Origin of the sequence: Streptomyces sp. NPDC046557, from assembly GCF_040645975.1 — a bacterium.
Taxonomy (GTDB): domain Bacteria; phylum Actinomycetota; class Actinomycetes; order Streptomycetales; family Streptomycetaceae; genus Streptomyces.
In genome coordinates this window covers 1-57,671 of the sequence record NZ_JBEYZH010000026.1, presented here as the reverse complement: position 1 = coordinate 57,671, position 57,671 = coordinate 1, and the positions used below count along the sequence as shown (strand labels likewise).

Below are 57,671 nucleotides of genomic sequence, written 5' to 3'. Positions count from 1 at the left end.
CGGCCGGCCCCGGCCCCGGCCCCGGCCCCGGCCCCGGCACCGGCCCGGGCTCCTGGATCAGCTTCGGCCGGAGCGCGACCGTCCGGCTCCCCGCCCGCACCCGCGCGGTGGTGCCCTTCACCGTCACCCTCCCGCCCGCCTCCGCGCCCGGCGACCACCCGGCCGCCGTGGTCGCCACCGAAGCGGGCCACGAGGTGGGCGTACGGGTCCACCTGCGGGTCAGCGGCCCGACCGTGGCGGCCCTCACCGTCGAGGACATAGCCGTACGGGGCGCGGGCGGGGCGGCGGTCATCGCGTACACCTTGGTCAACCGGGGCAACGTCGCCCTCGCCCCCACCCTCGCGGTCCGCGCCGACGGCGGCTTCGGCGCGGCCCCCGGGCGCGCCCCGCACGCCCTCCCGGTGGAACTGCCGCCCGGGCAGCGGGTCGAGCTGACCGAACCCTGGCCCGGGGCCCCCGCGTTCGACCGCGTGCGCCTCACGCTCACCGTCACCGCCCCCGGCGCCCCCCGGGCCACCGGCACCACGGCCGCGTGGTGCGTGCCCCGCTCCCTCGGCGGCCGGCTCGGCCCCGGCCTCCTCGCCCTCGGCGGGGCCGCCGCGGCCGCGCTGCTCCTCGTACGCACCCGGCACACCAGGCGCACCCGGCGCAGCGGCCGGGCACCGGACCCGTACGAAGAGCACGCGCCGGAGCACCGACGGCACCCCCACCGCCGCCAGTTGACGGGAGCATCCAGGTGAGCGTGAGCACCCCCGCCGGCGGGCCGGCCCGCGCCCGGATCACGGCCCTGCTCACGGCGGGGCTCGCGGTGGTCGCGCTGGTGTTGCTCCCCGCCGCCCCGGCCGCCGTCGCCGACGCGGGCGAACCCACCGCCGCGCTCTCCCTCCAGCAGGTCGCCAAGGGCGCCGGAATCACCGTCACCGGCACCGGCTGGCGGGCCAAGACCCTGGTGATGCTGCTGGTCTGCGGACAGAACATGATCGGCGGCACCAACAGCTGCGCCAACGCCGACGGGGTCGCGGTCGCGGTCGGCGACGACGGGCACTTCACCGCTCAGCTCCCCGTCGTGGGGCCGCCCAAGCCGTGCCCGTGCGTGGTGAACGTGACCTCCGTCAACGGGGACCAGTCCACCGTCGCCCTACCGATCAAGATCACCGACCATCCGGTGGCCGAACTGCCCGCGGACTCCGGCACCGGCCGCCTCGCGCTGCTCACCGGGGTCCGGCTGGAGGGCGACGACGGGGTGCTGACCTGGTTCGGGGCCCCGCCCACGCGGAAGTTCACCGTGACCGTGGGCAACCTCGGATCGGCCCCGGTCAAGGACCCGGTCTTCCAGCTCGGCACCTCGCACGGGGTGTACGCACCCGTGTGGGAGGAAGCCCGCTGGAAGGGCACCGTCGCGCCCGGCGGCAAGGCGGAGGTCCGGCTGGACGTGACGCTGGCGGCGGGTGCCCACGGGGACTACACCGTCTCGCTCAAGTACGGGGACAAGGTGGTGGCCACGCAGCCCTGGGGCGTGGGGCGCCCGTACGGAGTGCTGCTGTTCTGGGCCCTGCTGCTGGTGGTGATCCCGACCGCCGTCTTCCGCGTCGGCATGGCCGTCGTCGACCGCGTCCGACCGCGCCCCGCCTCCGCCGACCCCGCGGCGGACCCCGAAGCCCCCACGGCGGTCCTGCCGTGGTTCACCCCGGACACCGCGCCGGAACCAGACGCACCACCGGCACCACCGGCACCACACACACCGCAGACATCCGCACCGTCTGAGAACCGTCCGACGACGAAGGGACATTCGTGAAGACCCAACGGAGGGTGAGCGCGGCCGCTGTCGCGCTGCTGTTCGGCGGCGCGGGCATCCTGCTGGCGGCCGCCCCCGCCCAGGCGGCCGACGTCTCCTACAAGGTGGAGTGCATCCCGCCCGCAGGAGGTGGCGGCCCGGTCCAGGGCACCACCACCGTCTCCATCACCGCGCCCGCCACCGCGAAGGTCGGCGACGAGGTCGAGGTGGTCTGGAAGACCGTCAAACCGGCCTCGAACAACACCGACCTCATGGACCTGGGCAAGGACACCGTCAAGCCCACCGGCTACGTGACGCTCGGCGGCGCGCTCGGCTCCGAGGTCAAGCTGGAAGGGGAGCGGAAGAACCCGCCCATCCCGAAGAAGGCCCCCATGGTCATGTCCGACATGAAGGGCAAGATCAAGCTGACCAAGGCGGGCGACGTCACGATCACGCCGGGCAAGTACGACGTGGACTTCAGCGGCTTCATCACGAAGTGCTCCCCGAAGGAGACGGTGGGAGTCGCCGCCACCATCAAGGTCACCGAGGGCGGCGGTACGACGGGTGGCACCACGGGCGGCTCGACCACCGGCGGTACCACCGGCGGTACCACCGGCGGTTCGACTTCGGGTGGCACCACGAGCGGTTCGACCACCGGCGGTTCGACCACCGGCGGAACCGCCACCGGCGGCAGCGGCGGCCAGACCGACTTCCCCGGCAAGCCGATCGAGGTCGCCTACGACTGCGGCGCCGTCGTCCCCGGCGGCATCAAGACCCCGGTCACCATCAACGCGAAGAAGAACGGCAGCGGCTACGACCTCACCGTCAAGACCGCCAAGGGCGCGATGGCCAGCCCCATGGCCCTCCCGGCGGGGGCCCTCAAGCCCTCGATGGACATCAAGCTCGGCGGCGCCGACAGCGGCACCGTCAAGGTCACCGGCCCGGCCAACGCGGAGCCGATCCCCGACAAGGCGCCGGTCAGCCTCAGCGACATGACCGGCACCTACAAGCCGGGCAAGACCGGCAAGGTGACGCTCAGCCCGGACCAGCTGACGATCGACGTCACGATGGCCCCGGGCGCCACACCGATCAACGTGCCCTGCAAGGCCACCAGTAGCGGCGTCTCCCTGGAGCTGGACACCACCGCCCAGCCCGGCGGCTCGGGCTCGCCGTCCACCACCGGCGGCACCACCGGCGGCCCCGCCGCGTCCGGTGGCCTCGCCGAGACCGGCGCGGAGGACGGCGGCGGCCTCAAGGCCCTCGGCCTGGTCGCCGGCACGGTCATCCTGCTCGGCGCGGCGGTCTTCACCTTCACCCCCTGGCGCCGCCTGCGCGGCCACCGCTGACCCTCGGGACGTACGTCCTTCGTGTCACGGCGGGCCGAACACCTTGGAGGTGATCGTTTCTGCTTGCTAGCTTCCGGTTCGACGGAAAGGTGGTCTTTTGTCCGCCGGACCTGCGAAGAACGGGGCAGCTCATGAAGTTCACGTCCGTGCTCGTGGCGGTGGCCGCCGTCGTGGCCCTCGCCGTCGTCGGTGGAACGCAGGCCTCCGCCGCGCCCGCCGGCGGAGGCAACGGCCGCTGCAAGGCGACCGCCGACATGGACAGGTTCGGCCGTCCCAACGTCACGTCGGCCTGCTCCGGACCGCTGCCCTCGGGCGCCCGGCACCGTGCCGTGATCACCTGCGACACGGTCCAAGGCGTCCGCGAGCACGTCGTCCGCCACACGCACCACAGCCGCTGGACCCCGACGGGAAGCAAGGCCACCGTGCGCTGCGGTTTCAAGACGTTCCTCGTCGGCTTCAAGTCCGAGGTACAGGGCGCTTGACGCTTGACGCTTGACGCCGACCGGGTCGTGAGGAAAGCCGAAGGGCCCGGCACACCTTCCGGTGTGCCGGGCCCCTCGGTCCGGGCGGGGGGTGCGTCAGCGCACGTCGCCCATGAGGTCCTTGACCTTCTTGCGGTACATGAAGACCGCGACGCCGGCCAGCGTGGCCAGGATGGCCTCGATCGCCACCGCGCCGGTGCCGTTGAGGTCCACGCCGAACACGGCCGGGTCGGACAGCAGGCTGGTGATGGAGTCGCCCGCCGTCACCGCCAGGAACCAGACGCCCATCATCTGCGAGGCGTACTTCTGCGGCGCCATCTTCGTGGTGACCGACAGGCCGACGGGGGAGATGCACAGCTCGCCGACCGTCTGGATCAGGTAGATGCCCACCAGCCACATCGGGCTGACCAGGTGGCCGTTCGAGGACATGGCGACCGGCAGCAGGAAGAAGAAGAACGAGACGCCGATGAAGAACAGACCGGCGGCGAACTTGCCGACCGTGGTCGGCTCCTTGCCCTTGCGGTTCAGCCACAGCCAGATCCAGGCGAAGACCGGGGCCAGCGCCATGATGAAGACCGGGTTAAGCGACTGGTACCAGGACGAGGGGAACTCGAAGCCGAGCAGCGAGCCGGACGCCTTGGTCTCACCGAACGCCTGGACCGTCGAAGCGCCCTGGTCGTAGATCATCCAGAAGGCGGCGGCGGCCACGAAGAACCAGATGTAGCCGGTCATCTTCGACTGCTCGCCCCGGTCGAGCTCCTTGTCCCGCTTGATGTGCACGAGCACGGCGGCCGGGACGATCAGGCCGACCAGGGTGAGCGGGATGGTCGCCCAAGCCTGTGTGAACATGCCGGCGACGCCGAGGACGGTGTAGAAGACGGCCACGACGGCCACCGAGATGGCGACCTTGCGCAGCCAGGAGGTGCGCTCCTCGGCCGACAGCGGCTTCGGGACGACCGAGCTGACCGGGTTCAGGTTCTTCGTGCCCAGCAGGAAGACGACGAGGCCGATGCCCATGCCGACCGCCGCCATGGCGAAGCCCAGGTGCCAGTTGATCTTCTGGCCCACCGTGCCGATGGCCAGCGGGGCGAAGAAGGCACCCGCGTTGATGCCCATGTAGAAGATCGTGAACCCGCCGTCGCGGCGCGGGTCGTCCGCGTCCTTGTACAGCTGGCCGACCATGGTGGAGATGTTGGCCTTCAGCAGGCCCGAGCCGATCGCGACGAGCGCGAGGCCGACGTAGAAGGTCGCCGATCCGGGCAGGGCCAGGATCACGTGACCCGACATGATCGTCACGGCGGCGACGGTCACGGTCTTGCGGGGGCCCCAGACACGGTCGCCCAGCCATCCGCCCGGCATCGTGAGCAGGTAGACCATGGACACGTAGATGGAGAAGACGGCGATCGCCGTTCCCTCGTCCATCCCGATGCCGCCGCCCAGGCTGCCCTTCTTGGCATCCGGGCCACCCGAGATCAGGTAGACGAGGAGCAGGGCCTTCATGCCGTAGAAGCTGAAGCGCTCCCACATCTCGGTCATGAACAGAGTGGCCAGGCCACGGGGGTGGCCGAAGAAGGTCTTCTCGGAGGCAGGAGCCGCCGGTTCCTTCGTCAGGCTGGAAGCCATGGTCGATCCTTGCTTGATCGGGACGCTTCGCTTCGTGAGCGGGACAGCGCCCTGTGGGGGGGTGGCCGGCACCGGCGACGGGCCGCCCACCCCACGCCTCGGGGTCTCGCCCCACGGGTGGGGGCGAAGGAAGGTCCGTAACCGGGATCCACACCCTCCGCGCAGCTTCGCGCGCAGGGCCCGGCCCCTAGGTCATTCACTTCTTCCGGGGCGGACGGGACGGTCCTTGACACGTGTACGCATCAAGGCGCCGATCCGCTCGGGACAGAAGGAGAGACCCTTGGCTCGTTTTCGGCACAAAGGTCCCCTGGGTAGTGCATCAGGCGTCTCGCCACCATACGACACGACACTGCGGCATATGGAAGGACTTGAGATATGGATCACAAGGCGCCGCGGGAACCGTTCGACCATATTCGAAGGTAGGTAGTAGTCAATAAGCCCAGATCGGCAGGGGTATGCGGGCTGGTCCACGATTCGGTCGCCGCGGACTACCATCACCCACATGACGCGTGTACTGCTCGCCGAGGACGACGCATCCATCTCGGAGCCCCTGGCCCGCGCCCTGCGCCGGGAGGGGTACGAGGTCGAGGTCCGGGAGGACGGCCCCACCGCTCTGGCCGCGGGCCTGCAAGGCGGCGTCGACCTCGTCGTCCTGGACCTGGGCCTGCCCGGCATGGACGGCCTGGAGGTGGCCCGACGACTGCGCGCGGAGGGGCACGGTTTCCCGATCCTGGTCCTGACCGCCCGGGCGGACGAGGTCGACACGGTCGTCGGCCTTGACGCGGGCGCGGACGACTACGTGACGAAGCCGTTCCGGCTCGCGGAACTGCTGGCCCGCGTCCGGGCCCTGCTGCGCCGGGGCGCGAACGAGGCGGCGCAGACACCCGCCACCCACGGGGTGCGGATCGACGTCGAGTCGCACCGCGCCTGGATGGGGGAGGAGGAGCTCCAGCTCACCGCCAAGGAGTTCGACCTCCTGCGGGTCCTCGTCCGGGACGCGGGCCGGGTCGTGACGCGCGACCAGCTCATGCGCGAGGTCTGGGACACCACGTGGTGGTCCTCGACCAAGACCCTCGACATGCACATCTCCTGGCTCCGCAAGAAGCTGGGCGACGACGCGGCGAACCCGCGCTACATCGCGACCGTACGGGGCGTCGGCTTCCGTTTCGAGAAGAGCTGAGCGAAGAACCGGGTGGACGACCGGGTGAGCGATCGGGTGAACGATCGGGTGGACGACCGGGTGAAGAACCGGGTGGGCGAGCGCGTGACGAGCCGAGTGCGGACCGGGCCGTGCGTCGCCGACTGATCAACTCCACGCTCGCCGTGGTGCTCGTCGTGATCGCCGTGTTCGGGGTCTCCCTCGTGATCGTGGAGACCCGGACGATCACCAGCAGCGCCCAGGAGCGGATCGGCTCCGAGGCGCTGCGGCTGGTGGGCGTCGTCGAGGCGGACGTGTTGGAGGGCAAACCGATCGACCCCCTCGCGCTGGGCGAGCAACTGGACGAGGGGCGGTACGCCCGCATCACCGTCCCCGGCCGCCCGCCCGTCGAGGTGGGCGAGCGCATCCCGGACAGCGTCATCCGAGGCACCGCCCGCGGCGAGCAGGGCGAGGTGGTGGTGGTCGAGGAGTCCCGCTCCACGGTCACCAAGGAGGTCGGACGGACCCTGGTCGTGGTCGGCGCGGTGGCGTTGCTGGCCGTCGTGGCGGCCGTCCTGCTCGCCGTGCGCCAGGCGAACCGGCTGGCCTCACCGCTCACCGACCTCGCCGAGACGGCGGAACGGCTCGGTTCGGGCGACCCGCGCCCCCGCCACAAGCGCTACGGGGTCCCCGAGCTGGACCGGGTGGCGGACGTACTGGACTCCAGCGCGGAGCGGATCGGCCGGATGCTCACGGCCGAGCGGCGCCTCGCCGCCGACGCCTCCCACCAGCTGCGGACCCCGCTGACGGCCCTGTCCATGCGGCTGGAGGAGATCACCGTCACCGACGACCTGGAGACGGTGCGGGAAGAGGCGAGCATCGCTCTGACCCAGGTGGAGCGGCTCACGGACGTGGTGCAGCGGCTCCTGACGAACTCGCGCGACCCGCGGACCGGCTCGGCGGTCCCCTTCGACCTGGACGAGGTCGTCAAACAGCAGGTGGAGGAGTGGCGGCCGGCCTACCGCAGCGCCGGCCGGGCCATCGTGCGCTCGGGCAAGACGGGCATGCGGGCCGTGGGAACGCCGGGAGCGGTGTCGCAGGTGCTCGCCACCCTCGTGGAGAACGCGCTGATGCACGGCGGCGGCACGGTCGCGCTGCGGACCCGGGTCACCGGCAACCAGGCGGTGCTGGAGGTCACGGACGAGGGCCCCGGCGTTCCGCCCGACCTCGGCAACCGGATCTTCGAGCGGGCCATCAGCGGCCGCAACTCGACGGGCATCGGCCTCGCCGTCGCCCGCGACCTGGCGGAGGCGGACGGCGGCCGTCTGGAGCTGCTCCAGACGCAGCCGCCGGTGTTCGCCCTGTTCCTCAGCCGGACGGCGCCCGTGCCGCCGGAACCCGAGCGGCCGGTCCGCTAGCGGACCGAACGATCCGCCCGCGGCTAGCGGACCGGCGTCGCGGCCGGCTCGGCTGCGAGGGACGCGGTCGTGGGGGACGCGGTCGCCGGGGTCTGGCCGTCGCGCTGCTCGACGACCAGCGAGGCCGCGGCGGCCGTGGGCAGCGCCTTGAAGACCCACGTCCGGTAGGACCAGAAGCGGAAGATCGTGGCGATGCCGATGCCGGTGAACTTGAAGAAGTTCGTAGCGAGGGAGCCGTCCCAGCCGAGCCCGTAGGTGGCGGTGTAGAGCACGCCGTTCTCGATGACCAGGCCGATCACGCTGAACGCGGCGAACAGCACCAGCTCACGGGTCCGGGTGTGGCTGCTGTTGTTGGCGCGGTCCCGGTAGGCGAAGTAGCGGAACCCGATGTAGTTCGACGCGATGGCCACCACGGTCGCTATGACGCTCGCGCGCACCACCTGGAGGTCGGTCGTGCTGCGGATCAGGTTGAACACACCCATGTTCACCAGCACGCCGAGCCCGCCGACCGCCCCGAACTTGGCGACCTCCCGGGCCAGACCGCGTATGCGTTCGAGGACGGATACGTTCGCGGATGCGTTCGTCGGTGTGCTCATGTGATGGTTCAGTCCCTGTCCGTCGTCGCCGCCCCCGGTTCGGGAAGCGTCACTCGTCGTCGGCGACCCACGTCTCGGCGCACACGTCTTCCGCGTCACACGTATCCGTCAACCGAATCTCGTCGCCCGTCCATGGTAAGTGTCGCCCCACGGCTCCGTCTGCGCCCGGTGCCCCGTGCGACGCACGGCACACGGCCGCCCGGCGAGTCCTCGCCAGGGCTGCGTCCGGATGGCGGAATACCGACGGATACCCTGGAGGCGTGACGTTCCCGGTAGTCGGCATGGTCGGCGGCGGACAGCTCGCCCGCATGACCCACGAGGCGGGTATCCCCCTCGGCATCAGATTCAAGCTCCTCAGTGACACCCCACAGGACTCGGCGGCCCAGGTCGTGAACGACGTCGTCATCGGCGACTATCGCGACCTGGAAACGCTGCGTGCCTTCGCGCGCGGCTGTGACGTGATCACCTTCGACCACGAGCATGTACCCATCGAACACCTACGGGCCCTGGAAGCGGACGGCATCGCCGTCCGCCCGGGGCCCGACGCGTTGATGCATGCCGCCGACAAGGGGGTGATGCGCGCCAGGCTCGACGAGATCGGCGCGCCCAGCCCCCGCCACCGGATCGTCAGCGATCCGGCGGACGCGGCGGCCTTCGCGCAGGAGGTCGGCGGGTTCCCCGTCATCCTCAAGACGGTGCGCGGCGGCTACGACGGCAAGGGCGTGTGGTTCGTCCGCACGCTCAAGGACGCGGAGGCCCCCTTCAAGGCGGGCGTCCCGGTCCTGGCCGAGGAGAAGGTGGACTACGTCCGCGAACTCGCGGCCAACATCGTCCGCTCCCCGCACGGCCAGGCGGTGGCCTACCCCGTCGTCGAGTCCATCCAGGTCGACGGCGTCTGCGACACCGTCATCGCGCCCGCCCCGAACCTGTCCGACGAGCTGGCGGGCGAGGCCCAGGCCCTGGCCCTGCGCATCGCGCAGGAGCTCGGCGTGACCGGCCACCTGGCCGTCGAGCTCTTCGAGACCACCGACGGCCGCATCCTGGTCAACGAGCTGGCCATGCGCCCGCACAACAGCGGCCACTGGACCCAGGACGGCGCGATCACCTCGCAGTTCGCCAACCACGTCCGGGCGGTCCTGGACCTGCCGCTGGGCGACCCGCGCCCGCGCGCCCGCTGGACCGTCATGGCCAACGTGCTGGGCGGCGACTACCCCGACATGTACGCGGCCTACCTGCACTGCATGGCCCACGACCCCCAGCTCAAGATCCACATGTACGGCAAGGACGTGAAACACGGCCGCAAGGTCGGCCACGTCAACACCTACGGCGACGACCTGGACGATGTGCTGGAGCGCGCACGTCACGCAGCCGGCTACCTCAGAGGGACGATCACCGAATGAGCACCAGCTCTACCGCCCGCCCCGCAGGCCCCGTCATCGGCATCGTCATGGGCTCCGACTCCGACTGGCCCGTCATGGAGGCCGCCGCCCAAGCGCTGGACGAGTTCGAGATCCCTTACGAGGTCGACGTCGTCTCCGCGCACCGGATGCCGCGCGAGATGATCGCGTACGGGGAGCAGGCCGACGCCCGCGGCCTCAAGGCGATCATCGCGGGCGCCGGCGGGGCCGCCCACCTGCCCGGCATGCTCGCGTCGGTCACGCCGCTGCCCGTCATCGGCGTCCCGGTCCCGCTCAGGTACCTCGACGGCATGGACTCCCTGTTGTCGATCGTCCAGATGCCCGCCGGCGTTCCCGTCGCCACCGTCTCCGTCGCCGGGGCGCGCAACGCGGGCCTGCTGGCCGTACGGATGCTGGCCGCGCACGACACCGAGCTGCTCGCCCGGATGCGGGACTTCCAACAGGAGCTGAACGACCAGGCCACCGAGAAGGGCAGGCGGTTGCGTACGAAGGTCGCCGGCACGGAATCGTTCGGATTCGGCAAGTGAGCGCCGAGCAGCGCCTCGCCGAGGCGCGCGAGCTGCTCGCCGGGCACCCCGTGGTGGACGGGCACAACGACCTGCCCTGGGCGCTGCGCGAGCGGGCCCGCTACGACCTCGACCGGCTGGACATCGCCGCCGACCAGCGCGGCACCCTGCACACCGACATCCCCCGGCTGCGCGCCGGCGGGGTCGGCGCGCAGTTCTGGTCCGTCTACGTACGGTCGGACTACGCGGGCGACACGGCGGTCAGCGCCACCCTCGAACAGATCGACGCAGTGGACCAGCTGATCGCCCGCTACCCGGAGACCCTCGCCCGGGCGCTGACGGCGGACGACATGGAGACGGCCCGCGCCGAGGGCCGGATCGCCTCGCTGATGGGCGCCGAGGGCGGCCACTCCATCAACAACTCGCTCGCCACCCTGCGCGCCCTGCACCGGCTCGGCGTGCGGTACATGACCCTCACGCACAACGACACCATCGACTGGGCGGACTCGGCGACCGACGAACCCCGGCACGGTGGCCTCACCGACTTCGGCCGCGAGGTCGTGCGCGAGATGAACCGCGTCGGCATGCTCGTCGACCTCTCGCACGTCGCCGAGACGACGATGCGCGACGCCATCGAGGTGTCCACCGCGCCGGTGATCTTCTCGCACTCCTCCGCCCGGGCGGTGTGCGACCACCCGCGCAACGTCCCGGACGACGTGCTGGCCCTGCTCCCGGCCAACGGCGGGGTGGCCATGGCCACCTTCGTGCCGAAGTTCATCCTCCCCGAGGCCGTCGAGTGGACGCTCGCCGCCGACGAGAACCTTCGCGGCAACGGCTTCCACCACCTCGACACCTCCCCCGAGGCGATGGCCCTGCACCGGGCCTTCGAGGCGGAGCGCCCGCGCCCGGTGGCGACGGCCGCCACCGTCGCCGACCACCTCGACCACATGCGCGAGGTGGCGGGCGTCGACCACATCGGCATCGGCGGCGACTACGACGGCACCGCCTTCACCCCCTCCGGGCTGGACGACGTGTCGGGCTACCCGAACCTGATCGCGGAGCTGCTCACGCGCGGCTGGTCGCGGGCCGACCTGGCCAAGCTGACCTGGTCCAACGCGGTCCGGGCGTTGCGCGACGCCGAGGCGGTCGCCCGCGACCTCTCGACCTCCCGGCGCCCCTCCAACGCGGTGATCTAGTGCCGTGCCGGGCGCCGCGACCCGGTGGACCTTTCCGGTCACAGCACTAGCCGTTCGGGCGTCTCGGCGTTCGGGTGCTCGCCCCACGGTGACACCCGAACGCCACACCCGCCGTGAACCCGCACGCCCCGCATGTCACCGTGGCCAGACGAACCCCGCTTCCCTCCCTGCTGCGCCGAGACCGCCGAGACCGGAGCGAACGCCATGGCCGACTTGCAGGACGAACCCCTCCAGAGCCCCGGCAACGACGTGGGGCCCGGCTCCCTGGGATCCGAAGACCTCGCCGCCCCTGGTGCGGCGCCCGGAGCTCTGGACCGGGCCATGGAGCTGCTGTCCGAGCATCCCGTCGCCGACGGGTGCAACACCCTGGTCTGGACGCTGCGCCAGAGCCCGTACCACGACATCGACACCCCGGACCTCGGTGTCGACACCGACATCCCGAGGTTGCGCGCCGGCGGGGTCGGCGCCCAGTTCTGGTCCCTGCTGACGCCGAGCGAGGCGCCGGCCACCGACCAGGTGGTGTCCGACACCCTGGAGCAGATCGACGTGGCGCTGTCCCTCGTACGCCGCTACCCCGACAGCCTGTGCCTGGCCCTGACGCCCGACGACATGGCGGACGCCCGCAACCGGGGCCGGATCGCCGCGTTCCTCGGCCCCGTGCCAGGCCGTTCGCTGACCGGCTCCCTGGGGGCGCTGCGCGCCTTCCACGCGCTGGGCGTACGCGTCCTCGCACCCGCCGGGGCGCCGTGGGCGCGGGAGGGCCTGACGGTCTTCGGCCACGAGGTGGTCAAGGAGATGAACCGGCTGGGCATGCTGCTCGACCTGGCCGGCTGCCCGTCGGCGGTGGCCTGCCAGCTCGCGGGCGCCTCCAAGGCGCCGGTCATCATCTCGAACACCGGCGCCGCCGCCCTCAACCCGCACCCCGGCAACGTGACCGACGAGGTGCTGCTCGCCCTGCGCGCGGCGGGCGGTCTCGCGATGGTCACCTTCGACACCGAGCGGACCGGGGACTCCCTGCACGCGGTGGCGGACCACGTGGACCACGTACGGGCGCTCGCGGGCCCGGACGGCGTCGGTCTCGGCGCCGCGTTCGGAGCCGAACCGGGCAGCCCCCGCCCGACCGGATTGACCGACCCCTCCGGCTACCCGAGGCTGATCGCCGAACTGCTGGAACGGGGCTGGACGGAGCCCGACCTGGCCCTGCTCACCTGGGGCAACGCCCAACGGGTGCTGCGGGACGCGGAGTTCACCTCACGCGCCGCCCAACACCGCCGCACCGTCTAGAAGATGCCCGCGCTGTCCCCGCCGGCCGCGCCTGCGGGGGTCACGGTCGCCTTCCACAGCCGGATACCGGACCACACGGTGGCGTAGAGCAGCGTGCCGTTGCGGGCGCAGAGCAACACCGTGCCGGTCCAGGTGTTCAGCAGGACGTCTCCGTACCAGACCGGGAAGATCAGCGATGTCAGCAGCGTGGTGGCGGCCAGCAGCCACGCGATCGGGCGCTGGGTGGTGTGCCGGGAAGTCAGGCAGACGGCCGCGAGACCGAGCAGCCAGATCATGTACTGCGGGCTGATGACGCGGCTGGTGACCGTGAACACCATGATCGCGCAGAGCGCCGCGTCCAGCGGGGTCGCGGTCGTCCAGCGCCGGGCCCGCACCCGCCACAGCACCAACAGCAGGAAGCCGATCACGGTGAGCGCGAGCGAGGCCCGCGCGATGACCGGCACGTACGGGCCGACGTACTCGAACGCGCCGTACTGGAAGGTGATCCGGCCCGGCCAGACCTTCGTCCGCATGGCCAGCATCAACGCCGAGCCACCGACGGACTCGACCTGCACGCCCCGGTCGCCCTGGTTGCCGAGGAAGCCCAGGGAGTCCCGGAAGAGCGCCGCGAAGACGGCCAGCAGCGCGACGCAGGTCAGCGCGGCGGCGATGACGGCCTCCCGCGTGGACTTGCCGCGCGGGGCGCCCAGCAGGGCGAGCAGCGGCCACACCTTGACCATCGCGCCGATGCCCGCGATCACACCGCCGAGCCGGGGGCGGTGACGCAGGCACAACAGCGAACCGACCGCGAGCAGCGTCACCTGGACGTCGTAGCGCGCGAACGGCGTCGCCATCAGCAGCGGCAGCGTGAGCAGCCAGAACAGGGCCCCGGCCCGGCTCCCGTCGCCGCGGCGCGCGGCCCGGAGCAGACCGACGAGGATGACGCCGTCACAGAGCACCGTCAGCGCGACGAATGCCTGGAAGTACGTGAGGAACGGCAGCAGATCGGGCGAGAGGAAGATCGCGGCTGCGGCGGGCGGGTACTGCCACGTGATGTCGTCGTGCGGCATCGACCACGTGATCAGGATGTCGTACCAGTTGTGGTAGGTCCCGCTGACGTCCACCCGCACGAGGTTCGAGCTGTGGAAGTCGTTGACGAGCATCCAGAGCATCAGCGCCCGGCTCGCCATCCAGAAGGCCGCTATGGCCGTCAGCGCGCCGGGTCCCCGCAGGGCCGCTTCGAAGGATCCCCGCCCGTCACGCGCGGCGGGCGTCGTCGCGGAGGCGGTGGGGACGGACGGAAGGCTGCTGGTGGCGGTCATCGGCCGCCACTCTACCGATCGGCTTCCGCCGATCGCGGCGGCCTGGGCCGCCCTTCGGGCGTGGGCCGGCCCTTCGTGCGTCGGCCCCGCCCTCGGACACGGGACGCCCCCTCGGACACGGGACGCCCCCTCGGGCACGGGCCCGGCCCCTCGGTCACGGGCCGCCTGACGAGGGCCTTGACGCGCCCCGGCCCCGTCAGGCGCGGGGGCGGCCCATCGCGCGGTAGGTCCATCCGGCGCCCCGCCACAGGTCGGGGTCGAGGGCGTTGCGGCCGTCCAGCACCAGCCGGTCGGTGACGACCTCGCCCAGCGCGGCCGGGTCCAGCTCGCGGAACTCCCGCCACTCGGTCAGGTGCAGGACCACCTCCGCGCCCCGCGCCGCCTCGGCGGCGGAGTCCGCGTACCCGAGGGTCGGGAAGACGCGCCGCGCGTTGTCCATGCCCTTCGGGTCGTAGACGGTGACCTGGCCGCCCTGGAGGTGGATCTGCCCGGCCACGTTCAGCGCGGGGGAGTCGCGCACGTCGTCGGAGTCCGGCTTGAAGGTGGCGCCGAGCACCGCGACCCGCTTGCCGAGGAAGGACCCGCCGACCGCCTCGCGCGCCAGCTCCACCATGTGCCCGCGGCGGCGCATGTTGATGGAGTCGACCTCCCGCAGGAACGTCAGCGCCTGGTCCGCGCCCAGCTCGCCCGCCCGGGCCATGAACGCCCGGATGTCCTTGGGCAGGCAGCCGCCACCGAAGCCGATCCCGGCGCGCAGGAACTTCGAGCCGATCCGCTCGTCGTAGCCGATCGCCTCCGCCAGCTTCACCACGTCACCGCCGGCCGCCTCGCACACCTCGGCCATCGCGTTGATGAAGGAGATCTTCGTCGCGAGGAACGAATTGGCGGCCGTCTTGACCAGCTCCGCGGTCGGGAAGTCCGTCACCACCAGAGGCGTGCCCTCCGACATCGGCGTCTCGTAGACCTCGCGCAGCACCTTCTCGCCCCGGTCGCCCTGGACGCCGATCACGATCCGGTCCGGGTGCAGGGTGTCCTGCACCGCGAAGCCCTCGCGCAGGAACTCCGGGTTCCACGCCAGCTCCGCGTCCGCGCCCGCCGGGGCCAGCGCCGCCAGCTTCGCCGCGAGGCGCTCCGCCGAGCCGACCGGCACAGTGGACTTGCCGACGACCAGCACCGGCCGGGTCAGGTGCGGGGCCAGCGACTCCAGCGCGGAGTCCACGTACGACATGTCGCAGGCGTACTCGCCGTGCTTCTGCGGCGTGTTCACGCACAGGAAGTGGACGTCACCGAAGGCGCCGACCTCCTCCCACGAGTGGGTGAAGCGCAGCCGTCCGGACGAGCCCGGCAGCCCGGCCACGTGCGTGGCCAGCAGCTCCTCCAGCCCGGGCTCGTACATCGGGACCCGGCCCGCGGCCAGCATCTCGATCTTCTCCGGCACCACGTCCAGACCCAGCACCTCGAAGCCCAGCTCCGCCATGGCGGCGGCGTGCGTCGCACCGAGGTAACCGGTGCCGATCACGGTGATCTTGAGGGGGGCCATGGGTGCTCCAGAGGTGCGGGGCCGTTTGCGGCCACTGAGCATAGTCGGGCCCGGCCCGGGGGACGCTCCCCGTGCGCGCACCACGCGCCCGCGCTGTCACGCAGCTCACGTACGCCGTACATATCGCCGCCCCGGCGCCGGAGACTAAGCTTCGGGTTACTTAACGGTAGTTAGCATCACGGATCGCGCGCCGACATCACGCCGCGCGCACCACGCATCACACCTGGGGAGTGAGAGATCTTGGCGGGTTCTGCCGACTTCGACCTGTACCGCCCGGCCGAGGAGCACGACATGCTCCGCGAGTCCGTCCGCTCGCTCGCCGAGGCGAAGATCCTGCCGTTCGCCGCGGCGGTCGACGAGGAGTCGCGCTTCCCGCAGGAGGCCCTCGACGCGCTGGTCGCCAACGACCTGCACGCCGTCCACGTGCCCGAGACCTACGGCGGCGCCGGCGCGGACGCGCTCGCCACCGTGATCGTGATCGAGGAGGTGGCCCGCGTCTGCGCGTCCTCCTCCCTCATCCCGGCCGTGAACAAGCTCGGCTCGCTCCCGGTGATCCTCTCCGGTTCCGAGGAGCTGAAGGCCAAGTACCTCGGCCCGCTGGCCAAGGGGGACGCGATGTTCTCGTACGCCCTCTCCGAGCCCGACGCGGGCTCCGACGCGGCCGGCATGAAGACCCGCGCGGTGCGCGACGGCGACTTCTGGGTCCTCAACGGCGTCAAGCGCTGGATCACCAACGCGGGCGTCTCCGAGTACTACACGGTCATGGCCGTCACCGACCCGGACAAGCGCTCCAAGGGCATCTCCGCCTTCGTCGTGGAGAAGTCCGACGAGGGCGTCTCCTTCGGCGCCCCGGAGAAGAAGCTCGGCATCAAGGGCTCCCCGACCCGCGAGGTCTACCTCGACAACGTCCGCATCCCCGCGGACCGCATGATCGGCGCCGAGGGCACCGGCTTCGCCACCGCGATGAAGACCCTGGACCACACCCGCATCACCATCGCGGCCCAGGCCCTCGGCATCGCCCAGGGCGCCCTGGACTACGCCAAGGGCTACGTCCAGGAGCGTAAGCAGTTCGGCAAGCCGATCGGCGACTTCCAGGGCGTGCAGTTCATGCTCGCGGACATGGCCATGAAGATCGAGGCCGCCCGCCAGCTCACGTACTCGGCCGCGGCCAAGTCCGAACGCGTCGACGGCGACCTGACGTTCTTCGGCGCCGCCGCCAAGTGCTTCGCCTCCGACGTGGCCATGGAGGTCACCACGGACGCGGTCCAGCTCCTCGGCGGCTACGGCTACACCCGCGACTACCCGGTCGAGCGCATGATGCGCGATGCGAAGATCACCCAGATTTACGAAGGCACGAACCAGGTCCAGCGGATCGTCATGGCGCGCAACCTGCCCTGATTTCTCACACAACAGCCCGGCCGGGGTTCCCCGGCCGGGCTGTCGGTCGACACTTCCGTTTCGTGGAGTCGCCCGAGCCGGGCATCGCGACGGACCCGAACGCCGATGGTCCGCATACCGAATCCGCAACAACGTCAAGGGCCTTCCCTCCTCCCCTCGCGCGCTGGGAGCCGGCGCCCGGCGGCGTCCGGGGCCCCGACCTGCCGTGCGGGCAACGGTGTTCCGCGCGGCACGCCCCGCGGCCGCCGTCGCGGCCCCCGGCGGCGCGGTCCACCTCCGGCCTTCGCGCGCCGCCGCATGGGCTAAATTTGAACCTTCGTACGCCCGAACCGGTTGGGGAGAAAGCAATGACGGAAGCGATCCTGCTGGTTGGCGGGCAGGGGACGCGGCTGCGTCCCGTGACGGTGAACACCCCCAAGCCGATGGTTCCGGCCGCGGGTGTTCCGTTCCTCGCCCACCAGATAGCCAGGGCCGCTGCCGCCGGTGTCACGCACATCGTGATGGCCACCTGCTACCTGGCCGAGGTCTTCGAGCCCTACTTCGGTGACGGATCGGCCTTCGGCCTCACCCTGGAATACGTCGTCGAGGACGAACCCCTCGGTACCGGCGGGGCCATCCGCAACGCCGCCCAGCGGCTGACGGGCGGCCCGGACGCCCCCGTCCTCGTCTTCAACGGCGACATCCTCACCGGCCTGGACATCGCGGGCCTGGTCGAATCCCACCAGGCGGCCGAGGCCGACGTCTCCCTGCACCTGGTGCGGGTCGAGGACCCGCGCGCCTTCGGCCTGGTCCCCACCGACCCCGAGGGGCGGGTGCTGGCCTTCACCGAGAAGCCGCAGACCCCCGAGGAGATCGTCACCGACCAGATCAACGCCGGCTGCTACGTCTTCCGCCGCAGCGTCATCGACGCCATTCCGGTCGGCCGACCGGTATCCGTCGAGCGCGAGACCTTCCCCGGCCTCCTCGCCTCCGGTGCCAAGTTGCACGGCGTCACCGAGGACACCTACTGGCTGGACCTGGGCAAGCCCGAGTCCTTCGTCCAGGCGTCCGCGGACCTCGTGCGCGGAATCGTCTCCTCCCCGGCCGTTCCCGGGCCGCGCGGCGAGGCCCTGGTCCTCCCGGGCGCGGAGGTGGCGGAGGGCGCCAAGCTGTCGGGCGGTACCGTTGTCGGGTCCGGCGCCCGCATCGAGGCGGGAGCGGTCGTCCAGGGCTCCATCGTCCTGGAGGGCGCGATCATCGGTGCGGACACGAACGTGAGCGCCAGCCTGATCGGCGCCCGCGCTTCGGTGGGTACGCGCACGGTGCTTGACGGCGTGGTCATCGGAGACGGCGCCGTCGTAGGGGCTGACAACGAACTTCGCGCAGGGGCTCGGGTGTGGTGCGAGGCGGAACTTCCTTCCGGCTCCGTCCGCTTCTCCTCTGACCGGTGACCAACTTCAGTGAGGCATAACCCTGTGATAGGCGAGCAGCAGACTCCCCGCGCGACCGACGTCGCAACCACGAAGCTCCCCGACAGCTGGGCGCACACGCCGCTCACCGTGGTCATGCCCACGTACAACGAGGCAGGCAACCTGCCGGGGATGGTCGAGCTGCTGATGGGCCTCGACCAGCCCGGCCTGCGCCTGCTGGTCGTCGACGACTCCTCGCCCGACGGCACCGGCAAGATCGCCGACGAGCTCGCCGAGGGCTTCCTCACCAAGGACGGCAAGCCGCGGATGTCGGTCCTGCACCGCACCGCCAAGGACGGCCTCGGCCGCGCCTACGCGGCCGGCATGGCCAAGGCCGTCGAGGACGGCGCCGAGTACGTGTTCCAGATGGACGCGGACGGCTCGCACCCCGCCGGGAAGATCGCCGAGATGCTGGGCGTGGCCCGCTCCACCGGCGCCGGCCTCGTCGTCGGCAGCCGCTACGTCCCCGGCGGCACCCTCTCGGACGCCTGGGGAGCGCACCGCAAGCTGCTCTCCCGCTGGGCCAACGCCTACGCGAGCACCATCCTGGGCACCCGCGTCCGTGACATCACGGGCGGCTTCAACCTGTGGAGCGCCGACGCGCTGAAGTCGATCGACCTGGCGTCGATCGGCAGCGCCGGCTACAGCTTCCAGGTGGAGATGAAGTTCAAGGCCCTGCGCCGCGGCTTCCAGGTGATGGAGGTCCCGATCCACTTCGAGGACCGCACCGTCGGCGAGTCCAAGATGAACCTCGCGGTGCAGTTGGAGTCCATCGCCATGCCGTGGAAGCTGCGCGCCCGCGCCGGCAAGTAACGGTCGAGGACGCACGAGAAGGGGCACCCCGCCGGCGGGGTGCCCCTTCTCGTACGTCCCGGGCGCTCAGGCGCGCGCCGGCCGGTGCTCCAGCCCGCGCCTGAGCAGCCGGGCGGCCGGGCGTTCCACGAAGCGCTGGATCAGCCAGGACGCCGCCACCATCACCGCGACCGCCGACAGCAGCAAGGTCCACGGTTCGACGTCACGGTGCCACTGCCGCAGCAGGGTGATGCCGATCTGCTGGTGCAGCAGGTACAGCGGGTACGACATGGCGCCGCCGACCGACAGCCATCGCCAGTCGATCCGGTCGAACCGGCGCAGGGCCACCGCGGCCATGACGAGGTGGCAGACGGTCACCACTGCCAGGCACGTCTCCCAGGACAGCCGGTCGCCTTTGACGGTGTTCCAGGCGACGATGTCGTTGAGCCAACGCTGCGTCAGCAGCCACGAGAGGCCCAGCAGCGCCCACGGCTCGCCGACGCGCGGGCCCTCCCGGCGGATCAGGTAGAAGCAGATCCCGGAGACGAACAGCGGCGAATACACCGGGTTGGCCACGGTGTCGAGGAGCGGCAGGCCGGACGTCGGCGCGAGGAGCGAGGCGACGGTCCAGATCCAGCAGAAGTTCAGGACCTTGCGGTAGGTCAGTCCCGTCCAGGCGACCAGGGCGAAGAGCAGGTAGAACCGGACCTCGGACCACAGCGTCCAGTAGGACATGTCGAGTTGGGCGCTCTTGAGGGGGGTCTGGAACATGGTCAGGTTCGTCAGGACCTGGCTGAGCCCGGGCCCGGCGCCGCCGAACGGCTTGCCGTCGACGAGCAGGACGACCGCGGTGAGCAGGACGCAGAACCAGTAGGCCGGTCCGAGCCGGATCACCCGGCTGCGCAGGTAGCCGCCCAGCGGCCGGCCCCAGGCCGACATGCAGATGACGAAGCCGCTGATCATGAAGAACAGTTCGACGCCGAGCCAGCCGTAACGGCCGACCGCGGTCAGCCACCCGAAGGCGTCGTACCCCCAGATGTCCCTGCGGGTGTAGTGGTGGAAGAGCACGGCCGCCGCCGCGAGGACCCGCAGCCCGTCCAGGACGCGCAGTCGTCCTCCCGGCACCGCTCCGGCCGCCGCCTGCCCCGGGATGGCGGGCTTGCCGAGGTGGTCCCCGTCTGGCTGCGGCCTGGCGAAGGCGCTCGGGGACGGGTGCAGGGGCATGGACGCTCCAGAGGGAGGAAGGACGCCCGTCCGGTTCCGTGCCGCACCACAGCACGGACTCCCCGGACCTCCCCCCGGCGCGTGGGCCGCAACAGTTCTACGGCAACCTACCGGACCGGCCCCGTACCCCCGGCGCACGCCGTTCCCGCGCGCCGCCCCGTACGCCGCCCCCGTACGCCGCCCCGCGCGCTCAGCGGCTCTGGACGGTGACCTTCTCGTCGTTCTGGATCTGTTTCACCAACTGCTGCATCTTCGCCTTGTCCCAGATCAGGTTGCCACCGCGCTCACCGGAGATGGGCATGTTCATCGACACGCCGTCACCGCCGTTGACGCCCTTCATGGCGAAGAACATCTGCCCCATGTCCCACAGTCCCATGTCCTTGTCCACGATCACCGTGTCCAGCCCCGCGCCCATCACCGGGTACAGGGAGAAGGGGTTCAGGATCGTGGACGGGGTCGCCGCCTGACTGGCCAGCGCCGACAGGAACTTCTGCTGGTTCTTCGTCCGTTGCAGGTCCGACTCGGCGAACGCGTAGCGGGTGCGGACGAACGCCAGCGACTGGCTGCCGTTGAGGGTCTGGCGTCCGGCCTTGAAGTCGGCACCGGACTTCTCGTCCTTGAACCCCTTCTCGATGTCCAGCTCCACGCCGCCCAGCGCGTCCACGATGTTCGCGAAACCGGCGAAGCCGATCTCCGCGTAGTGGTCGATGCGCAGGCCGGTGTTGAACTCGATCGTGCGCACCAGCAGCTCCGGGCCGTCCTCCGCGTACGCCGCGTTGAGCTTGACCCGGCGGCCCTGGGCGGGGAACTTCTTCCCCGACTGGGAGCCGACGAAGGAGGGGATCTCGACGTCCGAGTCGCGCGGCAGCGAGATCATGGTGTTCCCGCTGGAGCACTTCGCCAGGATCATCATGGAGTCGGTGCGCTTGCCCTCGGCCGAGCCCGTGTGGAGCTTCCTCTTCTCCTCGTCGGACATGCCCTCGCGGCTGTCGGAGCCGACGATGAGGTACGTCGTGCAGTCGCCCTCCTTGGGGCGCTCGATGACCTTCGAGAGGTCCACCTCGCGGCGCACCTTGGAGTCGGCCCAGAAGTAGGTGCCGACCGTGGTGACCACCAGCGCGGAGACGAGGACGATCGAGCCGATCTTGATCCGCCTGCGCCAGTCGACGACGACGCGGACGGGTACGGGGCCGTCGCCGCCGCCCTGTCCGGGGCGGCGCGGGCCGCCCGGCGGACGCCCGGCGCCACCGCCGCCGTCGGGCATGCCGTAGACCTGTCCGGTGTTGTAGCCGCCGTCGTAGCCGCCGGGGCTCTGCGTCTGCTGCGGCGGCACGCCGTACGTGGGCTGCCGCGCCGGGGGGTCGACGGGCGGCCGCGGCGGGCCGGGCTGCCGGACGGGCGGCTGCTGCTGCCGCTGGATGTGCCGCATCCGCTGCGGACCCTCGGGCTCGGGCCAGTCATTCATGTGCCCAAGGATGCCTTCCCGGGGGAGCCCGCCGACAGCCCGGTGGGCACTTCGTACCGGGGCTGTTGCAGAGCTGATGCCTGCGGTACGCATCTAAGGTGGCCGTATGACAGAGATAGCGGGCGAACTGCCGGGGAAGCCGATCTCGGCCTCCCGGACCACCCTCAGCCACATCATGACCGCCAACGACACGAACCTGCTGGGCACGGTGCACGGCGGGGTGATCATGAAGCTGGTGGACGACGCGGCGGGCGCGGTGGCCGGGCGCCACTCGGGCGGTCCCGCCGTCACCGCGTCCATGGACGAGATGGCGTTCCTCGCCCCCGTCCGGGTCGGCGACCTCGTCCACGTCAAGGCCCAGTGCAACTGGACCGGACGCACCTCCATGGAGATCGGCGTACGGGTCCTCGCCGAGCGCTGGAACGAATCCACCCCCGCCACCCAGGTCGGCAGCGCCTACCTCGTCTTCGCGGCGGTCGACGCCGAGGGCAAGCCCCGCCGGGTCCCGCCGGTCCTGCCCGAGACCGAGCAGGACGAGCGCCGCAACCAGGAGGCCCAGATCCGCCGCACCCACCGCCTCGCCCGCCGTCAGGCGATCATGGTGCTGCGCGAGGAAAGAGCCGCACAGGGGTTCGATGAGTGACGTCGCCCGCGTGTTTCGAGTCACGGATGCCCCGCCACGTCGTGCGGTGATGTGACCCGCCCGTAAGGTGTCGTCAGACGTCGGGGCATTCGCGCCAGGGGGACGACGTCGGATCCCGAGCCGGAAACGTTGCGGAGTCGAGCCCCTATGTCAGCACTGATAACACCCCCGCCCGCGCTGGGCGCCGTGCCGGCACAAACGGCCCGGCCGAACGCAGCCGGCGGGCGTCGCCCGCGACTCTACGTCTTGGACGGATTGCGCCTGATAGCCGCGTTGTCCGTGTTGTTCTTCCACTGGGCGGGCGTCAACATCCATCCGGAGGTGTGGGGCGCGCGCCCCGGGAAACTGATGCCTCTCTTCCACGCGTTCGCGTCCTACGGGTGGATGGGCGTCCAACTGTTCTTCCTCATCAGCGGCTTCGTCATCTGCATGTCGTGCTGGGGCCGGTCAGCCCGTGACTACTTCACCTCCCGGGTCGTGCGGCTCTACCCCGCCTACTGGGTCGGCGTCCTCATCACCGCCGTCGTGGTGAACTCGGCGTCCACCGTCCGTGCCGGTCGCAAGTCGATGAGCATCAGCGAGATTCTGACCAACCTCACGATGCTGGAGCGTCCGCTCGGCGTGACCGAGGCCGACGGCGTGTACTGGACGCTCTGGATCGAGCTCCGCTTCTACCTGCTCTTCGCGATCGTCGCGGTCATGGGACTGACCTACCGCCGAGTGCTGGCGTTCTGCGGGATCTGGATGATCCTGGCCGTGATCACGCCGAGCGTGGGCAGCGCGTTGATGGACACCCTCTTCATGCCGCAGGACGCGCCGTACTTCATCGCGGGCGTGGCCCTGTACCTCATCTACCGGTTCGGCGTGAACCCACTGCTGCTCGGAGTGGTCGTCTTCTCCTGGCTGGTCGCGCAGAACCGACTGCACTACACCGCGGGCTCCTACGAGTTCGAGGTGCACGGCAAACTCTCCTGGACGGTGATGGCCATCGTCTCCGGCGCGTGCTTCCTCGTCATGCTGGCGGCCGCGACGGGTGCCCTCAACTGGATCCGCTGGAAGGGGCTCACGGTGGCCGGCGCGCTCACCTACCCCGTGTACCTGCTCCACCAGGAGCTGGGCTGGGCGATGATCCGGTGGGGCCGCAACTACGACATACCACCCTTCCCGCTCCTGGGGCTGTGCCTGACCGTCATCCTGCTGCTCTCCTGGCTCGTCCACCGCTTCGCCGAGCGGCCGTTGTCGAACCTGCTCAAGCGCTTGCTGGACGGGGCGAAGGTCTCGCTGCCCAAGAGCGATCCGCCGGTCCGCTCCCGGTGACCCGGGCCGCCGAGCCGCGGCGGCGACCGGGTCAATTGGTTGCGTCCCCCGGGCCTGATCTACCCTGGCACGTCGAGCCCGGTCCGGATTCCCTTGCGCCGGCGCACCGCAGCCGTCCCGATGGACCCGGAAGGTACGAGCAGATGACGAGCAGGAGTACGGCTGCCATACCGGAGGCCGGCTCGGGGCACCGCGCGCCGCGGACGGCGGCGGGCAGGGCACGGGCACCGCGAGCGGCGCGCGTCGACTGGCTGTGGGCAGCCCTGCTGACCTTCGGCGTCGCCGTCACGGGCAGCGGCACCCCGCAGTTGTGGCGTGACGAACTCGCCAGTTGGAACGCCGCCATCCGCAGTACCGGCGACCTGGTGGCGATGCTGGGCCACGTGGACGCCGTCTCCGGCCTCTACTACCTGCTGCTGCACGGCTGGGTGTCCGTCTTCGGGGACTCCGCGACCATGCTGCGGATGCCCTCGGCGTTCGCCATGGCGGGGGCCGCCGCCTTCGTCGTCCTGACCGCCCGCACGCTCTTCGACCGCCGCACCGCCGTCTTCGCGGGCCTGCTCTTCGCCCTGCTCCCGTCGGTCTCCCGGTACGGGCAGGAGGCGCGGTCGTACGCCTTCGTCCTGCTGGCGGTCACCGCCGCCACCTGGCTGTTGATACGGGCGCTGGACCGCCCGACCCCGCGCCTCTGGGCCCCGTACGCCCTCGCGGTGGCCGCGGCCGGGCTGTTCCACATCGTCTCCCTGCTGTTCCTGCTGCCGCACGCGCTGATCGTGGTGCTGCGCTGGTGGCGGGACCGGCGCGGGCGCACCGTCGTCGCCTTCGCGGTGACGGCCGCCGTCGCCCTGGTGCCCGTGATCCCGCTGGTGCTGCTCGGACAGCGGCAGGTGGGCCGACAGATCAGTTGGATCAAGACGCCGCACCTGCGGAGCATCGCGGACATCTGGGACTCCCTCTTCGGCTCTCCGCTCGTCTCCCTCGCCATCGCGGCCCTGGCGCTGCTCCCGCTCGCGTGGAGCCGCGGCCGCCGGCCCGCCGTCGAACTCCTCTTGGTCGGCGCGGTTCCGATCGTGGCCGCCTGGGTGGTCTCGCAGGGCAGCACCTCGTACTTCATGGACCGCTACCTCCTCTTCACCGTGCCGGCCTGGGTGCTCGTCGCCGCCGCGGGCCTCGCGGCCCTGCGGCCCCGACCGCTCGGAGTGGCGGGTCTGGTCGCGGTGGTCCTGCTGGGCCTCCCCGACCAGCGGCAGCTCCGTACGGAGACGGTCAAGGCCGGCCGGGACGGGGAGGAGGCCGCGGCGGTCATCGCGAAGGGCTACCGGCCCGGTGACGGTTTCGTGCCGGTGCGGGGCACCGACAGCGTCTTCATGACCGACTTCCAGGTCGAGTACTTCCTGCCGCCGAAGGTCAAGCTCCGCGACGTGTTCGCCCAGCGCACCGCCGTCGCGAACGACGACCTGTTCCCGGTGGAGTGCGGGCAGCCCGAGAAGTGCCTCGGCACCACCCGGCGGGTGTGGGTGGTCACCTGGAGCGGGACGCAGAACCCGTACCACAAGCTCCCGAAGGAGCAGGCCGAGACGCTGGAAAAGCACTACAAGCTGGTCAAGAAGACCAAGGTCCACGGCCTCCAGGTGTCCCTGGTGGAACGCGTCCGGTAGCCGGCGCCGGCTACCGGACGGGCTACCGGCCGCAGTTCACCTGGTCGCCCGTGGCCACCGCGAAGCGGCCCTGGTAGGGGTCGTCCGCGCGGACCGGGACCACCTTCCGGTAGTCCGTGCCCGCCGTCACCAGGACGGTGCGGCCCTGGCCGGGTACGGCGCGCAGTTCGCTGCCCGGCAGCGCCGTCGCGACCGTGCGCGCCGAGCGGTCCCAGCGGGGGTCGTAAGTGATCACCGTGCGCTTGACGTCCCGGCGGACGGCGCCGCCGGGGCGGCCGGTGGTGTCGAAGCCGGTCGCGCGCAGCGCGGCGTCCACGCGGCCGCCGAGACCGTCGATCCGGGTGCCGTTCTCGACCTGGACCCGGATCTCGTCGGGCGGCACGTCGACCGCGACCGCCGCCGGAGGTCGGTTGCCGGACCGGTCGGGTTGCCCGGGCTGTCCCGGCTGCGCGGGCTGTCCCGGCTGTCCGGCGGGGGCGTCGACCAAGGGCCGGTCCTCGCGCAGCGACTCGAAGAGCTTGGCGGCCTTCGGCTCGTCCCACTTGACGGTCGAGCCGACCCCCTTGACCTCGTACGCGGTGTCCCCGACCGGCACCGAGGCGAACTCCGAGGAGGACGGGGTGAAGCCGCGCATCGCCTGCCCCAGCGCCAGCATCTGCTCCGAACCGAAGTCCCGGTCGGCCCGCACCGAGCCCAGCAGCGTCGAGCTGACCTGGTTGAACTTCACCGGGTTCAGCAGCACCCCGCTGCCGGTGGCCCGCTTGATCAGGGCGGCGACGAACCGCTGCTGGCGCTGCATCCGGCCGAGGTCCGCGGCGCCGTCGACGTGGCGCGAGCGTACGTACTGCAGGGCCTGGCCGCCGGTGAGGTGATGGGTGCCGGGCAGCAACTCCAGGCCGGTGTAGCTGTCGCGCATCGTCTTGGCGGTGCAGATCTCCACGCCGCCCACCGCGTCGACGGTCTTCATGAAACTGGTGAAGTCGACCTCCAGATAGTGGTCGATCTTCACCCGGGTCATGTTCTCCACGGTGCGCACGGTCAGGTTGGGGCCGCCCTCCGAGTACGCGGCGTTCAGCTTGATCGGGTGCGGCTTGTGCGCTTCGCCGGTGTTCTGGTCCTGGTGGGCGGGGACCTCCGCGTAGCTGTCCCGAGGCAGGCTGACCACGCTCGCGCGGTCCCGGTCGGCGGACAGGTGCACCAGCATGATCGTGTCGGTGCAGTGGCAGGGCGCCCCGCCGAGGCGGTACTCGCGCTTCTCCTCCGGCGTGATCTTGTCGCGGCCGTCGGTGCCGACGAGCAGGAAGTTCATCCCGTGCCCGGCCTGCGGGCGGTTCTTCATGTCCTTGAAGGGGTCCACCCGGTCGATCCCGGTGTCCAGACCGGTCATCACGGCGTGCCCGACGGCTCCGGAGGCCAGCACCACCAGCGCGAGGCCGCCCGCGAGCCGCACGCCCCACCGGGGCCGGTCCCCGGGGCGCCGGGCCTGGCCGGCAGCCCCGGCCCCACCCCCACCCCCACCCCCACCGCCGCGCAGCGTGCGCCGGGGCTGCCGTGGCCTGGCGGGACGGGTGGGACGGTGCGGCTGGGGCACGGGGGACACCTCCGCGGGGAACGGCAGGGACGAATGAGCCGATATCGGCGGGTATATCAGCTATGAGGGATTGGCTGATCGTCAGAACAGTAGGCCCATACGACCGGCGTCCGTCCGTACCGCTCGTCCGCCGCGCACCCGGTTCCCCCGTACGCGGTAACGTGACACCGATACCCGACCGTGAAGGACCACATGCCCGCCCAGCAGCCCGCAGTCTCGGTGATCATGCCGGTGCTCGACGAGGAACGTCACCTGCGTGACTCCGTCCGGCACATCCTCGCCCAGGAGTACACCGGCGAGATGGAGGTGGTGATCGCACTCGGGCCGTCCACGGACCGCACCGACGAGATCGCCGCCGAGCTCGTGCGTGAAACCGCGTCCGACGAACGCGCCCGCGTCCACACCGTGCCCAATCCCACCGGCCGCACCCCGGCCGCCCTCAACGCCGCCATCAAGGCATCACGTCACCCGATCGTGGTACGCGTGGACGGCCACGGCATGCTCTCCCCGAACTACATCGCCACCGCCGTCCGGCTCCTGGAGGAGACCGGCGCGCAGAACGTCGGCGGGATCATGCACGCCGAGGGCGAGAACGCCTGGGAGGACGCCGTCGCCGCCGCGATGACGTCGAGGATCGGCGTCGGCAACGCGGCCTTCCACACCGGTGGCGAGGCCGGCCCGGCCGAGACGGTCTACCTGGGCGTCTTCCGCCGCGAGGCGCTGGAGCGGCAGGGCGGCTACAACGAGGAGTTCATCCGCGCCCAGGACTGGGAGCTGAACTTCCGCATCCGCGAGGCCGGCGGGCTCATCTGGTTCTCGCCCGAGCTGAAGGTCCGGTACCGCCCGAGGCCCTCCGTACGGGCGCTCGCCAAGCAGTACAAGGACTACGGGCGCTGGCGCCGCGTCGTGGCCCGCTACCACTCGGGCTCCATCAACCTGCGCTACCTGGCCCCGCCCACCGCCGTCTGCGCCATCGCGGCCGGGCTGGTGGCGGGTGTCGCCCTCACTCCCTGGGCCCTCGCCGTCCCGGCGGGCTACCTCGCGGCGATCACCGGGGGCTCGATCCCGGCCGGCAAGGGGCTCTCCCTCAAGGCCCGGGCACAGATCCCGGTGGCCCTGGCCACCATGCACATGTGCTGGGGCTTCGGCTTCCTGACCAGCCCCCGCGCGCTGGCGGACAAGGTCATCGCCAGCCGCCGCCCGTCGGTGCCGAGCGACACCCCGTCAGGGGTCCGAACGTAGCGAACCGGACGGGAGCGCGCCGAAACGGCGCCCCCGTCCCGCGCACGCCCGTCCCACGTCCCGCGCGCCCGGATGCCCCGCACACGCCGCCCGACCGCGAAAACGTCGAAAGGGGTGGCCCGGTCCTTCACGGACCGGGCCACCCCTTTCGTCCTCCGTCGTCCGCCGGAGCGGCCCTCAGCTCACCAGCGGTAGGGCTTGTAGACGTCCATGCACTGCCCGCTGTCCGCGCCGTTGATCGCCTCGGCCGTGTCCGGGACCGACCCGGCCGCCGGCGGAGCCTGCTGCGGGTACGCCGTCCCCTCCCGCCAGTCGGCGCCGACGATCAGCGTGATCCGGGAGACGTCGGCCGACTGCTGCACCGCACTCGTGGGGATGCCGAGCGCCGCCGCGACGCTCTGCGCCTCGTCGACCAGGTCCGCGCTCGGGTAGCGGACCACGGTGGTCTTCTCCGGGATCAGCGCGCTGTCCGCCTTGGCCCCGGTGAAGCCCTTGCCGACCAGCGCCCCGGCGACCACCGAGGCCCGCTGCGGCGCGAGCGGCATCCCGGCGGCCGTGCCGTTGACCACGTGCACGGTGATCTTGTCGGGCGTGGTGACCGGCTGCTTCGACGCGTCACCACCCGCCGTCGGCCCGCTCGGCACGCCGGCCGGCTCGCTCGGCTGCGGACTCGGGGAAGCCTGCGGAGCGCCGTTCTTGTCGAAGGCCACGTCCTTGCGGACCATCGTCCACAGCTTGCCTGCGTCGGTCGGGTTGACGATCAGCCGGTCCCGGTCCCCCGGGTCCTGGAACGTCGGCATCGTCGTCATCGTGATGCGGTTCACCGGTACGTCCTTGAGCTGCATCGTCAGGTTGAACAGCTTCTTGACCGAGCCGATCTCCTCGGAGACCTCCAGTGCCTTCGTGCCGGCCTCCGCCAGGGCCGTGATCCGGCCGACGTCGGTGAAGGCGTTCTGGCTCTTCAGCTCCCGCATCATCGAGTTCATGTACATGTGCTGCGCCTGCGCCCGGCCCAGGTCGCTGCTGAACGCGTGCCGGGTGCGCAGCCACTGGAGCGCCTGCTCGCCCTTGATCTTGGTGACGCCCGCCCTCAGTTTGAGGCCGGAGCCGCCGTTGGAGGTGGGCAGCGGGCGGTCCCAGACGTTGTCCTTCACGCAGACGTCGACGCCGCCGATCGCGTCCGCCATCTGCACGACCCCGGAGAAGTCGATCATCATCCAGTGGTCGATGTAGATGTTGGTCAGCTTCTCCCAGGTCGCCAGGGTGCAGCCGGGGCCGCCGCGCCCGAGGGATTCGTTGATCATGGCGTGGGTCTTCTTGAACTTCTCGCCGGTCTTCGGGTCCGTGCACTCGGGTATGTCCACCACGGTGTCGCGCGGAACGCTGACCACCGAGGCGTTCTGCCGGTCGGCGGAGACGTGCAGCAGCATCTGCACGTCGGCGAGCGGAGGCGCCCCGATGCTGTCCCGGCTGCCGCCGAGTTCCACGTTCTCCGGCTTGTTCCGGCTGTCCGAGCCGAGCAGCAGGATGTTCAGCGGGCGCTGGCCCTTGGCGTTCGCCTCGGTCTTGGCCACGCCGCTGTCGCCGCTGAGCCGCTGGCCGCTGCGGATGTTGCCGTCGAGGTGCCGGTAGTAGAGGTACCCGGCCCCCGACGTGGCGAGGATCAGGAACGCCAGGATCGAGGCCCCCCAGAACAGCGCGCGCCGCCGGCGCCTGCGGACGGGCCGTCCGCGGCCGCCGGGGGGCCGGGCCCCCGCGGAGCCCGACCGCGGTGGGGGCACGACGCCGGTCGCGCCCGCACCGCCACCGGGTATGCCGCCGCCGGTGGCCTGGTCGGGCGCCCCCTCCCCACGCACGCTGCTGTGCCTCACGCGTCCCCCCTCAAGATCACAATGGTCGGTACGGTGCCGGTCCTACCGGCTACCGGCCGTCATACGCCCGGTCGGTGACGGGCGGGGCGGCTGACCGCCGCCCCCGGGCGCCCCCGGGCGTCCGCGCTACTTGGCGCAGATCGCCTTGTCGGCCTCTACCCGTTGGAGCCCCTCGGGCGCCTGTTCCGGTACGGGGCCCGAGATCGGGACACCCGGCTCCTTGAAGTCGGCGCCGAGCGTCAACTTCATCGGCGTGCGTGGCGCGGCGTCGGCCGGGCCCACCTTGAGGGCCGAACCGACGAGCCCCATCATGTCCGCCAGCGCCCGAGCCTGGTCGGCCTGGTTGGGCGCGTACTCCAACTGTGTGGTGTCGACCTTCGCCGGGGCGTTCCCGAGGTTGCTGGCCTTGCCCACGCCCTTGGTGTTCTGCAGCCAGGTCAAGGTGGTGGACGCCGAACCGGCGGGGCCGCCTCCGTTGAGGACGTTCACCCGGACGTCCGCCGCGGGCGCGCGATTGCCCTGGAGCTGCGCGTCCTGCTTGTTCTTGGCGTCCTGCGCCGCCGCCTTCTCCTTCTGCTCGACCTCCGTGAGCGAGACGTCGCCCCGGATCATCCGCAGCAGCGGATCGGCCTGCGAGGGGTTCAGCACGACGGTGATGTGCTTGCCCTGGGGATCGTTCGGGTTGTCGAGCACCGGCAGCGTCGTGAAGGTGATGTTCTTGAGGTTCATGCTCTTCAGCTCGCCCGCCAGCGCGGTGAGCTGCCCGATGGACCCTATGCCCTGGTCCACGCTCAGCGACTTGGTGGCCGCCTCGGCGAGGGAGAGGAACTTCTTCGGACTGGTCAGCGTCTCCTTGGACTTCATCTCGCGCATCATCGAACCGAGGAACTGCTGCTGCGTCTTGATGCGGTCCAGGTCGCTCTCGTTGCCGAAGGCGTGCCGGGTACGTACGAAGGCCAGGGCCTGCTCGCCCTGCAGCCGGCTCTCGCCCGCCGGGAGGTCGAGTTTGGAGTCCTTGTCGTGGACGGCCTTCTCCACGCAGACCGGGACGCCGCCGACGGCCGTGCTCAGGTTCTTCACCGCGTTGAAGTCGACCATCATGAAGTGGTCGACCTGGATCCCGGTGATCTGCTGGACCGTGCGCATCGTGCAGCCCGGGTCGCGACCTTCCTGGCCCAGGCTCTCGTTGAACCGGGTCGCGCGCTGGCCGGGAACGTTCTTGACGGAGCCGTCCGGCTGCTTCGTCGGGCACACCGGGATGGTGGTGATCAGGTCGCGCGGGATGGACAGCGCCGTCGCGTTGCTGCGGTCCTTGGAGACGTGGAACAGGATGGTGGTGTCCGCGTGGCCGACGCTGTTCGGGTCCCCGTAGCCCTCGTTGCCCTCGCCGCTGCGCTTGTCCGTGCCGATGACGAGGATGTTGATGGGCTGGTCCTTCTTGAAACCGCCCGTGCCCGCGGAACCGGTGTCGATGACGTTCAGGTTGCCGTTGAGGTGCTCGTAGTACAGGTACGCGCCGAGCGAGCCGGCGACGAGCACGAACGCGAGCGTCCCGCCGCCGATGACCAGCGCCTTCCGGCCCCGGAACGGGCGCTTCCCGCCGCTCCCGCCGCCCTTGCGGGAGCGCCCGGGTCGCCGTCCGCCGCCCCCGGGGGGAGCGTCGCCACGCCGCGGCCCCGGCACCGCCGGGGCCGCAGGGGAGGTGACGCGGGGAGCCGTACGCGAAGTGCGCGCTCTGCGGGGGGTGGCGACGGACGGCTGCTGCGCAGCGGAATCGCCCAGTCGCAGTTCGTAGTTGCCGGTGCGGGGGTTGAGAACCCACTGGTCAGCGGGGTCGATTTCGTCCGCCCGCCCACGGCTTTGCGCATCCACGGTTGCTCGAATCCTCCGTCGGTGCCTCGCGACGCGCCTCCCCCAAGGCGCACGGTCAACGTCCGGCTGCTGGTGCCCGGCGTCCTTAGCGGCCTGGGCACCGGATCGCTCACCTTATCCGGCCATGTCGACCTCAAACCATGGCGGTGACAAAACCCACCCCCCGCATAACGTGCCAAACCGCCCAACCGGAGCGGTTGGACCGCCTGCCTTTTGGATTGCTTTACCGGCAGTCGGGAGTGTCCGCCGTGGTGCCGGTGAAAGTGGGGACGGGCGAGGGGGGCGCGTCTGTTGCGGTGAGCCACGGATAGCGGGTCCGCGGCCCGTCCGTGGAGGACGGTCCCGCAGGGGGTTGTGAGGCGGTCGGCGAGGGCGGGGTGACCGTCAGCGGCCGATCCGTCCGCAGTTGGAGGAACAGCCGAGTCGCGTCCGGTTCAACCAGTTCGTCCCGGTTCGGGTCGGCGGCGTACGGGCGGCGCGGCACCGTGAGGAACCGGACCTGGTCCGTCGGGATGTCCCGCACCCCCCGCACGAGTTCGTACAACCCGCGCAGCGAGGCCAACCCCGGGTCGGTGGTCACCGAGGACGTCGCCGCGTCCAGTAGCGGATAGAGCCGCCCCGGGTTCAACAACACCCCGTTGCTCTGCACCTTCTTCACCAGGGCGGCGAGGAACTGCTGCTGGCGCCGCATCCGTTCGGTGTCACTGCCGTCGCCCACGCTGTAGCGGGCACGGACGAAACCGAGGGCCTGCTCCCCGTGCAGCATTTGACGCCCGGCGGGCAGCCGCAGCTTGGCCTCCGCATCGTCCATCGGCTGCTTGAGGCAGACCTCCACCCCGCCCACCGCGTCCACCATCTTCTTGAACCCGCCGAAGTCCAACACCATGTGGTGGTCGATCCTGATCCCGGACAGCTTCTCCACCGTACGGATCGTGCAGGCGGCCCCGCCCCACTGGTACGCCCAGTTGAACTGCGCCCGCTGCTCCTCGGTGCGGCTCCCGTCCGTCGTCAGGCAGCCCGGGATCTCCGTCACCAGGTCACGGGGTATCGACACCGCCGTCACGCTCTTCCGGTCCGCGGGCAGGTGCAGCAGGATCGCGGTGTCCGAGCGCTGGCTGCCCTTGTCCTGACCGTAGCGGGCGTTGTCCTTGCCCGAACGGGTGTCCGAGCCGATGATCAGGATGTTCTGGGCGCCGTTGGTGAGGTGCGCCGGGCGCTCGCGGTCGTAGCGCTCCAGCTCGGCGACGGCGGAGGTGTCCTCCCGGATGTTGCCCTCCAGCTTCCGGTACAGCCACCACCCGGCGGCCGCCCCCGCCAGCACCAGCAGGGCCAGCCCGAGGGCGATCCAGCGCAGCAGCCGGCGCCGGTGGCCGCGCACAGGCGTGGGAACGCCTCCGCCCGCTCCAGTGCCGCCCGGTATGCCCGCGCTGTCCCTCACTTCCGTACCGTCCCCTCACCCGTACCGGTCGGCCGCACGGGTGGGTACGGCCTGTGCCGATCCTGCCCCCGGGCGGCCGGGGCGGCCCGGGGGCAGGCCCCTGTAAAGGGCCGTGCGGGTGACAAATCGCGGGAGTGGGCAGGGAGCGGGGCGTTGCGGTCGGGCTCCGGTCAGCCGGTGTGCGTGACCCGCTCGCTCTCGACCCGCTGCGCCAGCCCGGCCTCCGGCAAGCGGTCGAGGTTCCGGCACAGCACCACCGAACCACCCGAGGCGAGGGCGGCGAACAGCCCCGCCGAGAGCCCCTCCCAGGTGTCGTAGCCCAGCCCCGACAGCACCCGCGAGCCCTCGCCGAGCCCCCGCTCCGCCGCGTCCTCGCCGGCCCGGGCGACGACCTGGGCGTACGAGAGCTCCTCGCCGCCCACCACCAACCCGGGGGCGTCCGCGTCGACGGGCTGGAACGGCGCGAACCGGTCGCCCTGCCCCGGCACCTCCACCGCGTAGTCAGCGAACCCGGCCGGCGGCTGCGGGAAGCGCCCGCCCAGCGGCCGCAGCGCCAGCGCCACCCGCTCCCCGGTGCAGGCGGCGGCCGCCTCCAGGGTGTCCGGGCCGCTCACCACCACGTCGGCCGCGGCCGGGTCCCCGCCCACCTCGGCGACGACCCCGACGGAGGCACAGGCGAGCAGCCAGACCGCGCTCTGCCAGTGCGCCGGGAGCAGCAGCGCGAGCCGGGTCCCCGGCTCGGCGCCCAGGTCGCCCTGGAGCAGGTTGGCGGTCTTGGCCACCCAATTGGCGAAGGTGGCGACGGACAATTCGACGCGCTCGCCCGTGGCGTCGTCGTAGAAGGTGACGAGCGGGCGGCCCGGATCGGCGGCGAGCGCGGATCGCAGCAGGTCGGCAGGGGTGCGGTCAGTGGCGTTCACCCGCCCCAGCGTACGCGGCACGCTCCGCCGTACGGCGGCCCGCGGCTCCCCCGTACAGGGGAGGGGTATCCGCGTTTCAGCGGACGGGGCGTCAGTTCCCCGATGGCGGTTCGTGGTGTGCGTGCCCAGCATCTTTTCCATGCGTGGATTCCTTGCTTCCTCGATCGGCGTCGCGACGGCTGCCGCACTGGCCCTGCCGCTCGCGCTGACCACTCCGGCCCTGGCGGTCGTGCCCGGCGGCGCGACCGTCCCCGTGAACCCAGCCGGGTCCACCCAGTCGCTGCCGTTGGTCCCCCTGGGGCCGACGGCGGACCGCACGCCCGGCGTCCCCGGCATGAGCGCCGCCCCCCGCCTGCCCGAGACACGCGGCCTGACCGCACGCGAGGTCAATACGTTCTCGCTGGTCGGCGTCGTCTGGGACGACGCGAACACCCGGCTCCTCGGCCGGGTCCAGGTCCGTACCCGCTCCGCCCGGACGGCGACCTGGTCCGACTGGCAGGACGTCGAGACCCACAACGGCGAACACGCGGCCGACCCCGAAGCGGCCGAACGCGGCTCCGGACGCGTCCGCGGCAGCACCGCCCCGCTGTGGGTCGGCGAGTCCGACGGGGTGGAGGTCCGGGTCCGGGCCGAACCGGGCACCCGGTCCGCCGCCGCCCCGCTGCCGTCGGGCATGCGGCTGGAACTCGTCGACCCCGGCACGCAGAGCCGTACGACCTCCGCCACGACCGTCACCGACGGCAAGAACCCCGACAAGGCCTCCGGCCGCGAGGCGACGGGGCCGCGGGACGACGACAAGGACGACGACAAGGGGGACGGGGAACTGGCCCCCGGCATGACCATGGAGATGGCGGAGTCCTCCTCCGCGAACCTCCCGTTGGCCGCGCTGGGAGCCGACGAGATCACCGAGCTGAACAAGGCCGACTCCACCGCCGACGCGATCGCAGCCAGTGACGGCAGCCTCAGCGCCGCCGCCCGGCCCTACATCGGGCCGAGGCCCCGGATCGTCACCCGCAAGGGGTGGGGCGCGGACGAGAGCCTGCGCGAGTCGGGCTTCGTGTACACGAACACGGTGAAGGCGGCGTTCGTCCACCACACGGCCTCCGGCAACAACTACGCCTGTGAGGACGCCCCGTCGGTGCTGCGCAGCCTGTACCGCTACCACGTGCTCAGCGAGGGGTGGCGTGACATCGGCTACAACTTCGCCGTCGACAAGTGCGGCACGGTGTACGAGGGCCGGGCGGGCGGGGTCGCCAAGCCGGTGCTCGGCGCGCACACCATGGGCTTCAACACGAACAGCATGGGCGTCGCCGTGATCGGCACCTTCACCTCCACGGCCCCGCCGGCGGCGGCGGTACGGGCGGTGGCCGGCCTGACGGCGTGGAAGCTCGGCCTCTTCGGCGTGGACCCCCGTGCGAAGACGACCCTCACCTCGGGCGGCGGCAACCGGTACGAGAAGGGCACCAAGGTCCGGATGAACGTCATCTCGGGCCACCGCGACGGCTTCGCCACGGAATGCCCGGGCCGCCTCCTCTACAACCAACTCCCCCCGACCCGCACCACCTCGGCCAAACTCCAGGGCCGCTGACGCACCGACTCCGCCGACCACCCCGGCCCCGCCGATACCGGGGGCGCGGGGTGCGGGGCGAAGCCCCGGAAGCCCGGCGCAGCCGGGGCCGCGCGCGCCGACGGCGCCGCACCCGGCCCCGGGATCCCGCCGCGCCCAGGTCCGGGCGCCGCACCCGGCCCCGGCCCCGCCCTCCCGGGCCCCCCGCCCCGGCTCTGGCTCGGGCCCCCCGCCCCCGGGATAGGCTCAAGGCGTGGCCGGCCGCTTCGATCCCCTCACCCCCACCGCAGCCCGCGGCGGCCGCACCGGTGTGCCCACCGGCCCCGGCCGCCGGGCCGGAGCCGGCGCGCGCAGCCGCGTCTGGGCCCCGCCCGGCCCCCTCGACCTCGGCCTCACCCTCGGCCCCCTGCGCCGCGGCCCCGCCGACCCCACCTTCCGCACCACCCCCGACGGCTCCGTCTGGAAGACCAGCCGCACCCCCGACGGCCCCGCCACTCTCCGCGTGGCCGCCGCCGCCCACGAGGTGCACGCCGAGGCGTGGGGCCCCGGCGCGGCCTGGGCCCTCGACACCCTTCCCGCCCTGCTCGGCGCCGACGACGACCCCGCCGCCTTCGTCCCCCGCCACCGCCTCGTGCACACCAGCCACCGCCGCCGTCCCGGCCTGCGCCTGACCCGCACCGGCCTGGTCCTGGAGTCCCTCGTCCCGACCGTGCTGGAGCAGAAGGTCACCGCCGACGAGGCGTACCGCGCCTGGCGCCGCCTGGTCCGCCAGTACGGCGAGCCCGCCCCCGGCCCGCGCCAGGACCTGTACGTGATGCCCTCGGCCCGCACCTGGACCCTGATCCCCTCCTGGGACTGGCACAAGGCGGGCGTCGACATGAAGCGCTCCGCCACCATCCTGCGCGCCGCCCGCGTCGCGAACCGGCTGGAGGAGGCCGCGACCATGGAACCCCTCGCGGCCGCGCGCCGCCTGGAGGCCGTCCCCGGCATCGGGCCCTGGACCTCCGCCGAGACCCTCCAGCGCAGCAACGGCGCCCCCGACGCCGTCACCACCGGGGACCTCCACCTGCCCGGCATCATCGGCTTCGCGCTCGCCGGGGACCGGGACGCCGACGACGCCGCCATGCTGGAGCTCCTCGCCCCGTACGCGGGCCAGCGCCACCGCGCCGCCCGCCTCGTCCTCCTCGCCGGGCACGCCCCTCCCCGCCGGGCCCCGCGCATGTACCGCACGGACATCGGCAAGCTGTAGCGCGGCTCGCCGGACCGGGCCGTTCACCGGACCTCGACGAACGGCGGCCGTTCACCGGACCTCGACGAACGCCTCCGCGTCCCGCGCCGGCCGCTCCGCCGGAGCCGCCGCCGGGTGGCCCACCGCCACGGTCCCCATCGGGTCCCACCCCTCGGGCAGCCCCAACACCTTGCGCACCACGTCCCGGCAGAACATCGTCGAGGACACCCACGCCGAGCCCAGCCGCTCCCCGGCCAGCGCGACCAGGAAGTTCTGCACGCCCGCGCCCATGGCGACCACGAACATCTCGCGCTCCGCCGCGTCCCGCCGGGCGTGCCCGTAGTCGTGCGCGCCGTCCGTCACCATGCACGGCACCACCAGGTAGGGGGCGTCGCGCAGTACGTCCCCGCGCCGCACCCGCTTGGCGATGGACTCCTCGGGCTTCCCGTCCCGCCGCAGGTCGGCGATCCACGCGTCCCGCATCGCGTCGAGCAGTTCCACCCGCGCGGCGGCCGACTCCAGCAGCACGAACCGCCACGGCGTCGTGTGGTGCGGCGCCGGGGCCGTCACCGCCGCCGCCACCGCCCGGCGGACCGCGCCCGGGTCCACCGGGGCGTCCGTGAACGCCCGCACCGTGCGGCGCCTCGTCACGGCCTCCCGTACCGCCTCCGACGTGCCGAGCCGGAACATGTCGTCGTCCGCCGCCCGGACCAGGTCAGCCGCCGAGGACCCCTCGCCCAGCAGGTGCGGCAGTCCCCGGACGACGGCCACCGGCAGGCCGGCCGCCTTGCCCTTGACGAGGTCACCGGCCGCGGCGAGTTCGTCCGCCGTGGCGACGACCGTCGCGCTCAGCGGGTTGCCGTGCGCGTCGAAGCCGCCCCGCAGGTCGTCCAGTACGCGCACTCCGGCCGCGCCGATCGCCACGTCCGTCAATCCGCTGCGCCAAGGCCGCCCGAAGGTGTCCGTCACGATGACGCCGACATCCACCGCGAGCGCCTTCCGCAGCCCCTCGCGGATCGCCGCCGCCGAGGCGTCCGGGTCCTCGGGGAGGAGCAGCACCGTCCCGGGTTCCGTGTTGGAGGCGTCCACGCCGGCGGCGGCCATCACCAGTCCGCGCCGGTCCTCGACGATCCGCAGGGCGCCCCGGCGGGCGACGACCCGTACCGTCTCGGCGTCTATCGCCTCCTCGCGGGAATCGGCCCGTACGATCCGACCCTCCGCCTTGGACACGATCTTCGAGGTGACCAGCAGCACGTCGCCGTCCCGCAGTCCCGGTTCCGCGGCGGCGATCAGCCGGGCGAGGTCGTCGCCGGGCCGGACCTCCGGAATGCCGGGGACCGCACGCACCTCGTACGAGGGGGCACTCACCGGGACGCCTCCGCCAGCTCCAGCGCCGCCCGGGCCATCTCGGCCGTGGCGGCGGTGTCGGTCATCATCAGCGGTACCGCGCGGCAGGTGATCCCCGCGGCCTCCACCTCCGCGACGGCGTCCGCGTCGGCGGTGTCGACGAGCCAGCCGTCGAGCAGTCCCGTCCCGTAGTGCAGGGCGACCGCCGCGGCGGTCGACTCGACGCCGACCGCGGCCAGCACCTTGTCCGCCATCCCGCGCACGGGGGCGCCCCCGACGATGGGGGAGAGGCCGACGACCGGCGCGTCGGCGGCGGCCACGGCCTCCCGGATGCCGGGCACGGCGAGGATGGTGCCCACGGACACGACGGGGTTGGACGGCGGGAAGAGGATCACGTCGGCGGCCGCGATGGCCTCCAGCACGCCGGGTGCGGGCTTGGCCTGCTCGGCGCCGACCGGCACCACGGCCTCCGCGTCGACCGAGGCGCGCATCCGGACCCAGTACTCCTGGAAGTGGACGACCCTGCGTTCGCCGGTCTCGGGATCGGTGAGGGCGACGTGCGTCTCGACGCGGTCGTCGGACATGGGCAGCAGCCGTACACCGGGCCGCCAGCGGTCGCAGAGGGCCTCGGTGACGGCACTGAGCGGGTAGCCCGCACCGAGCATCTGCGTACGGACGATGTGGGTCGCGAAGTCGCGGTCGCCGAGGCCGAACCAGGTGGGACCGACCCCGTACGCCGCGAGTTCCTCCTTGACGGTGAAGGACTCTTCGGTGCGGCCCCAGCCCTGGTCCTCGTTGATGCCACCACCGAGGGTGTACATCACCGTGTCCAGATCGGGGCACACCTTGAGCCCGAACAGGTGAATGTCGTCACCGGTGTTGCCGATGACCGTGATGTCCGCTTCGGGGACGGCGGACTTGAGTCCGCGGAGGAAACGGGCGCCGCCGATACCGCCGGCCAGAACAACAATGCGCATGCAGCGCAGTCTGTCAGGCGCCGCCGCCCACGGGCGGGCCGGTCAGACGGACAGCGACGCGGGCCGGGCCTCGGGCCGCGCCGGGGAGCAGCTGTGCATGGGCATCTCGGTCAGGCCGGGGAAGTAGACGTGCAGGCTGACGGCCCCGTCGAGGGTGTCGTTGACGACCTCGTGGGCGTAGCCGGGGGCGAAGACGCGCTGGGCGCCGGCGGCGAGGGTGAGCGGGCCGCGCGGGCCGTGCTCGGTGAGCTCGCCCTCCAGGACGGTCAGGATGCCGGAGGAGTCGCCGTGGTCGTGGAGGCCGCTGCCCTGCCCGGGGACCCAGCTGAGCAGCCACACCTCGTAGCCGGGGCCGGTGCGCAGGCGGTGGTACCAGCGGGTGGTGGCGTCGTAGCGGACCAGGTGCTCCCACTGGGTGCGGTCGGCCGCGACGGAACGGGCGAGGCCCACGAACTCGGCGACGGTGGCCGGGTGTTCGCGGGCGGGCTGGAGCAGGTGCGGTACGGAGAGGATGTCGCCGGCGATCTGGAGGTCGCTCTCGACCACGGCGGGTGCGGCGGTCCGCGGGGCGCTGGGCCGGAGGGCGCTGGTCTGGGGGGTGCTGTTCATCGGGGGAGTCCTCGACGGATGTCAGTCGTGCTGGCGGTCGCTGTTGGGGGAGCCGGTCGCTCTGGGAGCCGGGGCTCCGGAGGCATCAACAGCAGCAACAGCGACAGCGAACCTGGGCAGCGCACAGGAACCCACGAATGGGGGTCCGGGTGGCGGCTGCGGGCGCTGACATGCGTACAAGGAGAACGGGCCGAGGGCCGGACTGTCAACCCAATGTCGGAAATGGTCGAAAAGATTCACCTCATCCGGTTACCGCGTGCGGAGAAAGGTTTGTGCAGTCCCGACCAGGGCATGTGGCGCTGGGTATGGCCCTTCCGCACGACCTCAAACCTCATGGCGTCACTCGTGACCGGAATGTGATCCGCGCCGCATCTTCGGCCGGATCGCAACCACACGCCGGAGTGACGCGTGGGCTACGAGTGCGGGCGGTGGCTTCGCGGCACCTATGGCATGTGTCACGATTTTTGGCGATATGAACACTTAGTGCATTCGCTTGGTTCCGCAGAGTGAATAAGGGGCCCAATAGCAGACCCCGGCTTGACTGCGCCGGAGCCACGCACTTGTAATTTCACTCGTGTCGTTACGTAGCGATCAGTAACGACAACACCACGGGGACGCACAGACAGAGCGAGGGGCGCACATGACCGAGCTGTTTCAGGAACTGCTGGTCGAGGAGGCGGACGAGGAGCTCGGATGGCAGGAGCGCGCTCTGTGCGCCCAGACCGACCCCGAATCCTTCTTTCCCGAGAAGGGCGGCTCCACCCGCGAAGCCAAGAAGGTCTGCCTCGCCTGCGAGGTCCGCTCCGAATGCCTTGAGTACGCCCTCGCCAACGACGAGCGATTCGGCATCTGGGGCGGCCTCTCCGAGCGGGAGCGCCGCCGCCTGAAGAAGGCAGCCGTCTGAGCCGCTCCACGCCCGGACGGACACACCCGACCGCATAGCGAACCAAGCCAACGGTCCGCCTCCCGCACCTTCCCCGCAGGAGGCGGACCGGTGTGTTCCCAGCCGTTAGTGTGGGGCGCTGTCCAGCAGCCTCCGAGGGCACACCACCCCCGGACCTCCCCCAGGACCCGTCCCGGGGGAACCCCCCACGGTCGGAGGGCCCGTACCGCGATGTCCCCGCTCAGCAGCTCGACGGCCTCCCATCAGGCGGCCGGCGCACCCGAGTTCCCCCGGCACGTCGTCACCGCCGTCCTCGTCGCCCACGACGGCGCCCGTTGGCTGCCCCGCACCCTCGCCGGCCTCCTCGCCCAGGAACGCCCCGCGCAGCGCCACGTCGCCGCCGACACCGGAAGCTCCGACGACTCCGCGCGCCTGCTCGCCGAAGCCCTCGGCCCCGACAACGTTCTCCACCTCGCCCGCCGCACCGGATTCGGCACCGCCGTGGACGAAGCCGCCCGCACCGCCGGCGTGCCGACCCTTGAGGACCTCCCGTACCTCACGCGCCCCAGCGGCTGGGACCCCGTCAGCCGTACCTGGCGCGACGACGCCTACGACCTCCCCGAACTCCCCCACGGCGAACCCGTCCAGTGGCTCTGGCTGCTCCACGACGACAGCGCCCCCGAGCCCGACGCCCTCACCGAACTGCTGCGCGTCGCCGACGAGAACCCCGACGCGGCCGTCATCGGCCCCAAACTCCGCGGCTGGTACGACAAGAGGCAGCTCCTCGAAGCCGGCGTCACCATCGCCCGCGGCGGCCGCCGCTGGACCGGCCTCGACCGGCGCGAACAGGACCAGGGCCAACACGACCAGATCCGCCCCGTCCTGTCCGTCTCCACCGCCGGCATGCTGGTGCGCCGCGACGTCTACGACGCCCTCGGCGGCTTCGACCGCCGCCTGCCCCTCATGCGCGACGACGTCGACCTCTGCTGGCGCGCCCACAGCGCCGGCCACACCGTGCTCGTCGCCCCCGACGCCGTCATGCGGCACGCCGAGGCCGCCGCCCGCGAACGCCGCACCGTCGACTGCGCCGGCCGCTCCGCCGTCAGCCCCCACCGCGTCGACAAGGCCGGCGCCGTCTACACCGTGCTGGCCAACTCCTCCGGCCGCGCCCTGACCTACGTCCTCCTGCGCCTGATCGTCGGCACCCTGCTGCGCACCTTGGGCTACCTCATCGGCAAGGCCCCCGGCCAGGCCGTCGACGAGTTCACCGGCCTGCTCGCCACCCTGCTGCGTCCCGGCCGGATCCTCGCCGCCCGCAAGGCCCGGCGGCGCCCCGCCATCCCCGCCGCCGAGCTGCGCCCGCTCTTCCCGCCGCCCGGCTCCACCGTGCGCGCCAACGCCGAACAGCTCGCCGGGTACTTCGGCGCGGACAGCGACACCGACACCGCCGGAGCGAGCCGGCACGGCGCCGCCACCCCCCTCGAACCGGGCTCCGAAGACGCCGACTACCTGGAGATCGAACAGTTCGCGCGGCTCAAGCGGATCGCCCGCAAACCCGCCCCCGTCCTGTTCGCCCTCCTCCTGCTCGTCTCCCTCATCGCCTGCCGCGCCCTGCTCTTCGGCGGCTCCCTCATGGGCGGCGCCCTGCTGCCCGCCCCCGACCGGGGCCTCGACCTCTGGCGCGCCTACACCTCCGACTGGCAGCCCGTCGCCGCCGGGACCACCGCCGGCGCACCGCCCTACCTGGCCGTCCTCGGCGCCGTCGCCACCCTGCTGTTCGGCTCTGCCCAGGCCGCCCTCACCCTGCTCCTCGTCTGCTCGGTGCCCCTCGCCGGACTGACCGCCTACTTCGCCTCCCGGCCGCTCGTCGAATCCCGACTGCTGCGCGCCTGGGCCGCCGTCGCCTACGCCTTCCTGCCCGCCGTGACGGGCGCCCTCGCCGCCGGCCGCCTGGGCACCGCCGTCCTCGCGATCCTGCTGCCGCCGCTGGCCCGTTCCGCCGCCACCGCCTTCGGCCTCGCCGCGCCCGCCGACTCCCCGGACGGCAACGGCGGCAATGGCGGCAGCGGCGGCAACGGCAATGGCGGTGACCGGCGCGCGGTGTGGACCACCACCCTCCTGCTGACGCTGGCCACCGCCTTCACCCCCGCCCTCTGGCCGCTCGCCGCCGTCCTCGGCGTCGCCGCACTCCTCTCCCGCCCCGCCCGCCGCGCGGCCCACGCGCTCCGGTTGCTCGCCGTCCTCGCCGTACCGCTCCTGGCCCTCGCACCCTGGTCCCTGGGCCTGCTCACCCACCCCGACCGCTTCCTGCGCGAGGCCGGCCTGCCCTACGTCACCGGCCCCGCCACCGCCCTCGACCTGCTCGGCGCCGGCCCCGGCGGCCCCGGCACCACCGGCGCCGCCCTGCTGCTCGGCGTCGTACTCGCCGCCCTCGCCGCCCTGCTGCGCGCCGACCGGCGGTTCGCGGTCCGCGCCGCCTGGACCACCGCCCTGGCCGCCCTGCTCCTCGCCGTCCTCGTCAATCGGAGCGGCTGGGCGGGCCCCGCCACCCTCGTGTACGGCCTCGCCCTGCTGACGGCCGCCGTGGTCGGCGCGGACGGCGCCACGGAACGCGTCGCCGCCCGCAGCTTCGGCTGGCGCCAGCCGCTGGCCGCCCTCATCGCGCTCGGCGCCGCCGCCGGCCCCCTGCTCTGCGCCGCCGGCTGGATGGTCGCCGGCGCCGACGGACCCCTCCGGCGCCGCGACCCCGTCCAGGTCCCCGCCTTCGTCGCCGCCCAGGCCGACGACAGCAACCGCAGCCGCACCCTGGTCCTCGGCGGCACCTCGCCCACCACCGTGTCCTACGCCCTCGTCCGCGGCTCCGGCGCCCGACTCGGCGACGCCGAACTCCTCGCCGAAGCCGGCGCCGAACCCCGGCTGGCCAAGGTGGTGTCCAGCCTGGTCTCCGGCTCCGGCGCCGACCAGTCCGCGCAGTTGGGCGGTTTCGCCATCCGCTACATCGTCCTCCCCGCCGACGGGCCCCGGCAGTTCCGGCAGGTCCTCGACGCCACCCCCGGCCTCAAGGCCAATCGGCAGGACGACGGCACCGCCGTCTGGGAGGTCGAACGCTCCCTCGCCCGCGCCGTCATCGTCCCCGGCAAGCAGGGGCAGGCCCCCATCGCCGTCGAGGCGGGGCCCGTCGAGGCCCACACCAAGATCCCCGCCGGGGACGAGGGTCGGCTGTTGCGGATCGCCGACCGGGCCGCCCCCGGCTGGCAGGCCACCCTCGACGGCAAGCCCCTCAAGGCCAAGACCGTGGACGGCTGGGCGCAAGGCTTCGAACTGCCCGCCAAGGGCGGCCGCCTGGACCTCGCCTACCAGGACTCCCTCGCCCGGGACGCCTGGCACTGGGCGCAGGGCCTGCTCGCCCTGCTGCTGCTCGTACTGGCCCTCCCGGGCCGCCGGGCCCGGCTCGACGACGACCTTCCCGAGGAAGGCGCCGCCGTCCCGGAGCAGCCCGGCCCCGGTGAGGGCCGGCGCGCCCGCCGGCTGCGCGCGGGAGCGGAGCCGCAGGCCGAGGCGCCGGCCCCCACCGAAGCCGCCGTCGCCGCCGACCCGTACGCGCAGATCCCGGCGCAGCCGACGTACGGCGACCAGGGTTACGGGGAGCAGGCGTACGGGGACCGGGGCTACGCGGACCGCACGTACGCCGACCAGGGCTACGGCAACGGCGACCAGGCGTACGCGGAACCGGCGCCCGGCGAGGAGACGTACGCCTACCCGGCCTACCCGTACGAGCAGCAACAGCAACAGCAACAGCAGCCGTACGCCGAGCCGTACCCCTACCCGCAGGCGCCGTACGACCCGTACCAACAGCAACAGCCGCACCAGCAGGAACAGCCGCCGTACACCTACGGACAGCAGGACCCGCGCCAGGACGGGAGCCCCCAGCAGTGAAGCAGCGCGCCCCCCTCACCCTGGCGGCCGTCGCGGCGGCACTGGCCGCCATCACCGGCATCGCCTCCCTCACCGCCCCGGCCGCCGCCCCCGCCGACGCGAAGAAGGCGGCCGGCTCCCGGATGCCGGTGGAGCAGTCCGTGCTGGTGTGCCCCGCACCCAGCTCCTCCGACATCGCCGAGACCACGTACACCTCGATCACCCCCGGCGCCGCCGGCGGCAAGGGCGCGGCCCGGCTCGCCACCAAGGACGGCAAGACGGTCCTGGAACCGAAGGAGCCGGGCAAGCCCGTCGGCGCGAACGCCTCCGGCGCCGAGGCACCCGCCCTGACCGGCACCGCGAGCGGGAGTCTCGCCCCCGGCTGGACCGCCCAGCAGACGACGAAGGTCGCGGTCGGGCAGGCGCGGGGCCTGCTCGGAGTCGGCTGCACCAACCCCGGCACCGACTTCTGGTTCCCCGGCGTCAGCACCGCCAAGGGCCGCCAGGACTACATCCACCTCACCAACCCCGACGACACCGTCGCCGAAGTGGACATCAAGCTCTACGGCCCGGACGGGCTCCTCAAGGACAAGCCGGGCAGCCCCGACCGCGTCTTCCAGGTCGACCCGCACTCCACCGCCCGTGTCCTGCTCTCGCCCCTCGTCCCCGACACACAGGTCGCGGACGTCACCGCGCACGTCACGACCGGCTCGGGCCGGGTCGGCGCCTCCGCGCAGATCTCCGAGGACGGTGTCGGCGCCGACTGGCTGCCGGCCTCCACCGACCCGACCGGGTCCCTGGTCCTGCCGGGCATCCCGGCCGACGCCACCTCCGTACGCCTGGTCGCCTACGCGCCCGGCCAGGACGACGCCGACCTGAAACTCCGCCTCGCGGGACCGGGCGGCACCCTCACCCCGGCCGGGAACGAACAGCTGCACGTCAAGGCCGGCATGACGGCGAGCGTGGATCTCAAGGACGTGACCCGCGGCGAGCCGGGCTCGCTCCTGCTGACCCCGGCCGACCCGAAGAAGCCCGTACCGGTCGTCGCCGCGGTACGCGTGGTGCGGGGCAGCGGCACCAAGCAGGAGCTGGGCTTCGTCCCGGCCACCTCACCGGTCGGCGCGCGGGCGACCGTCGCGGACAACCGCTCCGACGACAAGGCGACCGTCCTGGCCCTCACGGCGGTCGGCGCCGACGCGAAGGTGCGCGTCACCGCCTCGGCGGGCACCGAGGGCGGCGGGCCGGCCGTCCGGGAACTCACCGTCAAGGCCGGCACCACCCAGGCCCTCTCCCCGCCCCCCGCCCCGACCGGCGGCAAGGGGGCGTACGCCCTGACGATCGAGACGCTCTCCGGCGGACCGGTCCACGCCTCGCGGACCCTGACGCTGCCGCAGGACGGCATCCCGATGTTCACGGTCCAGCCGTTCTCCGACGACCACTCGACGGTGGCCGTGCCGAAGCCATCGCAAGACCTGGGGGTCCTCTTCCAAGGCCCCGTACCCGCGGGTCAGTCCTGGCCGTAGCGCGGGTCCACGATCTCCGGGGAGAGCCCCAGCAGGTCCGCCACCTGTTCCACCACGATCTCGTGGACCAGCAGCGCCCGCTCGTCCCGTGACTTCGCGCGGATCTCCACCGGCCGCCGGAACACCACGATCCGGGCCGGCCGGCCCTCAGCCGCCTCGGCGATCCCGCCGAGCGGCACGGCCTCGTCGTTCCAGCCGCCCTCCGGGCCGCCCGGCGGCCCGGGCACGTCCGCGACGACGAACTCCACCTCGGCCAACTGCGGCCACCGCCGCTCCAGCCGCTCCACCGAATCGCGCACCAGGTCACCGAAGAGCTCCGACCGGCTCGCCGCCAGCGGGACCTGAGGAGGCGCCACCGGCCCCCGCATGCCCCGCCCGTGCCGGTCACGCCGGCGCGGCCGCGGCTCGGCAGCAGGGGGAGGGGAGCCGGCGGAGGAGGGGCCAGGAGGGCTCGGGGGAGTCAGCGGGCTGTCCGTCACCCCCGCAGGGTAGCCCTCACCCGGCCGCCCGGCAGGGGCCCGGCCCTGTCACGGACCGATGTCGTACCGCGAACGATCCGGCCAAGGTTCCCGCCCGTTCGAGGCGACACGGCCGGGTGGCCGACGGCGGAGTCGTCGCGGCCCGGTCAAGAGTGCGGTACCGTCCAACGTCGTGAGCCTTGTACGTCGCTGTTCGCGCACCGCGTGCGGCCGCCCTGCCGTCGCCACACTGACGTACGTCTACGCCGACTCGACCGCAGTTCTCGGCCCGCTCGCCACCTACGCCGAACCCCACTGTTACGACCTGTGCGCCGAGCACTCCGAGCGCCTGACCGCCCCCCGGGGCTGGGAAGTCGTGCGCCTGACGGACGGCGGCCCCCCGTCGCGCCCCAGCGGTGACGACCTCGAAGCGTTGGCCAACGCCGTGCGCGAAGCCGCCCGTCCGCACGACCGCGCCGCCGGGGCCGGCACGTCCGTACCGGGCCCGCAGGCCACCGGCGAGACCCGCCGCGGACACCTGCGCGTCCTGCGCTCGCCGGAATCCTGACGGCCCCCCGCCCCCTCCTCGCCCGAAACCCGGTACTCCGTCCAGGGTAGGTTTGCCCTACCGCACGGATCCTTCAGGAGGGCAGGCAGTGGCCGCAGATCTTTCGAACATCGTCAAGGCGTACGACGTACGGGGCGTCGTACCGGACGAGTGGGACGAGCCGCTGGCCGAACTGTTCGGTGCCGCCTTCGTCGAGGTGACCGGGGCGACGGCGATCGTCGTCGGACACGACATGCGTCCCTCCTCGCCCGGCCTTTCCGCGGCCTTCGCCCGCGGCGCCGCGGCCCGCGGGGTCGACGTCACGCTGATCGGTCTGTGCTCCACCGACCAGCTCTACTACGCCTCCGGCAAGCTCGACCTGCCCGGCGCGATGTTCACCGCCTCGCACAACCCGGCCCGGTACAACGGCATCAAGCTGTGCCGGGCGGGCGCCGCTCCGGTGGGCCAGGACACCGGGCTGGCCACCATCCGCGAGCTGGCGGAGAAGTGGTCGGACGAGGGCGCCCCGGCGATCCCCGCCGGCACCACCCCGGGCACCATCACCGAGCAGGACACCCTCGCCGGGTACGCCGAGCACCTCAAGTCGCTGGTGGACCTGCGCGGCATCCGTCCGCTCAAGGTGGTCGTGGACGCGGGCAACGGCATGGGCGGCCACACCGTCCCGACCGTCTTCGAGGGCCTGCCCCTGGAGCTGGTCCCGATGTACTTCGAACTGGACGGCACCTTCCCCAACCACGAGGCCAACCCCCTGGACCCGAAGAACATCGTGGACCTCCAGGCACGGGTGAAGGCCGAGGGCGCCGACCTGGGCCTGGCCTTCGACGGCGACGCCGACCGCTGCTTCGTCGTCGACGAGCGCGGCGAAGGCGTCTCCCCGTCCGCGATCACCGCGCTCGTCGCGGCCCGCGAGCTCTCCCGCAACGGCGGCAGCGGTGTCGTGATCCACAACCTGATCACCTCCTGGTCGGTCCCGGAGGTCGTCAAGGAGAACGGCGGCACCCCGGTGCGCACCCGCGTCGGCCACTCCTTCATCAAGCAGGAGATGGCCGCCTCCGGAGCGATCTTCGGCGGCGAGCACTCGGCGCACTACTACTTCAAGGACTTCTGGAACGCGGACACCGGCATGCTCGCCGCGCTCCACGTCCTGGCGGCCCTGGGCGGCCAGGACGGCTCCCTCTCCGACCTGGTGTCCTCCTACGACCGCTACGTCGGCTCCGGCGAGATCAACTCCACCGTCGCCGACCAGGCCGGCCGCACCGCCGCCGTCAAGGACGCCTACGCCTGCGGGGACGACGTCACCGTCGACGAACTCGACGGCCTCACTGTCACCACCGCCGACTGGTGGTTCAACCTGCGGCCATCCAACACCGAGCCGCTGCTGCGCCTCAATGTCGAGGCCCGGGACCTGGCCACCCTCGCCAAGGTCCGCGACGAAGTCCTGGCCCTCGTCCGCGCCTAACCGTCCGCGGGTAATGCACCCCCGCGCACACCCCCTGTGCCACCGTCACCGCCGGGCCGCGATCCAAGCGACCCGGCGGTACGCTGACCTCGCCCAAACCGCATGTTCGAAGGGAAGCGCACCATGCCGCTCGAAGCCGGCCTTCTGGAGATCCTCGCCTGCCCCGCCTGCCACTCGCCCCTGGAGGACAAGTCGGCCGACGCGGACGCCCCCGAGCTGATCTGCACCGGCCAGGACTGCGGTCTCGCCTACCCGGTCCGCGACGGCATCCCGGTCCTCCTCGTCGACGAGGCCCGCCGGCCCGCCTGAGCGCCGCGCCGCTCCGCCCGCACCACGACACCCCGCGCAGACCGCAGACGTCGTCAACCCCGCCGGAGGCCGCCATGCTCGACGAGTCCATCCTCGACGCGCCGGAGGAACTCGCCCGCGCCGACCGCCGGGGCCTCCTGCGCGGCGCCGCCGAAGCCGGGGCCCGCGTCCGCACCGCCGCCCGGCACGCCACCGAGGCCGGCCTCGGCGACCTGCGGCCCGAAGGCCGACCCCGCGCCGTACTGATCGCCGGGCCCGGCACCGCGGCGACCGGCGTCGCCGACCTCCTCGGCGCCCTCGCCGGAGCCTCCGCCCCCGTCACCCGCCTACACCCCACCGGCGTCGCACACGCCGCCGGGGCGCTGCGCTGGACCCTGCCCGGCTGGGCGGGCCCCGTCGACCTGCTGCTCGTCGCCACCACCGACGGCACCGAGCCCGGCCTCGCCGTCCTCGCCGAGCAGGCGTACCGGCGCGGCTGCACCGTCGTGGCCGTCGCCCCCGAGCGGTCCCCGCTGAGCGAAGCGGTGGACGGCGCGCACGGAGTCCTCGTACCGATGGCCAAGGCCCCCTACCAGGAGTACGACGAATCGGCCGCCGCCGGCCCCGGCGCCCTGTGGGCCCTGCTCACCCCGCTCTTGGTGCTGCTCGACAAGGTCGGCCTCGTCGCCGCCGCCCCCGACGCGCTCCAACTCGTCGCCGACCGGCTCGATCGCACCGCCGAACGCTGCGGGCCCGCGATCGCCACCTACTCCAACCCGGCCAAGACCCTCGCCACCGAACTCGCCGACTCGCTCCCGCTCATCTGGAGCGAGGGCGTCGCAGCCGGACCGGCCGGACGTCGCTTCGCCGCCACCCTCGCCGAACTCGCCGGCCGCCCCGCACTGGCCGCCGAACTCCCCGAAGCGCTGCCCGCCCACGGAGTCCTGCTCGCCGGGGCCTTCGCCGCCGGCGCCGACCCCGACGACTTCTTCCGCGACCGCGTCGAAGAACCCCAGGCCCTCCACGCCCGCGTCGTCCTGTTGCGCGACCGGCCCACCGGCGGCCTCAGCGCCGCGCCCGCCGCCCGAGAACTCGCCCTCGGCCACGACACGGCCATCAGCGAACTCGAACCGGAGGAAGGCGGCGAACTGGAACAGCTCGCCGAACTCCTCGCCGTCACGGACTTCGCCACCGCCTACCTCGCGCTGGCCTCCAGGGCACACGGCTGAGGCACCCGCCGGAGCCTCAAAAACACAACCCAATTCCACAGCCAGGAAGACGACGATGGACCGCCTCACGAACCCGATCCGCCCCTACTCCTGGGGATCCACCACCGCGATCCCGGGACTCCTCGGGGTGGAGCCCACCGGTGAGCCGCAAGCCGAGCTGTGGATGGGCGCCCACCCCGGCGCCCCCTCCCGGCTCGACCGGGGCGCGGGCGAACTGAGCCTGTCCGACGTCATCGCCGCCGACCCCGAAGGCGAACTCGGTGCCGCCGCCGTCGCCAAGTTCGGCCCCCGGCTGCCCTTCCTCTTCAAGATCCTCGCAGCGGGCGCGCCGCTCTCCCTCCAGGTCCACCCCGACCTCGCCCGCGCCAAGGAGGGCTTCGAGGACGAGGAACGCCGTGCCGTGCCCATCGACGCGGGCCACCGCAACTACAAGGACCCCAACCACAAGCCCGAACTGATCTGCGCCCTCACCCACTTCGACGGGCTGTGCGGCTTCCGCCCGCCGCTGGAGGCCGCCGACCTCCTCGAAGGTCTCGGCGTCGACTCCCTCAAGCCCTACGTCGACCTGCTGCGCGCCCACCCCGTCGACGCGGCCCTGCGCGAGGTCCTCACCGCCGTCCTGACCGCCGACCGCGCCGAGATGGCCCGTACCGTCGCCGACGCCTCGGCCGCCGCCGAGCGCCTCGGCGGCCCCTACGCGCCCTACGCGGGACTCGTCCACCACTTCCCCGGCGACCCCGGCGTCATCGCGGCCATGCTGCTCAACCACGTACGTCTCCAGCCGGGCGAAGCCATGTTCCTCGGCGCCGGCGTCCCGCACGCCTACCTCGACGGCCTCGGCGTCGAGCTCATGGCCAACTCCGACAACGTGCTGCGCTGCGGGCTCACCCCCAAGCACGTCGACGTCCCCGAACTGCTCAAGGTCGTCGTCTTCGAACCGGGCGAACCGGGCATCCTGCGCCCCGAGGACCAGGGCGAGGAGGTCTACGAGACCCCCATCGACGAATTCCGGCTGTCCCGGTACGTCCTGGCCCCCGGCGCCGCCCCGCGCACCCTCCCGGACACCGCCCCGCAGATCCTGCTCTGCACCGCCGGCCGGCCGCGCGCCGGTGAACTGACCCTGACCCCGGGCGAGTCGGTCTTCGTCCCGGCCGGCGAGAGCGCCGTCCTGTCCGGGTCCGGCACCGTCTTCCGCGCGACCGTCGTCATCTGACGTACCGTCCCTACGGGCGGCTGCTGCAACAATGTGCCGCCGTAGCGCGGCGCCCCGGCCAGGAGCGCCGTACCGAGGAAGGGACATCTGCACCCATGAGCGCGTCGGGCGGTACCAGGGCGATCGTGGCGGCACTCGCCGCCAACCTCGCCATCGCCGTAGCCAAGTTCGTGGCCTTCGTCTTCAGCGGCTCGTCGTCGATGCTCGCGGAAAGCGTCCACTCGCTGGCGGACTCCGGCAACCAGGGGCTGCTGCTCCTCGGCGGCAAGAAGGCCCAGCGCGAAGCCACGCCCCAACACCCCTTCGGCTACGGGCGGGAACGCTACATCTACGCCTTCCTGGTCTCCATCGTCCTGTTCACCGTCGGTGGCATGTTCGCCATCTACGAGGGCTACGAGAAGATCAAGGAGCCGCACGCGATCGAGGCGTGGTACTGGCCGATCGGCGTGCTCGTCTTCGCGATCGTCGCGGAGGGCTTCTCCTTCAAGACCGCGATCAAGGAATCGAACGAGCTGCGCGGCACCCAGACGTGGAGCCAGTTCATCAGGCGGGCCAAGGCCCCCGAACTCCCCGTCGTCCTCCTCGAAGACGCCGGCGCCCTCGTCGGCCTGGTCCTCGCGCTGGCCGGCGTCGGTCTCGCCCTCGCCACCGGCAACGGAGTCTGGGACGGCATCGGCACCCTCTGCATCGGCGTGCTGCTGATCGTCATCGCCGTCGTGCTCGCCGCCGAGACCAAGTCGCTGCTGCTCGGCGAGGCCGCCGGCCCCGAGCAGGTAGAGAAGATCCTGGCCGCCGCCGTCGACGGGAACACCGTCACCCGCGTCATCCACATGCGCACCCTGCACCTCGGCCCCGAGGAACTGCTGGTCGCCGCCAAGATCGCCGTCCGGCACGACGACACGGCGACCGAGGTGGCCCGGGCCATCGACGCCGCCGAGGCCCGCATCCGCGAAGCCGTCCCGATCGCCCGGGTGATCTACCTGGAGCCGGACATCTACCAGGCCGACGTGGCGCGCGCCGGCGCCGACCCCACCGCCGGTCAGGGCCACTGACCCCCCCGCCGCGCGTGCTCCAGGGCCCCGCCCCGGGGCCCGTAACCAGTCGGGACTTCGCCTCGTCCCCCGTTCCACTGGGGTCCACGGCACTGATCGGGTAGATTCGTCATCAGTGTCAGGCGTCGCTGCTGATGGCGGTCGGGCGGTCCTCGTGACCGGCCGAGGGGAGAGAGGGCCCCCGACGGACTGTGCTCAGTGCTCTGGTGCGCCAGCGCAGCCCAGCCGTACCCACCCTCTCGAACCATGAGGAGCAGCACCCATGGACTTCAAGGTCGCAGACCTGTCCCTTGCCGCGTTCGGCCGCAAGGAGATCACCCTGGCCGAGCACGAGATGCCGGGCCTGATGTCGATCCGCGAGGAGTACGCGGCGACGCGGCCCCTGGCGGGCGCACGTATTACCGGCTCCCTGCACATGACCGTGCAGACCGCCGTCCTGATCGAGACCCTCGTCGCCCTCGGCGCCGACGTCCGCTGGGCCTCCTGCAACATCTTCTCCACCCAGGACCACGCGGCCGCCGCCATCGCCGTCGGCCCGAACGGCACTCCGGAGAACCCGCAGGGTGTTCCCGTCTTCGCCTGGAAGGGCGAGACGCTGGAGGAGTACTGGTGGTGCACGGAGCAGGCGCTGACCTGGCCGAACACCCCCACCGGCGGCCCCAACATGATCCTCGACGACGGCGGTGACGCCACCCTCCTCGTCCACAAGGGCGTCGAGTTCGAGAAGGCCGGCGCGGCCCCGGACCCGGCCACGGCCGACTCCGAGGAGTACGCCCACATCCTGACCCTGCTCAACCGGACCCTCGGCGAGTCCCCGCAGAAGTGGACGCAGCTCGCGTCCGAGATCCGCGGCGTCACCGAGGAGACCACCACCGGTGTCCACCGCCTCTACGAGATGATGGCCGAGGGCACCCTGCTCTTCCCGGCGATCAACGTGAACGACGCGGTGACGAAGTCGAAGTTCGACAACAAGTACGGCTGCCGCCACTCCCTGATCGACGGCATCAACCGCGCCACGGACGTGCTGATCGGCGGCAAGGTCGCGGTCGTCTGCGGTTACGGAGATGTCGGCAAGGGCTGTGCCGAGTCCCTGCGCGGTCAGGGCGCGCGCGTGATCGTCACCGAGATCGACCCGATCTGCGCGCTGCAGGCGGCGATGGACGGCTACCAGGTCGCCACGCTGGACGACGTGGTGGAGATCGCGGACATCTTCATCACCACGACCGGCAACAAGGACATCATCATGGCCTCGGACATGGCCAAGATGAAGCACCAGGCGATCGTGGGCAACATCGGTCACTTCGACAACGAGATCGACATGGCCGGTCTGGCGAAGATCGAGGGCATCGTCAAGGACGAGGTCAAGCCGCAGGTCCACACCTGGAAGTTCCCCGACGGCAAGGTCCTGATCGTGCTGTCCGAGGGCCGCCTCCTCAACCTGGGCAACGCGACCGGTCACCCGTCGTTCGTGATGTCGAACTCCTTCGCGGACCAGACCCTGGCCCAGATCGAGCTCTTCACCAAGCCCGAGGAGTACCCGACCGACGTCTACGTGCTGCCCAAGCACCTCGACGAGAAGGTCGCCCGCCTCCACCTCGACGCACTGGGCGTCAAGCTCACCACCCTGCGCCCGGAGCAGGCCGCCTACATCGGCGTCCAGGTCGAAGGCCCGTACAAGCCCGACCACTACCGCTACTGATCCCTGCGGACACCGGTCCCCACGGACACCGATCCCTGCGGATCAAGCACCACCCCAGGCAGGCCCCCGGCACACCACCGGGGGCCTGCCCCGTACCCGAGGACCCCGACCATGCCCCGCGGCCGCTACTCGCTCCACGACCCGCACGACCACACCCCGCTCGGCGAGGAGCACTTCCACTGCGCCCCCGGCCCGAGCGGCTGGCGCTACGTCTCCCAACTGACCGCCCCCGACGGCGAGCACCGCGGCTCGGTGGACCTGGCGATCGACGAACTCGGCCGCCCCATCCGCATGGAGGTCAACGCCGCGAGCTGGCAGGTCCGCGGCGCCGCCATCGACGGCGTCACCTGGGTCCGCACCGACCCCACCGGCACCGAGGCCACCGAAGGCAACGTCCACGCCCTCGGCTTCACCGGCACCTCCCCGGCCTTCCTCATCGCGACCGCCCGACTGCTGCGCCTCACCCCGGGCGCCCCCGCCACCCGCGTCCGGCTCGTCGCCCTCACCGAACCGGTCCTCGCGCCGCGCACCCTCGACCAGGCATGGGCCCTGACCGGCCGCACCGAACACGCCACCGACAGCGGCCCGCTCCCGGTGGACGAATACCGCGTCAGCGCCCTCGACACCGGCGAGGTCCACACCGTGCACATCGCCGGCGACGTGGTCCTCTCCGCCCCCGGCATCGAACTGGAACACCTGGAGACCCCGCCCTCCGCCTTCACCGACTGAGGTCGGGCCCGCTCCCGCGCCTCAGGCGGGTGGCGCGAACCCCGGCCCGCCGCCGCGCGCCGGCGGCGCCACGGGCGCGGGCGGCACGTACGGGGCGGGCGCCGGCTGAGGTACCGGTCCCTGGACGGGCGCCGCGACCGGAGGACCGTACGCCGCGCTCCGATCGCCGTACGGCGCGATGGGCCGGAACGCCCGGGCCGCGTCCCGCGTCTGCCGCTCGTGCACCACCGCCATCAGGTACGCGGCGGCCGGCACGCCCGCCGGCGGCGGGGTCCCCGTACGCGCCACCACCTCGTCCGCCAGCTTCGCCGCCATCGCGGCGCCCGTCGTCGGGTCCAGCTGGTTCATCCGCGTCAGGTACTGCCGCACCGCCAACCACAGCCCGTCGGGCACCGCCGACAGGTCCACACCCGAGAAGCGCCCGGCCAACCAGGGCGGCGGCGCGGGCACCGGCATCATCCGCGCCCCGGGCACCCGCTCCCGTATCACCAGCGTCCCCGCGAACACGTCCCCGAGCCGCCGCCCCCGCTCCGACACCAGCGAGGCGATGCACGCCACCGCCCCGAACGTCATCTGCAACTCCACGACACCCATGGCGCCCCGCACCAGCGCGTGCCGGAACCGGATCGGCCCGCCGTCCTCCCGCACCACCCGCAACCCACAGGCCAGCTTGCCCAGCGACCGGCCGTGGCTCAGCGTCTCCACCGCGATCGGCACACCGACCAGCACCAGCAGGAACGTCGCCACTTGCACGGCCGCCCGCGCCGCCTCGTCCAGCGAAGCCGTCGCGAGCACCACCCCGAGGGACACGATCAGGTACCCGACGACGTAGACGAACGCGTCCAGCAGCACCGCCAGTGCCCGGCTCGGCAGCCTCGCCGGCCGCAACCCCAGGACGACCGCGTCCCCCGTCACCAGATCGCTCACTGATGCGCACCCTTCCCGTGACCTGACCCACCCCTGTGGCGATCAGTCTGCCAAGCTGACCACCGCAGCAGTAGTCGACGGTGGCCGGCAGCGGCCGCCCGGGGGCAGGGGAGCGGAAAACCGGATGGATGTCGACGTCTTCGTGGCGGCCCACCAGGCGCAGTGGGCACGTCTGGAACAGCTCCTCGGTCGCGGCCGACGGCTGACCGGAGCGGAGGCGGACGAACTCGTCGCCCTCTACCAGCGCACCTCCACCCACCTCTCGCTGATCCAGTCGAGCGCCCCCGACCCGATCCTCATAGGCCGCCTCACCCAGCTCGTCGCCCGAGCCCGCGCGACGGTGACCGGCGCCCGCCGGGCCGGCTGGCGCGACGCGGCCCGCTTCTTCACCGCCGGGTTCCCGGCCGCCGTCTACCGCAGCCGCCGCTGGTGGATACCGACGGCGGTGCTCTCCGTCGCCGTCGGCGTCCTCATCGGCTGGTGGATCGCCACCCACCCGGAGGTCCGGGCCGCCTTGGCGGCACCCGCGGACCTGAAGAAGATGACCCGGCCCGGCGGCGAGTACGAGACGTACTACTCCAGCCACCCGGCGGCGTCCTTCGCGGCTCAGGTCTGGACGAACAACGCCCAAGCGGCGGCGATGTGCCTGGTCCTCGGAGCGTTCCTCGGCCTCCCCGTGCTGTGGATCCTGTTCCTCAACATGGCGAACCTGGGCGCGGGCATCGGGCTGATGGCCGCCGCCGGACGCCTTGACGTCTTCCTCGGCCTGATCCTCCCGCACGGTCTGCTCGAACTGACGGCGGTCTTCATCGCCGCCGGTACGGGCCTTCGCCTGGGCTGGACCGTGATCGACCCGGGCCCCCGCACCCGCCGCACCGCCCTCGCCGAACAGGGCCGAGCGGCCCTCGGCATGGCCCTCGGTCTGGCCGTCGTCCTCTTCGTCTCGGGCCTGATCGAGGGTTTCGTGACCCCGTCGGGCCTCCCCACCTGGGCCCGCATCACCATCGGCGTCGCCGCCGAAGCGGCCTTCCTGACCTACGTCTACGTGCTGGGCGGCCGCGCCTCGCGGGCGGGCGAGGTCGGCGACGTCGAGGCCGCGGACCAGACGGCGACGCTCCCCACCGCGGCTTGATGTGCGCGGGGGCCGTGGGAGCTGCTAGTCTCCTCGTCTGTCCCGCCAGCACTCTTGACACGGTGCGAGCGGGGAGGTAGATTCAGACAGTTGCCCGAGCCGGACAGGTTCGGACGTGATGGTTTGAAGTCTCTCGCCCCAGGAATTGAATTCCAAGTGGGCACCTCCGCCTCATCACCCAAGCTTCGAAGCCGGGAAATCCGGCGGAAAAGTTCTGGTAGAGTCGGACTCGCCGAAAAGGGAAACGCGAAAGCGGAGAACTGGAAGGCAAACCCGCTTCGACCGGGAATCGGACACGAAAGAGTCTGATAGAGTCGGAAACGCAAGAACAAAACGAAGAACAAAGGAAGCGCCCGGAGGAAAACCC

At 72.1% G+C, this 57,671-nt stretch carries 47 protein-coding genes (1 of these 47 running past the window's edge); 31 read left to right on the top strand and 16 right to left on the bottom strand.

Annotated features, from left to right (window positions below):
* From ABZ934_RS28950 to ABZ934_RS28935, 4 genes are all read left to right on the top strand, one after another.
* A protein-coding gene (locus ABZ934_RS28950) for a hypothetical protein (protein WP_361318720.1) crosses the window boundary here: on the top strand, positions 1-740 show its 3' portion. Its footprint begins 334 nt before the window's first position; the window shows 740 of its 1,074 coding nt (coding positions 335-1,074); its start codon lies beyond the left edge, outside the window; the stop codon is at positions 738-740.
* Between the two features lie 2 nt (positions 741-742).
* Positions 743-1,795 (top strand): neocarzinostatin apoprotein domain-containing protein, encoded by a 1,053-nt coding sequence (locus ABZ934_RS28945; RefSeq protein ID WP_361318758.1) that lies wholly within the window; start codon positions 743-745, stop codon positions 1,793-1,795.
* Positions 1,792-3,120 carry a hypothetical protein gene (locus tag ABZ934_RS28940; protein WP_361318718.1) on the top strand — a complete coding sequence of 443 codons (1,329 nt, stop codon included), beginning with the start codon at positions 1,792-1,794 and terminating at the stop codon, positions 3,118-3,120. The genes ABZ934_RS28945 and ABZ934_RS28940 overlap by 4 nt, the downstream gene beginning before the upstream one ends.
* 131 nt (positions 3,121-3,251) lie before the next feature.
* Complete coding sequence (locus ABZ934_RS28935) at positions 3,252-3,602, top strand: hypothetical protein (RefSeq protein ID WP_361318716.1); 351 nt, start codon at positions 3,252-3,254, stop codon at positions 3,600-3,602.
* Positions 3,603-3,698: 96 nt separating this feature from the next.
* Here the strand turns inward: ABZ934_RS28935 and ABZ934_RS28930 are convergent, their stop codons facing one another.
* Positions 3,699-5,225 carry an oligopeptide:H+ symporter gene (locus tag ABZ934_RS28930; RefSeq protein WP_361318714.1) on the bottom strand — a complete coding sequence of 509 codons (1,527 nt, stop codon included), beginning with the start codon at positions 5,223-5,225 and terminating at the stop codon, positions 3,699-3,701.
* A gap of 502 nt (positions 5,226-5,727) precedes the next feature.
* Between ABZ934_RS28930 and ABZ934_RS28925 the strand changes: the two genes are divergently transcribed.
* Together ABZ934_RS28925 and ABZ934_RS28920 are read left to right on the top strand one after the other, a co-directional pair.
* A complete protein-coding gene (locus tag ABZ934_RS28925; RefSeq protein ID WP_361318712.1) occupies positions 5,728-6,405 on the top strand; it encodes a response regulator transcription factor in 678 nt (225 codons plus the stop codon).
* Positions 6,406-6,515: 110 nt separating this feature from the next.
* Entirely contained in the window at positions 6,516-7,781 is a 1,266-nt protein-coding gene (locus ABZ934_RS28920; RefSeq protein ID WP_361318710.1) for an ATP-binding protein, read from the top strand.
* Between the two features lie 23 nt (positions 7,782-7,804).
* On the opposite strand, the gene ABZ934_RS28915 is transcribed toward ABZ934_RS28920, so the two are convergent.
* The gene (locus ABZ934_RS28915) at positions 7,805-8,377 is read right to left on the bottom strand and encodes a GtrA family protein (RefSeq protein ID WP_361318708.1); all 573 of its coding nucleotides are present in this window, start codon (positions 8,375-8,377) and stop codon (positions 7,805-7,807) included.
* A gap of 260 nt (positions 8,378-8,637) precedes the next feature.
* Here ABZ934_RS28915 and ABZ934_RS28910 point away from each other — a divergent pair, with 260 nt between their 5' ends.
* From ABZ934_RS28910 to ABZ934_RS28895, 4 genes are all read left to right on the top strand, one after another.
* Positions 8,638-9,777 (top strand): 5-(carboxyamino)imidazole ribonucleotide synthase, encoded by a 1,140-nt coding sequence (locus ABZ934_RS28910; protein WP_361318706.1) that lies wholly within the window; start codon positions 8,638-8,640, stop codon positions 9,775-9,777.
* Entirely contained in the window at positions 9,774-10,322 is a 549-nt protein-coding gene (gene purE, locus ABZ934_RS28905; protein ID WP_361318704.1) for a 5-(carboxyamino)imidazole ribonucleotide mutase, read from the top strand. The genes ABZ934_RS28910 and purE overlap by 4 nt, the downstream gene beginning before the upstream one ends.
* The gene (locus ABZ934_RS28900; RefSeq protein WP_361318702.1) at positions 10,319-11,497 is read left to right on the top strand and encodes a dipeptidase; all 1,179 of its coding nucleotides are present in this window, start codon (positions 10,319-10,321) and stop codon (positions 11,495-11,497) included. The genes purE and ABZ934_RS28900 overlap by 4 nt, the downstream gene beginning before the upstream one ends.
* Positions 11,498-11,701: 204 nt before the next feature.
* On the top strand, positions 11,702-12,781 hold the full coding sequence (locus ABZ934_RS28895; protein WP_361318700.1) for a dipeptidase: 1,080 nt from the start codon (positions 11,702-11,704) through the stop codon (positions 12,779-12,781).
* Here the strand turns inward: ABZ934_RS28895 and ABZ934_RS28890 are convergent.
* Both ABZ934_RS28890 and ABZ934_RS28885 read right to left on the bottom strand, forming a co-directional pair.
* Positions 12,778-14,082, bottom strand: coding sequence for a glycosyltransferase family 87 protein (locus ABZ934_RS28890; protein ID WP_361318698.1), 1,305 nt, complete (start codon positions 14,080-14,082; stop codon positions 12,778-12,780). The genes ABZ934_RS28895 and ABZ934_RS28890 overlap by 4 nt on opposite strands.
* A 196-nt stretch (positions 14,083-14,278) precedes the next feature.
* Positions 14,279-15,622 carry a UDP-glucose/GDP-mannose dehydrogenase family protein gene (locus ABZ934_RS28885; protein ID WP_361318696.1) on the bottom strand — a complete coding sequence of 448 codons (1,344 nt, stop codon included), beginning with the start codon at positions 15,620-15,622 and terminating at the stop codon, positions 14,279-14,281.
* A 240-nt stretch (positions 15,623-15,862) separates the two neighbouring features.
* On the opposite strand from ABZ934_RS28885, the gene ABZ934_RS28880 reads away from it, so the two are divergent.
* The 3 genes from ABZ934_RS28880 to ABZ934_RS28870 all read left to right on the top strand — a co-directional run bounded on the left by ABZ934_RS28880 (position 15,863) and on the right by ABZ934_RS28870 (position 19,281).
* Positions 15,863-17,020 (top strand): acyl-CoA dehydrogenase family protein, encoded by a 1,158-nt coding sequence (locus tag ABZ934_RS28880; RefSeq protein WP_361318694.1) that lies wholly within the window; start codon positions 15,863-15,865, stop codon positions 17,018-17,020.
* Between the two features lie 347 nt (positions 17,021-17,367).
* Positions 17,368-18,450 (top strand): NDP-sugar synthase, encoded by a 1,083-nt coding sequence (locus ABZ934_RS28875; protein WP_361318692.1) that lies wholly within the window; start codon positions 17,368-17,370, stop codon positions 18,448-18,450.
* Between the two features lie 114 nt (positions 18,451-18,564).
* Positions 18,565-19,281 (top strand): polyprenol monophosphomannose synthase, encoded by a 717-nt coding sequence (locus ABZ934_RS28870; protein ID WP_361318756.1) that lies wholly within the window; start codon positions 18,565-18,567, stop codon positions 19,279-19,281.
* A 66-nt stretch (positions 19,282-19,347) separates the two neighbouring features.
* On the opposite strand, the gene ABZ934_RS28865 is transcribed toward ABZ934_RS28870, so the two are convergent.
* A complete protein-coding gene (locus ABZ934_RS28865) occupies positions 19,348-20,484 on the bottom strand; it encodes an acyltransferase (protein WP_361318690.1) in 1,137 nt (378 codons plus the stop codon).
* A 190-nt stretch (positions 20,485-20,674) separates the two neighbouring features.
* A complete protein-coding gene (locus tag ABZ934_RS28860) occupies positions 20,675-21,949 on the bottom strand; it encodes an LCP family protein (RefSeq protein ID WP_361318688.1) in 1,275 nt (424 codons plus the stop codon).
* Between the two features lie 106 nt (positions 21,950-22,055).
* Between ABZ934_RS28860 and ABZ934_RS28855 the strand changes: the two genes are divergently transcribed.
* The 3 genes from ABZ934_RS28855 to ABZ934_RS28845 all read left to right on the top strand — a co-directional run bounded on the left by ABZ934_RS28855 (position 22,056) and on the right by ABZ934_RS28845 (position 25,567).
* On the top strand, positions 22,056-22,592 hold the full coding sequence (locus ABZ934_RS28855; protein ID WP_361318686.1) for an acyl-CoA thioesterase: 537 nt from the start codon (positions 22,056-22,058) through the stop codon (positions 22,590-22,592).
* Between the two features lie 246 nt (positions 22,593-22,838).
* Entirely contained in the window at positions 22,839-23,909 is a 1,071-nt protein-coding gene (locus ABZ934_RS28850; protein WP_361318684.1) for an acyltransferase, read from the top strand.
* 143 nt (positions 23,910-24,052) lie between these two features.
* Positions 24,053-25,567 carry a glycosyltransferase family 39 protein gene (locus ABZ934_RS28845; RefSeq protein ID WP_361318682.1) on the top strand — a complete coding sequence of 505 codons (1,515 nt, stop codon included), beginning with the start codon at positions 24,053-24,055 and terminating at the stop codon, positions 25,565-25,567.
* Positions 25,568-25,589: 22 nt separating this feature from the next.
* On the opposite strand, the gene ABZ934_RS28840 is transcribed toward ABZ934_RS28845, so the two are convergent.
* Positions 25,590-27,017 (bottom strand): LCP family protein, encoded by a 1,428-nt coding sequence (locus tag ABZ934_RS28840; protein ID WP_361318680.1) that lies wholly within the window; start codon positions 27,015-27,017, stop codon positions 25,590-25,592.
* Between the two features lie 333 nt (positions 27,018-27,350).
* On the opposite strand from ABZ934_RS28840, the gene ABZ934_RS28835 reads away from it, so the two are divergent.
* Complete coding sequence (locus tag ABZ934_RS28835; RefSeq protein WP_361318678.1) at positions 27,351-28,400, top strand: glycosyltransferase family 2 protein; 1,050 nt, start codon at positions 27,351-27,353, stop codon at positions 28,398-28,400.
* 182 nt (positions 28,401-28,582) lie between these two features.
* Here ABZ934_RS28835 and ABZ934_RS28830 read toward each other — a convergent pair whose 3' ends face one another.
* The 4 genes from ABZ934_RS28830 to ABZ934_RS28815 form a co-directional block, all read right to left on the bottom strand.
* Positions 28,583-30,097, bottom strand: coding sequence for an LCP family protein (locus ABZ934_RS28830; protein ID WP_361318754.1), 1,515 nt, complete (start codon positions 30,095-30,097; stop codon positions 28,583-28,585).
* 300 nt (positions 30,098-30,397) lie between these two features.
* The gene (locus ABZ934_RS28825; RefSeq protein ID WP_361318676.1) at positions 30,398-32,143 is read right to left on the bottom strand and encodes an LCP family protein; all 1,746 of its coding nucleotides are present in this window, start codon (positions 32,141-32,143) and stop codon (positions 30,398-30,400) included.
* Between the two features lie 223 nt (positions 32,144-32,366).
* Positions 32,367-33,521, bottom strand: coding sequence for an LCP family protein (locus tag ABZ934_RS28820; RefSeq protein WP_361318674.1), 1,155 nt, complete (start codon positions 33,519-33,521; stop codon positions 32,367-32,369).
* A gap of 230 nt (positions 33,522-33,751) precedes the next feature.
* The gene (locus tag ABZ934_RS28815; RefSeq protein WP_361318672.1) at positions 33,752-34,501 is read right to left on the bottom strand and encodes a TIGR03089 family protein; all 750 of its coding nucleotides are present in this window, start codon (positions 34,499-34,501) and stop codon (positions 33,752-33,754) included.
* Between the two features lie 139 nt (positions 34,502-34,640).
* Here ABZ934_RS28815 and ABZ934_RS28810 point away from each other — a divergent pair, with 139 nt between their 5' ends.
* Positions 34,641-36,089: a peptidoglycan recognition protein gene (locus ABZ934_RS28810; RefSeq protein WP_361318670.1), complete on the top strand. Its 1,449-nt coding sequence runs from the start codon at positions 34,641-34,643 to the stop codon at positions 36,087-36,089.
* Between the two features lie 232 nt (positions 36,090-36,321).
* Entirely contained in the window at positions 36,322-37,317 is a 996-nt protein-coding gene (locus ABZ934_RS28805; RefSeq protein ID WP_361318668.1) for a DNA-3-methyladenine glycosylase 2 family protein, read from the top strand.
* Between the two features lie 51 nt (positions 37,318-37,368).
* Here the strand turns inward: ABZ934_RS28805 and ABZ934_RS28800 are convergent, their stop codons facing one another.
* From ABZ934_RS28800 to ABZ934_RS28790, 3 genes are read right to left on the bottom strand one after another with little or no spacing between them, the layout of a single operon-like run.
* Positions 37,369-38,664, bottom strand: coding sequence for a coenzyme F420-0:L-glutamate ligase (locus tag ABZ934_RS28800; protein WP_361318666.1), 1,296 nt, complete (start codon positions 38,662-38,664; stop codon positions 37,369-37,371).
* Positions 38,661-39,620: a 2-phospho-L-lactate transferase gene (gene cofD / locus ABZ934_RS28795; protein WP_361318664.1), complete on the bottom strand. Its 960-nt coding sequence runs from the start codon at positions 39,618-39,620 to the stop codon at positions 38,661-38,663. Before cofD ends, ABZ934_RS28800 begins: the two co-directional genes overlap by 4 nt.
* A 42-nt stretch (positions 39,621-39,662) precedes the next feature.
* Positions 39,663-40,229 (bottom strand): cysteine dioxygenase family protein, encoded by a 567-nt coding sequence (locus ABZ934_RS28790; protein ID WP_361318662.1) that lies wholly within the window; start codon positions 40,227-40,229, stop codon positions 39,663-39,665.
* A gap of 640 nt (positions 40,230-40,869) precedes the next feature.
* Here ABZ934_RS28790 and ABZ934_RS28785 point away from each other — a divergent pair.
* The 3 genes from ABZ934_RS28785 (at position 40,870) to ABZ934_RS28775 (ending at position 46,550) form a co-directional block, all read left to right on the top strand.
* The gene (locus ABZ934_RS28785) at positions 40,870-41,133 is read left to right on the top strand and encodes a WhiB family transcriptional regulator (RefSeq protein WP_003983763.1); all 264 of its coding nucleotides are present in this window, start codon (positions 40,870-40,872) and stop codon (positions 41,131-41,133) included.
* Between the two features lie 210 nt (positions 41,134-41,343).
* Complete coding sequence (locus ABZ934_RS28780; RefSeq protein ID WP_361318660.1) at positions 41,344-45,048, top strand: glycosyltransferase family 2 protein; 3,705 nt, start codon at positions 41,344-41,346, stop codon at positions 45,046-45,048.
* The gene (locus ABZ934_RS28775) at positions 45,045-46,550 is read left to right on the top strand and encodes a DUF5719 family protein (RefSeq protein ID WP_361318658.1); all 1,506 of its coding nucleotides are present in this window, start codon (positions 45,045-45,047) and stop codon (positions 46,548-46,550) included. The genes ABZ934_RS28780 and ABZ934_RS28775 overlap by 4 nt, the downstream gene beginning before the upstream one ends.
* Here the strand turns inward: ABZ934_RS28775 and ABZ934_RS28770 are convergent.
* A complete protein-coding gene (locus ABZ934_RS28770; protein ID WP_206308958.1) occupies positions 46,535-46,918 on the bottom strand; it encodes a metallopeptidase family protein in 384 nt (127 codons plus the stop codon). The genes ABZ934_RS28775 and ABZ934_RS28770 overlap by 16 nt on opposite strands.
* 283 nt (positions 46,919-47,201) lie before the next feature.
* Between ABZ934_RS28770 and ABZ934_RS28765 the strand changes: the two genes are divergently transcribed.
* The 8 genes from ABZ934_RS28765 (at position 47,202) to ABZ934_RS28730 (ending at position 55,245) form a co-directional block, all read left to right on the top strand.
* A complete protein-coding gene (locus ABZ934_RS28765; RefSeq protein ID WP_361318655.1) occupies positions 47,202-47,576 on the top strand; it encodes a DUF3499 domain-containing protein in 375 nt (124 codons plus the stop codon).
* A gap of 88 nt (positions 47,577-47,664) precedes the next feature.
* The gene (locus ABZ934_RS28760; RefSeq protein WP_361318653.1) at positions 47,665-49,035 is read left to right on the top strand and encodes a phosphomannomutase/phosphoglucomutase; all 1,371 of its coding nucleotides are present in this window, start codon (positions 47,665-47,667) and stop codon (positions 49,033-49,035) included.
* 123 nt (positions 49,036-49,158) lie between these two features.
* A complete protein-coding gene (locus tag ABZ934_RS28755; RefSeq protein ID WP_136217718.1) occupies positions 49,159-49,344 on the top strand; it encodes a Trm112 family protein in 186 nt (61 codons plus the stop codon).
* 74 nt (positions 49,345-49,418) lie between these two features.
* A complete protein-coding gene (locus tag ABZ934_RS28750; RefSeq protein ID WP_361318651.1) occupies positions 49,419-50,552 on the top strand; it encodes an SIS domain-containing protein in 1,134 nt (377 codons plus the stop codon).
* 55 nt (positions 50,553-50,607) lie between these two features.
* On the top strand, positions 50,608-51,765 hold the full coding sequence (gene manA, locus ABZ934_RS28745; protein WP_361318649.1) for a mannose-6-phosphate isomerase, class I: 1,158 nt from the start codon (positions 50,608-50,610) through the stop codon (positions 51,763-51,765).
* A 95-nt stretch (positions 51,766-51,860) separates the two neighbouring features.
* Entirely contained in the window at positions 51,861-52,817 is a 957-nt protein-coding gene (locus ABZ934_RS28740) for a cation diffusion facilitator family transporter (protein WP_361318647.1), read from the top strand.
* Between the two features lie 262 nt (positions 52,818-53,079).
* Entirely contained in the window at positions 53,080-54,516 is a 1,437-nt protein-coding gene (gene ahcY / locus ABZ934_RS28735) for an adenosylhomocysteinase (RefSeq protein WP_361318645.1), read from the top strand.
* A 111-nt stretch (positions 54,517-54,627) separates the two neighbouring features.
* Positions 54,628-55,245: a hypothetical protein gene (locus ABZ934_RS28730; protein ID WP_361318643.1), complete on the top strand. Its 618-nt coding sequence runs from the start codon at positions 54,628-54,630 to the stop codon at positions 55,243-55,245.
* A 21-nt stretch (positions 55,246-55,266) separates the two neighbouring features.
* Here the strand turns inward: ABZ934_RS28730 and ABZ934_RS28725 are convergent, their stop codons facing one another.
* Positions 55,267-56,172 (bottom strand): RDD family protein, encoded by a 906-nt coding sequence (locus ABZ934_RS28725; RefSeq protein WP_361318641.1) that lies wholly within the window; start codon positions 56,170-56,172, stop codon positions 55,267-55,269.
* 124 nt (positions 56,173-56,296) lie between these two features.
* Between ABZ934_RS28725 and ABZ934_RS28720 the strand changes: the two genes are divergently transcribed.
* The gene (locus ABZ934_RS28720; protein ID WP_361318639.1) at positions 56,297-57,304 is read left to right on the top strand and encodes a stage II sporulation protein M; all 1,008 of its coding nucleotides are present in this window, start codon (positions 56,297-56,299) and stop codon (positions 57,302-57,304) included.
* Positions 57,305-57,671 lie beyond the last annotated feature (367 nt).

Coding starts and splice junctions, on each gene's coding strand:
- ABZ934_RS28935 (WP_361318716.1), top strand. CDS start 3,252: ATGAAGTTCACGTCCGTGCTCGTGGCGGTGGCCGCCGTCGTGGCCCTC.
- ABZ934_RS28930 (WP_361318714.1), bottom strand. CDS start 5,225: ATGGCTTCCAGCCTGACGAAGGAACCGGCGGCTCCTGCCTCCGAGAAG.
- ABZ934_RS28925 (WP_361318712.1), top strand. CDS start 5,728: ATGACGCGTGTACTGCTCGCCGAGGACGACGCATCCATCTCGGAGCCC.
- ABZ934_RS28915 (WP_361318708.1), bottom strand. CDS start 8,377: ATGAGCACACCGACGAACGCATCCGCGAACGTATCCGTCCTCGAACGC.
- purE (WP_361318704.1), top strand. CDS start 9,774: ATGAGCACCAGCTCTACCGCCCGCCCCGCAGGCCCCGTCATCGGCATC.
- ABZ934_RS28895 (WP_361318700.1), top strand. CDS start 11,702: ATGGCCGACTTGCAGGACGAACCCCTCCAGAGCCCCGGCAACGACGTG.
- ABZ934_RS28890 (WP_361318698.1), bottom strand. CDS start 14,082: ATGACCGCCACCAGCAGCCTTCCGTCCGTCCCCACCGCCTCCGCGACG.
- ABZ934_RS28885 (WP_361318696.1), bottom strand. CDS start 15,622: ATGGCCCCCCTCAAGATCACCGTGATCGGCACCGGTTACCTCGGTGCG.
- ABZ934_RS28875 (WP_361318692.1), top strand. CDS start 17,368: ATGACGGAAGCGATCCTGCTGGTTGGCGGGCAGGGGACGCGGCTGCGT.
- ABZ934_RS28870 (WP_361318756.1), top strand. CDS start 18,565: ATGCCCACGTACAACGAGGCAGGCAACCTGCCGGGGATGGTCGAGCTG.
- ABZ934_RS28865 (WP_361318690.1), bottom strand. CDS start 20,484: ATGCCCCTGCACCCGTCCCCGAGCGCCTTCGCCAGGCCGCAGCCAGAC.
- ABZ934_RS28860 (WP_361318688.1), bottom strand. CDS start 21,949: ATGAATGACTGGCCCGAGCCCGAGGGTCCGCAGCGGATGCGGCACATC.
- ABZ934_RS28855 (WP_361318686.1), top strand. CDS start 22,056: ATGACAGAGATAGCGGGCGAACTGCCGGGGAAGCCGATCTCGGCCTCC.
- ABZ934_RS28845 (WP_361318682.1), top strand. CDS start 24,053: ATGACGAGCAGGAGTACGGCTGCCATACCGGAGGCCGGCTCGGGGCAC.
- ABZ934_RS28835 (WP_361318678.1), top strand. CDS start 27,351: ATGCCCGCCCAGCAGCCCGCAGTCTCGGTGATCATGCCGGTGCTCGAC.
- ABZ934_RS28810 (WP_361318670.1), top strand. CDS start 34,641: ATGCGTGGATTCCTTGCTTCCTCGATCGGCGTCGCGACGGCTGCCGCA.
- cofD (WP_361318664.1), bottom strand. CDS start 39,620: ATGCGCATTGTTGTTCTGGCCGGCGGTATCGGCGGCGCCCGTTTCCTC.
- ABZ934_RS28790 (WP_361318662.1), bottom strand. CDS start 40,229: ATGAACAGCACCCCCCAGACCAGCGCCCTCCGGCCCAGCGCCCCGCGG.
- ABZ934_RS28785 (WP_003983763.1), top strand. CDS start 40,870: ATGACCGAGCTGTTTCAGGAACTGCTGGTCGAGGAGGCGGACGAGGAG.
- ABZ934_RS28780 (WP_361318660.1), top strand. CDS start 41,344: ATGTCCCCGCTCAGCAGCTCGACGGCCTCCCATCAGGCGGCCGGCGCA.
- ABZ934_RS28770 (WP_206308958.1), bottom strand. CDS start 46,918: ATGCGGGGGCCGGTGGCGCCTCCTCAGGTCCCGCTGGCGGCGAGCCGG.
- ABZ934_RS28755 (WP_136217718.1), top strand. CDS start 49,159: ATGCCGCTCGAAGCCGGCCTTCTGGAGATCCTCGCCTGCCCCGCCTGC.
- ABZ934_RS28750 (WP_361318651.1), top strand. CDS start 49,419: ATGCTCGACGAGTCCATCCTCGACGCGCCGGAGGAACTCGCCCGCGCC.
- manA (WP_361318649.1), top strand. CDS start 50,608: ATGGACCGCCTCACGAACCCGATCCGCCCCTACTCCTGGGGATCCACC.
- ABZ934_RS28740 (WP_361318647.1), top strand. CDS start 51,861: ATGAGCGCGTCGGGCGGTACCAGGGCGATCGTGGCGGCACTCGCCGCC.
- ahcY (WP_361318645.1), top strand. CDS start 53,080: ATGGACTTCAAGGTCGCAGACCTGTCCCTTGCCGCGTTCGGCCGCAAG.
- ABZ934_RS28730 (WP_361318643.1), top strand. CDS start 54,628: ATGCCCCGCGGCCGCTACTCGCTCCACGACCCGCACGACCACACCCCG.
- ABZ934_RS28720 (WP_361318639.1), top strand. CDS start 56,297: ATGGATGTCGACGTCTTCGTGGCGGCCCACCAGGCGCAGTGGGCACGT.